A 57,671-nucleotide genomic window follows, 5' to 3' on the forward strand; every position below is an offset into this window, starting at 1 on the left:
GGCTGTTAGAACTCAATCTGTACGAGTGCCCACACAGATGATTGCTTTATATTGTTAAAGAACGTTGCGATTAAAGCGCGTTGCTTTATCTCGCTAGGGCTGCGCATGTTACGCTTTCCTATTTTTTTGTCAACACTTAATTTTAAACTTTTTAAAAAATCTAAACTCAAGTTTTACTCGACTTACTAAGTGACTTGCTTGCCTCGCTAAGCGTTGCCTGCTCTGCCGTCTCAGTGGGGTCGCATTATAGGGAGATCCAAAAACAGATCAACCCTTTTTTGCGATCTTTTTGAAAAAAAGGATTGTTTGAACATTTTTAAAACAAAGTGCGGTATTTTGCTACAAAAAAAGGCTCTAACGAGCCTTTTTCATCTAACTAAAAATTTCCATCCAGCTTTTGCTTGTTGTTTAGACTCAAGCTGGAGCTCACTTGCCATTAGCGGATGCGCTTTTAACCAGTCTTCTTCAAAAGAAAGGGTTAATACCTCATTATCAGCAGTTAAACTCAATTTAGGTAAGACATCGTCTTGCCGACGCATTGAGAGAATTACAGCAATCCTAATAAGCCGTGTAATGTATTGTGCTAATTGCTGATGACATCCTAAATATTTAAATGCATCTTTTTGCAAGTCAGAACGATGCGCATTGGTAGCTGCAACTATAATTTTACGTTCTGATTGAGAGAAGCCCGGCATATCGGTATTTTCTAAAATATAAGCAGTGTGTTTTTGGTATTGCTTATATTCGATCAATAAACCTATTTCATGTAGCTGAGCAATGGCTTTTAATAGCGCGCATCCAGCTTGCTCTAACACTGGCCATTGTTCACTAACTTGCTGCGCTAAATAATTGCTTAATTCAGCTACTCGATTTGATTGCTTTTGATCTACATGATAGCGACTCATAAAAGCATCTACAGTGCGCTTGCGAATATCATGATTATGAAACTCAGGAATCATGCTATATAAAACGCCTTCGCGGAGCGCTCCACCTGCTAGTCCCATTTTTTCAATTTCAAGGGACTCAAATAATGCAATTAAAATAGCAAGGCCTGAAACAAATACTAACCTTCTCTCTTCACTTAAACCTGGTAAATCAAGCTCAGCAATTGTGTTAAAGGCCGTTGACTGCTTTTTAATTTCAAGTAATTTGTCGAGGCTTAATGTTTCATCCAGAGATTGAGCAACCATGATTTCTTGAATTGCTTGAACTGTACCCGAGGCACCAGAGGCTATTTCCCAGCCTGCTGCTTTATAGCTTGAAGCTATTTCAGCAATAACTTCTTTTGCAGCTGTAATAGCGTTGTTGAAATTTTCATCGCTTAGTTTGCAATCTTTAAAATAACGTTCAAGGTATGTGACACACCCCATGTTAAGACTTTTATAATGCAGTGCATCAAAACCTTTGCCAATAACCACTTCTGTACTTGCACCGCCAATATCAATCACTAACTGGCGCCCAGAGCAAGCAGAAGTATGCGCGACACCTTTATAAATTGTGCGGGCTTCGAGCTCACCACTGATTACATTAATTTTGTGAGCAAGAATTTGCTCTGCTTTTTCTTTGAACTCATCAGCGTTGGTTGCTAGCCTCAAGGTAGCAGTTGCAACAATAGTTATGTTAGCTTTGGGAATATCTTGAAGACGCTCGGCAAAAAGAGCCAAACACTCCCAACCTCGTTGCATAGCTTCAGTGCTTAACAGATTATTCTCGTCAAGCCCTGCCGCCAATCTGACTTTTCGTTTAACTCGGCCTATGGTTTGCAGGCCACCAGCAATTGATTTAGCAATCAGCATATGAAAACTGTTTGACCCTAAATCAATTACTGCATAAACATTTTTTTGCGGTTTAAGTTGCCCCACCGTTCAAAAACCTCTAGTTACTACTACGACTCTACTTCGGTCGTAAATTACGACCGTGCTTTTTGGTAACTATTGTTTGGTCTACGTCCGCCGTTATTACTACGATTACGAGGGCCTGTCGAATAGTTGCGCTTTCTTTGAATAGTAGGCTTTGTTAAATCACCAAGCAATGCACTTTTATCATAATGTGATAAAGGAATGCTATGTTCTATATATTCTTCGATTTCATGCAGATTATATGCGTATTGCTCACACGCAAAACTAATTGCTTTGCCTGATGCACCAGCACGACCAGTACGACCGATACGGTGAACATAATCTTCACAATCATCCGGTAAATCAAAGTTAAATACATGACTCACTTCAGGGATGTGTAAACCACGTGCAGCAACATCTGTTGCAACTAGGAAATCAAGGTCACCCTTAGTAAATTGAGCTAAAATTGATTGGCGCTTTTTCTGATTGACGTCACCAGTCAACATGCCAACACGATGCCCATCTTCTTTAAGCCATGCGTACACTGTTTCACAGCTGTGTTTGGTATTTGCAAAAACAATCGCTTTATCTGGCCATTCTTCTTCAACTAAAGTAAGTAATAACTTAATCTTGTCTTCTTGAGATGGCTGGAATAGCTCTTCAGTAATTCGCTTACCCGTTTTTACATCTGGTTCAACTTGTACATGCTCAGGATTAGTCATGTGTTCAAATGCTAACTCTTGCACTCGATATGATAGCGTCGCAGAAAATAATAGATTAAGGCGCTCAGAAGTATCAGGCATACGACGGAACATATAACGAATATCTTTTATGAAACCTAAATCAAACATGCGATCGGCTTCATCAAGCACTACAACTTCAATTTCATTTAAGGTGTAGCAGCCTTGCTTGTATAAATCGATAAGGCGACCAGTGGTACCAATTAAAATATCTACGCCTTTTTCTAACTGCGCACGTTGTTTTTCATAATCTTCGCCACCATATACTAAACCTAAGTTAAGATTACAGTGTGGCGCTAAAATTTTAGCATCTTTATGGATCTGAATCGCAAGCTCCCGAGTCGGGGCCATGATCAGGGCTCTTGGATGTTTACTAGGTGCTTTGCTAGATTGTAATAACCGATGGCATGTAGCTGTTAAAAAAGCTAATGTTTTACCTGTACCTGTTTGTGCTTGACCCGCAATATCGCGGCCATCACATATAAAAGGTAGGCATTTTGCTTGAATGGGTGTGCAATATTCAAACCCATTCTCGGTTAAACCGGTAACCACTTCCGGTGCGATAGCAAAGTCTGAAAACTTTTTATCGGTCAAATGTGTCTTAGTCATAGCGTTTAAGCATAACGTTTAAACTTGCAATAAGAAACAAGAGTGTTTAAATACGCATTAAATAATTCGCCTAACTTATCGGAGAGCGCAATGAGCGAGAAAATTATTCAATTAACTGACGATGGCTTTGAAGCTGACGTATTACAATCAGACAAGCCTGTATTAGTTGATTTTTGGGCAGAATGGTGCGGACCTTGTAAAATGATCGCCCCTATTCTAAATGAAGTAGCTGACGAGTTTGATGGCCGTGTTGTTATCGGTAAATTAAACATCGACCAAAACGCAGGTACGCCACCAAAGTTTGGTATTCGTGGTATTCCGACACTACTTCTTTTTAAAGATGGTCAAGTTGCAGCAACTAAAGTTGGTGCGCTTTCTAAAACACAACTTGTTGAGTTTTTAGAAAACAACATCTAATACCCATTAAAAAAAGGGCAATACGCCCTTTTTTTACGTTTATTTTGTATAAAGACTGGACGCTGGGCCAGTGAACTGCTAGTTTATAAAGCCAACTAATCCTTAGTTTACCAACAAACCTCTCTCACTAATCAATATCGATTATATGAGTATGATAACTGTAATAAAGAACCCACCAATATGCATTTACGCGAATTAAAAGACAAGTCTATAAAAGAACTTGTAGCCTTAGCTGAGTCCATGGGGCTCGAAAACGTAGCCCGCTTAAGAAAGCAAGATATTATCTTTGCTATCCTTAAGGCCCACGCCAAAAGTGGAGAAAATATTTTTGGCGGTGGTGTATTAGAAATCCTTCAGGATGGTTTTGGTTTCTTAAGATCTTCAGAAGCGTCTTACCTAGCCGGCCCTGATGACATTTATGTATCACCTAGCCAAATTCGTCGTTTTAGCATGCGTACTGGTGACTCAATAATGGGTCTTATTCGTCCGCCAAAAGACGGTGAACGTTACTTCGCTTTACTAAAAGTAAACGAAGTAAACTTTGATAGACCAGAAAACTCCCGTACTAAAATTCTTTTTGAAAACCTAACTCCACTTCATGCTAACGAACGGTTACGTATGGAACGTGGTAACGGTAGTACCGAAGACATTACTGCACGAGTCCTTGATTTAGCATCACCTATTGGCCGTGGCCAACGTGGTTTATTAGTCGCACCGCCTAAAGCGGGTAAAACCATGCTGCTGCAAAACATTGCTCAATCGATCACACATAATCACCCTGACGCAACATTGATGGTTTTACTTATCGATGAACGTCCGGAAGAAGTTACTGAGATGCAACGCCTAGTAAAGGGTGAAGTTATTGCATCAACATTTGATGAACCAGCAAGTCGTCACGTGCAAGTAGCTGAAATGGTAATTGAAAAAGCAAAACGTTTAGTTGAGCATAAAAAAGATGTCATTATCTTACTTGATTCAATCACTCGTCTAGCACGTGCTTATAACACGGTTATCCCTTCATCAGGTAAAGTACTTACTGGTGGTGTTGATGCAAACGCATTACATAAACCAAAGCGCTTTTTCGGTGCAGCACGTAACGTTGAAGAAGGTGGCAGCTTAACGATTATCGCAACTGCACTTATCGATACAGGCTCTAAGATGGATGAAGTTATCTACGAAGAGTTTAAAGGTACAGGTAATATGGAATTACACCTAAACCGTAAGATTGCTGAAAAACGTGTATTCCCTGCGATTGACTTTAATCGCTCTGGTACTCGTCGCGAAGAACTGCTAACAAAACCTGATGAACTACAGAAAATGTGGATCTTGCGTAAGATTGTCCATGAGATGTCAGAAATTGACGCAATGGAATTCTTAATTGATAAGCTATCAATGAGCAAAACGAATGATGAGTTTTTTGACTCTATGAGACGTCAGTAGACATAAATATACTTTTGAAAAGCTCGCTTAATGGCGAGCTTTTTTGTTTTAATCAATCGACTATACCCTCTCTATTTATCTTCCACTCAAAACAGAATGTATACCCCACAATATCTTTAAATTCATTTATGTAGTGAAACATTTTTGTCGTCTGGGCTTTTTTAACTATACTTATTTAAAACCAACTCTAATCATTCAAAAAATAAGTTGGTCGATAGCTTTTTACAAAGGAAAAACAGAATGACAATTACCCATGGCTTCGTGGCCCTACAGTGCTTTTTAACTATCAGTATTGGCCTCATTTGTTATTCATTTAACTTACCCTCTGTTGCTATTGTGGCTCTATATTTAACTATATTATTACCTGTGTATTTCTTTTATTTATTTACTAAGCGAAGGTTAGCGCTTCCAGATAGGTATCTAAAATCATTAATGGAGAACTTAGTTAGTAAAGACGGTATTAACTTTACTTTTCGATTTGACGAAAGTGACCCTTCAATCCCACCCTCTTGCTTAGCACTCAACGCTAGCTTAACAACGATTGAGCACCTTTTTGAAGAGCTACAAATTTCGTCTAATAGATTAAGACCTATGGCTGATGAACTAAGAGATACTTATGCATCAATGACTCAAAAAGCCACAATCCAATATTCTCATGGTCAAGATCTTGCTCAAACAATTCAGAAAATGCTTAACACCTCGAGTGAGCTTGGGGTTAACGTTAAAACAATTTATACCTCCGTTGCGAATGCAACAGAATCAGTAAAAAAAACGCGTATTGATTCTGATAAGAGCCAAGCAAGCTTACTCGCATTAGCAAGTAATATCGAACAAACCAGTGAACATATAAAACAACTAAAGCAAGACAGTGATAATATTGGCTCAGTTATTGAGGTCATTAATGCTATTGCAGAGCAAACAAACCTACTCGCATTAAATGCAGCAATTGAAGCCGCTAGAGCCGGTGAACAAGGCCGTGGGTTTGCTGTTGTTGCTGATGAGGTACGAAACTTAGCGTCACGCACGAGTAAATCGACACAAGAAGTGAGCGCCATGGTCAGTAAAATCCAACATAGCACTGATTTAGCCCATACGTTAATGAATACAGCACTCGATGAAGCGCAACAGACGGTATCTCTGACTAAAACCTCAAGTAGTGAGATTACAGCCATTGAAACTGCTGTGCTTGAAATTAGCGAAATGTCAAACTCTATTAACCAGCAGGTGAGTAATCAAAAACAATTTTCGGATGAGTCACAAGAAAGTATCAATTCGCTAGTCGAGCTGAACTCTGACGCACTTTCAAGTTCTAAAATACAAGCTGTTTCTAGTAACGACTTACATTTACTCGCCACCAGCCTAGAAGAGAAATTTAGTTTTTTCCTTGTTAGCAATTATGCACTTGATACACAGCCAAGAAAGCGGACCCAAAAAGAAGTAACTCCGACTGAAACTACAGAAGAAAGTGAGATAGAGCTATTTTGACGAGTGCGATTCTAATGCATTAATTAACTCAGACGTTAATAGAGCTATTTTATCGAACTCACACTGCGCACTTTTCTTCAATAATGCTTTGTCTAAATTTAAAGCTGGTTTAATAACATCCTGAACGGCAAACATTTGGGCCGCACCAAGAATACGATGACTGTCTTGCTGTAGCGCCTGGTAATCACGTTGCGCAAGGTGAGTATTCAGTGACTCTGCTTCTTTAATAAAACTACTGATAAAACTGTGTGTTAAATCAGTCATGTCGACTTTGCTTTCATTTATGGGCAATTTATTATTCTTTGCTAACTGATTGGCTAACGTACTATAAAACACTTCTTTATCTATAGGCTTACTTAAATAGCCAGTAAAGCCCTTAGCAATATAGTTATCAATTTCGTGACTCATAGCATTAGCAGTTAAAGCGTAAATTGGATTACTAAAGCCACATTGCTGTAGTAGCTCAAGAGCACTGAGCCCGTCCATTATAGGCATTTGAATATCCAGCAAAACAATATCAGGATACAGTTGTAAACATTGTTCAACTGCTTGTTCCCCATCACTCACAGCAATCACCTCAAGCCCTAAAGAAGTAAGGTAGCGTGTGATTAATCGGCGATTATCTGGGTGATCTTCTGCTAAAACGACTTTACCCTGAAGTTGAACATGCTTGGCGTTATTGATAACTGGGCTCGATGAGAGGTCTGCACTCTTTTGTTTACATGGCAGATTAAAGATAAACTCACTGCCATTATTTGGCTCACTTAATGCACTAATGTATCCACCCATCATCATCGCTAGTTGTTGCGATAGCGACAACCCTAACCCAGACCCTCCAAAACGACGGCTGATGGTGTTATCGCCTTGCTGAAAACACTCAAAAACCATTTTCAATTGCTCAACACTCATGCCAATACCTGTATCAACCACGTTGAACTGCACCCCACTCTGTGTTTGGCTCAATCGTAATTTCACACTACCTTGATGGGTAAACTTTATTGCGTTGGTTAATAAATTAATCAATATCTGTTTAACACGCATTAAATCGAGTTTAACCCAATGACTTGGTTCTAATTGGTTATCAAATGTCAGCCTTAAGCCTTTTTGAGATGCATGAGCTTGGCACATTTCATATACGTCGTTCACCAACTCAACGAGGTCAAATTTAGTTAAATGAAGCTCTAACCTATTAGCTTCTATTTTACTAATATCCAGCACATCGTTTATTAAATCTTTTAAATGATCACTGTGCTTTTTTATAACCAATAGTTCATCTTGTAACTCGCTTGGTTTATATAAACCATTGATCAGATCATCCGTTTGCCCAAGAATAGCAGTTAAAGGAGTGCGAATTTCATGACTAATATTGGCAAGAAACTGGCTTTTAATTTCATTGGCTGAACGCAACTCTTGTGCTACAAATTGCAATTCCTGAGTGCGTTGTTCAACTTGTTCTTCTAATTGGATTTTGGCCTTTTTTTCTATCGCTCGACGATACAATGCAATGGTGCAAATTAAGCCAAGCACCATTACTATTGCCAGCAAAATAGCGAGCTGAGAACGCTTTGCTATTTTCAAATCTTGTAAGTCTCGCTCTTGTTTTAACTGCAAGATTTCTTGATTGAGTTGATTCGCTTTAAACTGTGTTTGAAATACAGTCAGCGCCTTTGCAACCTCTTCACTTTTTATACTTTGTTGGTATTCAACAAATTGCTCATGTAAGTCAACAGCTTGCTCATAATCACCTATGCTTGCTAACAGCAGCGAGTTTATGCCTAACCCATCCTTCGCCAACATCTCATTATTATATTTTTTAGCAAGGGCAAAAGACGCGTTTAGATTTTGTCTTGCTTCCTTGATATCCCCTTTAACTAACTCAACCTTTGCTAAAATATGTAATGCAGTTAATAAAAGAGTCTTGTTATCAGCTTTAACTGCAAACTCTTTCGCTGCAAGCGCATGATAATAGGCTGTGTCTATTTTATTTAATTTAAGGTTTAAGTTAGCTAAATTTTTATGGCGAGTTGACAGTTGATAAGCATCATTAATACTTTGATAATAGCGTAAAGCTAATTGATAGTAATGTAATGCTAATTGATGACGCCCTGACTCAAAGTATGCCACCCCCATGTTTCCATACACTTGGGCAATGCCATCTTTATCATCGAGTTGTTGAAATACCTCTAACACTTCACGATAAAATTCTAACGCTGAATCATAACGCGATAACTTAATATATACCCCAGCAATATTATGAAGTATGTCCGCTTTATCTTGTGCGTTTCCGTTCGTTTCATAAATCGTTTTTGCTTTTTGGTAATGCTCTAATGCAAGCTCCATGTTGTACATATCAAAATAAGATAAACCAATATTGCTCAACAAGTTGGCCTGCTTCAAGGCATTATTTAGCTGCTTTGCAACCACTAAGGCACGGCTATACTCTTTAATCGCTTGATTCATTAACCCTTGATAGTAGTACACTACGCCTTGCATTTTTATAGAACGAAAATATTGCTCTGGAGAGTCGTTTATATTGCTATTTTGCTCTTGAGACTGGTAGAAATCGAGTGCCAATGAGTAATCGTTTTCAGTAAATGCGCGCTCAGCCATCGTACTATAAATAGCTAACCGTTGTTGTGGTGTTAATTGTGGTGTTGAAAGTAACTGCTCGGCTATAACTTGCTTTTGCTGCCAATCATCAACCTGATTAAACTGCTCAAGTAAAGGAGCTTGAGCAAAACAGACATGAGATACCACGCCAAGTACAGTAATAAACGCAATAAAGAATAGCCGCTTAAACTTACCTAACATAAATGTATCCTTGGTATTTGAACCTGTTAAAACGACACATGCTTCACTTGAAAGCTAACTGACAACTCAAGTAGCATGTGTATATAATTATTTTATCAAGATACACTATTACCTAGAGTTCAAACAATGCTTAACCCACTTATAGATGAGATTTTTGAACGACTGTTAACAAAGCAGGTATGGAAGGTTCACACTTTAGCGCTAGAGCTATCAGAATGCGGCATAATAACCGCATTAGATGAGGAGCCTTCTCGTGATTTATTTAAACGCAACTTTTTAATAATGAACGCACTGTTTCAATTACAGCAGCAACTTGCTCCTGCCCAAACTTTATCAATTGCAAGTTTGCATATTAAATTAGAAGACACATCCATTGAAAACACAGTTACCCAGGCGGATCCCTTAAGAGACTATTACTTAGATTGGCAAAACTATGATACGTCTGCAGATGAAGTGGATGCTTTATTAAATCAATTTTGGCAAAACTTTGAAGCCTCAGCGCCAGTAAAGCCCGAAATAAACATATGCCAACGCAACGCAATTCTTGCACAATGGCAACTGGATGAGCAAGCAAGCTTGAAAATGATACAAAAGCGGTGGCGACAATTAGCGTTTCAATATCACCCAGATAAATCCTCAGAAGATGAAGAGGTATTTAAACGTATTCGAGAAGAATATGAGCAGCTTAAGGCTAGCTGCTCAAATAGATAGATAAGTAATTAACGAGTGAGTCGACGAGCGCGGATTTTACGCCCTTTAATGTTACCTTCGGTTAATTTACGTAATGCTGGTTTTGCACAATTGCGTTCGACCGCAACAAATGCCACGTTATCAAGCACGTTAATTTTACCCACTTGGCGGCCTGCAATACCTTCTTTACCTGTTAGCGCACCTAAAATATCACCGGCACGCACTTTTTGCTTTTTACCTGAGTCAATCATTAGTGTGGCCATTTCTGGTTTATACGGTGGTTTTTCTAGCAAGCTAAATGGTGGTAGCTGTTCCGGCAAAAAATCACATTCGTAATGGTCGCCAATTTGCGCCACTTTGAACTGCTCAGCATCACCATAGATTGAACACGCAATGCCTTTTTTCCCCGCACGGCCAGTTCGACCAATACGGTGAACATGTGTTTGCGGGTCATGCGCTAAATGATAGTTAATTACCATATCCATATCATCAATATCCAGACCACGAGCGGCTACATCCGTTGCCACTAAAATAGAGGCACTTTTATTAGCAAAGTGAATGAGTGTTCGTTCACGATCGCGCTGCTCCAGGTCGCCATGTAAAGCCACGGCACTAAAACCTTCAGCGGCTAGATCATCACACACTTGCTGTGTTTCAACCTTAGTATTACAAAACACCACACAGCTTGTTGGTTGAAACTTTAACAACAACAACTTCAAGGTATTAAAGCGCTGCTTGTTATTATCCATCTTGTAGAAATACTGTTTGATGGTGCTTTTTTCTTGCTCTTCTTCGACTTTAACCATCACCGGGTTAGTTAGTACACGCTTTGCAACCGCTTCAATTGCACGCGGGAAAGTCGCACTAAACAACAGTGTTTGGCGCTGTTGTGGGATGCAATCGATAATTGCATCTAACGTATCTTGAAAGCCCATGTCGAGCATTTGATCGGCTTCATCCAGCACTAAAGTTTCTACATCGTCTAAACGTAAAGTGCCCTTACGAATATGGTCATCCACACGACCAGGTGTACCAACAATAATGTGTGCACCATGTTCAAGCGAGCCGATTTGCGGACCAATTGAAACACCACCACACAATGTAAGTATTTTAATGTTATGAATACCTCGGGCGAGTTTGCGCATCTCAACAGCCACTTGCTCAGCAAGTTCTCTTGTTGGGCAAAGTACCAAAGACTGAATACGAAAGCGCTTTACGTTTAGCTTAGCTAGCACACCTAAGCTAAACGCTGCGGTTTTACCCGACCCCGTTTTAGCTTGCGCAATGATATCTTTACCGTCCAGTACTGGAGGTAAGCTCTGTGCCTGAACAGCCGTCATTTGGCTATAACCTAAAGTAGATAAATTATCGACCAAACCAGAAGGTAAAGCGAGAGATGAAAAAGCTGTAGCAGTCAAAGTAATTTCCAGTGCAAAAAGTAAACATTAAAAGCCGTTGCAAAAGCCCGACTTAGTTATGCTGCATAATAGCAGAATATACAAATTGCTACCATTGAGTCGACGATATTATCGTCAAACAGATGCAGATAAGCGGTTTTTATCGTATCTGCTTTTTCTGTTTTACATTAAATGCTTTAATAGCGCTCTCGTGAAATACAGCCAAGGTCAATAATGAAAAAAATCATCACCGGGATACTACTTGCTAGTAGCTTTTTAGCCGCAGCAGCAGAACCTGAATTTACCAATAAACAATTGCAACAAGTCGAACAATTAAGGCAAAGTGCCAGCAATAGTGACTTAAGCTATCAATTATTAGAATCACTTACTACAGAAGTAGGCCCGCGTTTACCTGGCACTGAAAACGATAAAAAAGCCGTAGCTTGGGCGCAGGCTAAATTTAAAGCGCTAGGCTTTGATAAAGTATGGCTTGAAAAGGCTACATTTCCTGAATGGCGTCGTTTTAGCGAAAGTGGCAAAATCTTAACGCCTAGTGAGCAACCTTTGCACTTAACTGCACTGGGCCATAGTGTCAGTACTCCTAAAGAGGGGATTACAGGCGAAGTGGTATTATTTGAAACCCTTGATGAACTAATAGCAGCACCTAAAAATAGCCTAAAAGGTAAGATTGCTTACATTAATTACCGTATGAATCGCCATATTGATGGAAACGGATACGGCCCGGCTGTTCGTGCACGCTCTATAGGTTCTGTAGAAGCCGCAAAAAAAGGCGCGATTGGCTATATGATGCGCTCTGTTAGTACTGCAGAACACCGCTTTGCTCATACAGGTGGTAGCCATTATAAAGAGGGAGTGACTAAGATACCAAATGTCACTATCGCTAACCCTGATGCCGATCAAATTGCTCGTCTTATTGCGCTTGATAAAAATGTCACTGTTAATATCAATGTACAAACAGAAGATCGTGGTCAAGGCACTGGCTATAATGTCATTGGTCAATTTAATGGTACGCACAACCCTGAGCAATATGTGTTGATTGGTGGTCATTTAGACTCATGGGATTTAGGCACAGGCGCACTCGATGATGGTGCTGGTGTGGCGCTAACAATGGCCGCAGCTAAACATATTAGCGAAATTAAACGCCCTAAACGCAGTATTCGCGTAGTGTTATTTGCTGCTGAAGAGCTGGGATTATGGGGTGCTAAAGCCTACTTTAAGCAACATGCTAATGAGCTTAAAAACATTGTAGCAGCTGCAGAATCTGATTTTGGTGCTGATGTAGTGTATGGTTTTGAGTCTAACGTATCAGCAGAGTCATTACCTGTGGTACGTGCAATAGCGAAAGAACTTTCAGCACTTAATGTAGAATACATTGCAAAGAACGGTGCACGCGGAGGCCCAGATCTCATACCGCTTAGAAATACAGACGGCGCAGCTATTTTTGACCTTCATCAAGATGGTACTGATTACTTTGATTATCACCACACAGCAGATGATACTTTAGATAAAGTCGACCCGGAAAAGCTTAAACAAAATACAGCTGCTTACGCAGTATTTGCGTTTATGGCCGCTGATGCCAAAACCACAATCAAACCAAAGCCTGTAAAAAAATAAGTTTAGTAAACATACTTTCTTACAGTTTTGTACTTTGCATACGCCCTTGTTTGTTTTAATTTAATAAAAAAGCTAGGAGGGCGTATATGCTACTTTTTAATACCTGTGACTCATTATCGTCATTCAGTCAAACCACGACCTGCCCTCATTGTAAAAGCAACGACTACCAATTAAAAAATAACAGCCGCTTTTTGCGTTTTGCAATTGTGCCTATCATCCCATTAGCTTGGCAATATCATTTTCACTGCAACGAATGTAAGCATAGTGAGCCTGTCTCATTAACAAAGCTACCACTGTTTGAGCTTCTATCATTAGTGAAATACTTTATAGGCTCGATAGTAATCGTTTTATCCTTACTGTACTTTTATGCTCATTTTCATGCTCAAGCAGTACAACAACAAGCGATCATTAATGCTCCACAAGCATATGATACTTATTTAGTAAAAGCAGATAAGTTTGCCCAAGAACCCCTGCGCCCAGAAAATTTAAAGATCGCTCAAATACTTGAGTTTGATGATAAATACATTACCTTTCAAATTAGTAACTACCGTTATAAGCATGATCGCGGTATCACAATGGCAATGCGTACGAGTTTACTTGTACAAAGAGATTACTTTTCTTCCAAAACGATAACGTTACCGCGTACTGAGATTCAACGCATGGTCGATGAAGGCGTTATTTATAATGTGCTTCGCCCCCATGCTTATAGTTTATATGGTGGCTTTGTAATGTTTCCCCCAAGACCAAAACCGCTTTATGAAGGGGTTAAGTTCAATGAGCATAACCAACAAGGGATTAATTATTACAAAGATGATCTATTCGAAGATGCATTTAAGAGCTTTTTGTTAGCCGCTAAAGAGGGTTCTCAGTGGGGCCAACTAAATTTGGCACAAATGTACCAAGACGGGCAAGGTACCAGCAAAGATATAAATAAAGCTATTTACTGGTTTCAGCAAGCTGCAGCTCAAGGTAACCGAAAAGCAAAAATAGAACTAAAAGACTTATGCCGCTTTTACACATGTGAGACATAACACACTATTACGTGCCTGTAATACTCATAGCTCTTGTGAAATACCATAACCTCACTTAGGTGATCACAACTGTTTTGTGTATAGCTCTCTTTGTACGCTAAGCACTAATCAGTAACCTTGGATAAACTAATTTTAAATTATTAAATAAGAACCTCTAAGCAGTCGCCCACGCAACGGACAATTCAAGCTCAACACTAACTCTGTATCTGGGGCTTGTTGTCGTGTGAGGCCCTTACGCGCAAAAAATTTAACTTCAACACAGCTTAAACATCTACTTTCACCAGCGGTTAATTTTCATTTGCTACCCTATAGCGGTTTCTAATTAACTGGCGAATCCTCTATGTATAAAGTGATTTTATTTACCATTAGTTTACTTACCATAAGCGCTTGCTCTGAAAAAGCACACACAAATGTTTACTCCTGCGACAATAAAAAAATGGCGACTATCATTAGCCACGATGCTGAAAGTGCAACTCTTCACTATATTAACAAACGCTACCAACTAACTAGGCAGCGCAGTGCATCGGGCGTCAAATTTAATAGTGAGGAAGTCTTGTTTTGGACAAAAGCAAATGAAGCCGTGTTAATTATTGATGGGAATAAGGTTCACTGTAATCTCAAGTAATGTCTTTTATTGGTAATCTTATTTTTTAAGAAAACACTGCTACACTAATGATTAAATCTGTTGAAATGAGTTAGTTATGCAGTCAATTGCTATTAAATACAAAGTAATATTTGCCTTCACCGCAATTGGTGTACTAATGCTATTAAGTAGTGGCTTTTTTTACTGGTCACTCGGCAAAATTAGTGTTGCCAATTCAGACATTGAAACACTGGCTGTTCCTGTCCAACAACAGAGTAACGCATTACAACTTTCGCTTTTATCAATCACAAAATTCAATGCTGTGGCGTTTAGCCAAAGCAAAATTGCAAAATTGCGTCACGAACAAAAACAAACTAGTGATGAACAAAAATTGTTTAACGACAAGCTTGCTATTCTTGAGTTGCAACTACAAGATCAACCCAAAATGCAGTCACTACTTGTCCAAATTGATGATGAATTCCAGCGCTTAATCACAACTAACACAGCCATGTTTAACGCCAAACAAAGTGGTTTGAATGCGATATCAAAACTAGCCTCACAAAGCACGCAATACATAGAAGAAATAACAGCATTAAGTAATGATTTACTGGATTTAGAACTACTACAGGTTACTCGGGAACAACAACCTATCCTTGATGCTATGGTAGGTACAGCAACACGTATTGACGATTTATTGTTTACCTTAAGTAATAATTTGAAAAGTATTAAGCACATCAGCTCATTAGCAACACTGGATGAGCATCAACGAGATGCCAGTTTTCTACTCGATAATGTTCAATCAAACTTTAACTACTTGCAACGACAAGCAAGCGAGCTAAACGGTGCTGCTGATTTTTCGGTTTTAACTGAGAAAATGAATAAAGTAAATGAGAAGCTTGTCTCGATTTACCAACCACAAAAAACTATCTTGATGAGCCGTCAAGACGCTGAGAATGCATTTAATAGTTTTCAGCAGCAATTCCAAGAAACTGAAAAACTCATTATCGAACTAAATCAATTAGCTGACGAACGATTTACTTCACTACAAAAAAGCGCTCAGTCAACAATTAGTACAGGCTCTTCATTGGCTATTATTATTAGTATTATTTTGCTTTCATTTGCCGCCATAATATCAGTGCTTACAACCCGCGCGATGCTTAAACCCTTAAATGCAGTCAACAAAGCACTGGCCAGAATAGCTTCGGGCGATTTATCCAAACGTACACACCCTCGAAGTGATGATGAGTTTGGCACTCTATTGTCTAATATAAACAAGCTCAGCGATGACTTAGGCAAGTTACTTTCAGATATTAGTGACAACGCTCACATACTTGATCAGTCTGCCATTCAAACAAGTGCACAAGGTCAACAAATGACTGTTGCAGCAGCACAACAACTTGAACGAATTGCACAAGCCACATCGGTTGCACAAACAATGCTAAATAATTCACAAACCGTAAATGGGCAAGCCCAAAGCACGTCAGATGAAATAGCCAATGCATCGCAACTTTCTAACGATGTAAATCAAATTGCTGATAGAAACAGCCAGCGAATACAAGCACTATTGGCGCGTTTAGATCAAGCTGTAAGCAGTACTGAAGAACTAACACAACACACACAGCTGATAGGCGCAATTGTCGATACCATTAGTAGCATCGCAGAACAAACTAACTTACTTGCATTAAATGCTGCTATAGAGGCCGCGCGTGCGGGGGAAAATGGGCGAGGATTTGCTGTTGTCGCCGATGAAGTCCGTTCTTTGGCAGCACGCACGCAAAGCTCAACAAATGAAATTCATACAATGATTCAAACATTGCAACAACAAGCAAATACGGCACAGAGTGAGATTAATGACGGACAGCAACAAGCTGCTGAGTGTGTAACTAATAGCAGTGAGTTAAAGCAGGCAGTCGATAAAATAAAAAGCACTTTAGTGACAGTTAACCAAATGAGTCAGCAAATTGCAGATTCTTCACATAACCAGCTTAATAATAGTAATGAAATAAAACACATCATGACCACGGTGACAGATCAAGCGCAGAGCAATGCTGACCATGCAGGATCTTTAGCAACTCAAAGTGAAGATGTAAATCAATTAGCACACTCTTTAACAAGTGCTGTTGAGCGTTTCAAGTTTTAGCATGAAAAGTAGTGCACATATATTTAATTTCTATGTACAAAACAATAGGTGGTACTGCTCAATAAATGTTTTAGCCTGAACTCAGTTTAATATATACACTAATGTATTGATATTAAATCACAAATACATTTACTAATCTCCAGGGTTCAGGTTTTTTAAGTAGTTATCAAACTCGTTCATAGGGAGCGGTTTACTGTATAAAAAGCCCTGAATATAATCACAATTCAATGCCGATAAATATACCCGCTGTTCCTCAGTCTCAACACCTTCAGCAACGACTTCTAAGTGTAAGTTACTTGCCATAGAGATAATAGCACTCACCATCGCGCAATCTTCATTATCATCTGGTAAATCTTTAATAAACTCACGATCTATTTTTAACTTACTTAATGGAAAGCGCTTCAAATAGCTCAAGGATGAATAGCCCGTACCAAAGTCATCAATGGCTAAACCGACGCCTAAATTACGAATCGCTTGCAACTGCTGTAGAATATTAGCGCTATTCTCAGCAAGTAAAGTTTCAGTGATCTCTAAAGTTAAGCAATCTGCTGATAACTGACATTCCTCCAATACATCACTGACCAACTTAGCGATATCTTGACGGACAAACTGTACACTGGAAAAGTTCACAGTGACGAAAAACTGACCGTTAAACTGACTACACCACTTCGCGGCTTCTCGACACGCTTCCCTTAATACCCATTCACCAATGGGAACAATCAGTCCTAAATCTTCACAAATCGGAATAAACTCGGCGGGAGATACGTTGCCAAGTTCAGGATTTTGCCATCTTAGTAACGCTTCGCATCCAAAAGTTTTCCTGTCATTACTTATGATTGGCTGATAATAGACAGTAAACTCATTATTACACAGTGCTTTATGTAAGGCATTCTCAACCCTACTTCGAGCCGTAGCTTGCTCATGCATTCCTCGGGTAAAAAACTCAAAGCAGTTACGACCTTGCTCCTTTGCCTTGTACATTGCACTATCTGCATTGCGTAATAATATTTTTCGTTCTACGCCATCATCAGGATAAATAGTGATCCCCATACTGCCGGAAACAAAAACTTCATGCTCACCTATTTTAAATGCAGAACTCAATGCTTGCAGGGACTTTTTCGCAACCCTTTCAATATCAACTAGATTATTTCTACCCGAGAGTAGTAAAGCGAACTCATCTCCTCCCAAACGTGCCACTAAATCAGTACTGTGCATACACGCTTTTAATCTATTTGCAGCCTCAAGCAACAACACATCGCCACTGTTATGCCCTAAAGTATCGTTAACATTTTTAAAGCGGTCTAAGTCGATAAAACAAATCGCTAAGCGCGTTTTTTCTGTACTTGCGCGGATCATCTCTTGATCAAGTTTATTATTGTAGTAATAGCGATTGGCGAGCCCGGTTAAATTATCAAAGTTGATTTGCAACCACATTTCTTGTTCGCTTTCTTTACGCGAAGAAATATCGTTAAACAGAGCAACATACATTTCGATTTGTTTTTCTTCATCAAACACAACAGAGATATTTAGCCAACATGGGTAAATGCTGCCATCTTTGCGACGATTCCATACCTCACCTTCCCAGTGGCCACTTTCCTTGAGGTTCGCATAGAGCGCTTGAAAAAACGAAGGCTTGTGACGGCCAGAACTTAAGATTGCCGGTGTTTCGCCCAGCACATCACTTTCTTGGTAACCTGTAATTTGTGTAAATGCGCTATTAATTGCTTGAATTTTATTTAAGCTATCAGAAACCAAAATACCTTCATTGGTGGTAGAAAATACAGTACTGGCAAGACGTTGTTGCTGGCGTATTTTCAGCTTTTGAGTAATATCTCTAATTAAGTGAATCTCACCAATTTTATGATCAGCCTCATCCATCACGGCAGTGACATTCGCCTCCCCCCAAAAAGTGCCTTTTGCACCACTAAATTGACATTCATTATCAAGCTGGCCAATAGCAGAGACATTATCGACAAAGGTGTAAATACTTTTCCCTTTAAGTTCATCTTCATTACTTAGCTTTTGTGCTGCCATTGTATTGGCATCTAATATGGTGTGCTCGGTATCTGTGAATATCAGTAAGTCATCAATACCATTAAAAATAGCTTTTAATGTAGCGCTATCTTTTTGTGCTGTCCGTTTTGCGGACCGTAAGCGTGTTGCTAACACAGTCAAAATAGCGAGTAAGACCATAAGTAAAACGATTGAGATTACGGATAAAATAAATTGATAAGTGCGCTTTTTTTCTATTTCTTTTGTCTGGCTTGCAACCAACTCCTCGAGATTTTCTTGGTAATGCCAGAGTTCTTTTTCAAGGGCCCGCTGAGAAGAAATATCATGAATTACAGAAAACAAAAGGCGTTTATTATCAAGTTCAAATGGAGCCGAATAAACACTCACTGTGCGAGTTTCACCACTGGCTAATTGGTGTTTAAAAACAAAGTAATTTTGCCCTTTATTTAATGCCGCTTGTCGCTCTTGTGCAACCTGCTGTTCGGTAAAAATATTTATTTGTTGAATTTTCATCGCTTGTAGTTGCGAAATACTATAGCCATAAAAATCTGCCGCTGATTCATTAGCAAATACAATATCACCTGTTCGAGGCTCAATAACCAGCATGACAGCACTGTGATCTGCAAAGATTTGACCATCAATCACATGCGTTAATAGATTTTCTGCCTGCACGTTGCTCAATGGCACCATAAAAGCACATACTAACCACAACCTAAGTATTACTTTTAAGATAAACCCACCCATTAATTGAAAGCTCACAAAAAACAACTAAATCAACTATAGCCCATACACATAAAAATGTAATGAAACCGATAACTTAAATGTTTGGTAAAAATAACTAATACCATTTAAATTAAGCTATTAGAGAGAGTTAGTATAATTCGCTTAACCTACTTTATTGGGTATAATGCAAAGCACATTTTTAACCTTAAAGCGGCCAATTATGAAATACAAAGATCTCCGAGATTTTATAGATTTACTGGAAAAGCAAGGTGAATTAAAACGTATCCACCAAGAAATTGATCCCTACTTAGAAATGACCGAAATTGCAGATCGTACATTACGTGCAAAAGGCCCCGCTTTATTGTTTGAGAACCCAAAAGGACACAGCATTCCTGTGTTAGCTAATTTATTTGGCACACCAAAGCGCGTTGCTATGGGAATGGGTCAAAATGATGTAAGCGAACTTCGTGAAGTAGGTAAACTTTTAGCGTTCCTAAAAGAGCCTGAACCGCCTAAGGGAATAAAAGAAGCGCTTGGTCAAATTCCTGTGTTTAAACAAGTATTAAACATGCCTGCTAAAGAAGTGAAAAAAGCAGTATGCCAGCAAGTAATTATTGAAGGTGATGATGTTGATTTGACGAAACTGCCTATTCAACATTGCTGGCCAGGTGATGCAGCCCCATTAATTACTTGGGGATTAACTGTTACCCGCGGACCATATAAAAAACGCCAGAATTTAGGAATATACCGCCAACAGTTATTAGGTAAAAACAAAATTATTATGCGCTGGCTATCGCACCGTGGTGGCGCACTTGATTTTCAAGAGTGGTGTAAAGAAAACCCAGGCCAACCTTACCCAGTATCCGTTGCTTTAGGGGCCGATCCGGCTACTATCTTAGGCGCCGTTACCCCTGTACCAGACACTCTGAGCGAATACGCTTTTGCTGGATTACTACGTGGTAGTAAAACTGAAGTTGTAAAATCAGTATCTAATGACTTACAAGTCCCTGCAAGCGCCGAAATCGTGCTTGAAGGCTATATCATGCCAGGTGAAACTGCGCCTGAAGGGCCATATGGTGACCACACGGGTTATTACAACGAAGTTGATGATTTCCCTGTGATGACCGTCACGCATATGACACATCGTAAAGATCCAATTTATCACAGTACTTTTACAGGACGCCCGCCTGACGAACCTGCAATATTAGGTGTTGCGCTTAATGAAGTGTTTGTCCCAATTTTACAAAAGCAATTTCCTGAAATTGTAGATTTTTATTTGCCACCTGAGGGTTGCTCGTATCGTATGGCTGTTGTGACTATGAAAAAGCAATACCCAGGTCATGCTAAGCGAGTCATGATGGGCGTATGGTCTTTCTTACGTCAATTTATGTATACCAAGTTTGTTATTGTTTGTGATGATGATGTCAACGCCCGCGATTGGAATGACGTTATCTGGGCTATTACAACACGCATGGACCCTGCTCGCGATACAACACTCATTGAAAACACCCCGATTGATTATCTTGATTTTGCTTCACCTGTTTCCGGTCTAGGTTCAAAAATGGGCATGGATGCAACAAACAAATGGCCTGGCGAAACCGATAGAGAATGGGGTGAACCGATTGTGATGAATCAAGAAACAAAAGACCGCGTTGATGAACTTTGGGATAGCCTAGATATTCTCTAACTCTGTAAACTCACTGTGCGGATATGCTACTATTGCTCAAATAAAGTGCATCTCCGCTAATTTAAGGTAAAACATGCAAACATTACACGCTGAAGTTATTACTATCAGCCCATTAACTGAATTTGTTAACAAAGTAGTTTTAAAGCCAGTTGAAAGCGTTACTTTTGAAGCTGGCCAATACTTGCAAGTCGTTTTAGGTGAAAAAGATAAACGTGCGTTTTCAATTGCTAGCCGCCCTTCACAAAGTGATGAGCTAGAGCTACATATAGGTGCGTCAGCCGCTGACTCATACGCAATGCAAACACTTGAACACCTTCGTGATGCACATAAAAGTAATACAACAGTCACCATTGAAACTGGCTTAGGTGTTTCACAACTACGCCTACAATGTGAACGCCCAATAATATTACTTGCCGGCGGCACAGGTTTTTCTTACGTTAAATCAATGGCTGATCATTTAAGTGAAATCGGCTGTGAGCGCCCAGTGCTGTTTTACTGGGGTGTGCGTGAAGAGTCTGCTTTATACGCCCACACAGAAATGCAAGCATGGGCTGATAGCCGAGAGAACTTTAAGTTTATTCCTGTTGTTGAAAACCCTAGCGATAGCTGGAACGGCCACACAGGGTTTGTGCACAAAGCAGTGATGGCAGATATCACCTCGCTTGCACCATACGATATTTATATGGCTGGTCGCTTTGATATGATAGGTATCGTACGTGATGACTTTATTGCCCACGGTGCAATTCGCGAAAACATGTATGCCGACGCATTTGCGTTTATCAAGTAGTCATTGCACACCGTAAAAGCACCGCACGGTGCTTTTATACCTACACACCAGCAACGTCATAACAGCTTACCAATATCAAAGTAACACTGTGAAAATCGACAGTTGATTGTTTAAACCTATCACACTAATCAGCATAAACAATTTCACAAAACCCCATTCCTTAACCATACTTTATGTAACTTAATAATTGGGAGAGACCCAAATGCTAAATACAAAAGTAAGAGATTTTATGCAACATAAGTTGCCACACATCACCCCGACTACTGAAATGACTACCGCCATTTCTGAGCTGCAAAAGTTTAAATTACTAGGCGCCCCCGTGTTTGATGACAATAAATGTTTAGTGGGCTTTATTTCTGAGCAGGAGCTATTAAAACCACTTATGCAAAACAGCTACTTTTGTGATGGTGTGGTTAAAGTATCTCAGTTAATGCGCACTGATGTTGTCACCGTCAGTGGCGACATGAATATCATTGAGCTTGCAGAGCAAATGCAACCAGGTAAGCCAAAAAACTACCCTGTTATAGATGGGACCACAGTTATTGGTATGATTGGCCGAAGTGATATATTAAAAGCACTCTATGATAATTATATTAGCTGCCAAGAACATTAGGCACGCAATAAAGCGCGCCTACTAGCCGCTGTTAATTAACGTGCAGCGGCAGCTTGTTTTAGCTGCTGCCTGTCAGCATCACTCAAATAAGCGATTTGTAACGCGTTTGCTTGGGCTTTTTCCATATCAGCTTGCGTCAAACCGGCTGCAGGTGCTGCAACACTGTATTCGTGCTCGATTTCAATGCCCTCAACTGCAGGATCATCTGTATTAATGCTTGCCAAAATACCATGATCTAAAAAGCGTTTTAATGGGTGTATATCCAAGCTAGCAACGGTACTTGTTTGGATGTTACTGGTTAAGCATGACTCAATACCAATACGGTTATCACGCAAGTAATCCATTAACTTAGGATCTTCAATTGCTTTAACACCATGGCCTATTCGATTTGCACCCAACTGATTAATCGCTTGCCAAATACTCTCGGCACCAAGCGCTTCACCCGCATGAATTGTGGCAGCTAAATACGCATTTGATACTTGTTTAAAATGCTCTACAAACAACTCACCCGGAAAACCTATTTCATCACCAGCCAAATCAACAGCAACTAAGTCATTCTTAAACGCCAATAAGGCATCAAGTTCTTGCTGACAAATTTTTGTGCCATAAGTACGCGACATAATTCCGATAAGGTTTGCTTTAACAGTACTGGTTTGGGTGGCACTTTTAATGCCATCTACAACAGCCTCTACGACACCTTGAGGGTGCAAGCCTTGACTCTGTGCCATGTAATATGGACTAAAGCGCAATTCTACATAATCTAAGCCTTGAGCCTGAGCATCTTCAATATTTTCAATAGCAATACGACGACACGCATCGTAATCGCCCAACACGGTGACTCCCCAGTCAAGCTTTTGTAAAAAAGCCATGAGGTTTGGTTCAGGATCGATCACTTGAACATGTGGGGTCAACGCATCAATATTGTCTGCAGGTAATTCAATATTGAACTGACGCCCTAGTTCTAAAATTGTTTGCACACGTACATTGCCATCAAGATGGCGATGAATATCTAGCAACGGAAGATTTTTATTTATCATAATTAGTGCTCAGTCTATTGAATTTGCGCGGATCATACGCATTTACATCGGTAATTCAAGTTTAGCTGACTCTGTTTCTAATAGAGAGGTCATTTGTCATCACTGGGAGTAATATACCCAAACCACCTCAAGGTGGCAGTTTCAGTTGGAGTTAAAAGCGATTTAGGCAAGGCATTAATTGCAAGAAATAGTGGTTCTATTGTTAAAATCGCTTTTAAACCAACCTGCAGGGCGTTTCACAGGCACTTACTCTCATCGTTGTTACTTTTGTAAAAGGGAGTGCCATTCTTGCAAAATAACGCCTTGATATTAAGCCCCTGTGAAACGCTGAATTATGCATCTTGAGGTGGTTTGGGCATATAGTGCCAAATCGTTTTAAACAACTTGTCCGCTTCTATTGGTTTTGTTAAATACCCATCCATTCCCATATTCAACGCTTTATTAATGTCTTCATCATGCGCATTTGCTGATAAACCAATAATAGGCAACTCAGTCATACCTAACTCGTTGCGAATAACCTGAGTAGCCTCTAGCCCATCCATATTTGGCATTTGAATATCCATAAGTACTAAGTCGTATTTACTCAGTGTCACTTTTTCAATAGCTTCATAACCATCATTTGCAATGTCAATTTCGCACCCTTTCGTTTTAAGGATTGCGGATGCAACATGCTGGTTTAAAGGATTATCTTCAACCAATAATACTCTCGTATCAGCAAACGATAGGCTACCAACATCAAGATTATTATATATCGGCTGAAAATTCTCAGCTTTTGGCAAAGGGGAGTTGTTCGGCAATGAGAACGTAAATTTCGCACCACGACCTTCCTCGCTATACAGTGAAATCTCGCCACCCATCATCTCAACTAACTTTTTACAGATACTTAATCCAAGGCCTGTGCCACCAAACTTTCGCGATGTAGAGCTATCTGCTTGTGCAAATGGTTGAAATAACTGCTGCTGAGCACTTGGGCTAATTCCGATCCCAGTATCTTTGACGCTAAAAAAAGTATTCTGTGCTTGCTGCCAGACTTTAATGGTAATCGTGCCAGAAGCAGTAAACTTAATCGCATTATTTAATAAATTTAGCAATACTTGTTTTAAGCGAATAGGATCGGTGTTTAGCGTTAATTCGGCATCTTTATCCAACTGTAAATTAACAGCCAAGGACTTAACTCCGGCATCAAATTGAACTAGGTTGAATATTTCATCTATTAGTTGGTTGATGGAAATTGGCTCCTGCATTAAATCAAGCTTACCCGCTTCCATTTTTGAGAAATCTAACACATCATTTAACACTCGTAATAGTACATTTAATGCGCCATCCGCTTGCTCAATATAATGTCTCGCTTGTTCCCAGTTATCTTGCTGCAACGCCAAGTAATGCAATCCCTTAATGCCATTAATTGGCGTTCGGACTTCATGACTCATATTCGCTAAAAATTGACTTTTTATTTGGCTTGCTTCATCAGCTTTTTGCTTTTCTTCTCGCAGTATGCGGGTCTGTCTAGCTACTTGTTCTCTAACATGGATATTAGTGCCCGTTACCGAGATCAAAAAGGTAATTAGCAACCACACAAATAACATCCCAAGTATTTGCGCCAACCAATAAGGTAACCATGAGGATTGGTTCTTAGGTGCTACTAGCTCAACCTGCCATAGGCGCTTGCCTATTAACAGTTGATACTCTTTTAGTATATTTAATCTATTTGCTGAGTCTTCATAAATGATGTTTTTTTTACTATCAGTCACATCATAAAAGTTCGCACTCACTTGTTCATAATGGTCAAATTGTAATCGGCCAACAAATTCAGTTAAGCTGACCACACCTACAACATGCCCTTTGTAATCACTTAACGTATCTAGGTCACCAAAAACAGGTATAAAGAATAAAACGACATTCCCGTAATGGGAATGCTGAACTGGCTTAGTTATGACAAGCTCATTTAATGCTTTTGACATTAATAGCGCGTCTCTTCTAGTTTCATCCGATCCCATATCAAACCCAATTAGCTCTTCATTATTATGTAATGGTTGAACATAATGGACGGGGTAATAAGTCGGTCGTGTAAGCGCTTTTTGCCAAAACATTTGAGGGGACTTTTCTTTTATAAAAGCCGCAGGAGAGATGGTTGATAGTGTTTTTTCAAATTGTTCGACCTGATTAATCTCAACTAACTGAACCCATTTAAACGCGAGAATTTCCTTATTATATTCTAGCAACTTAGATGTAAAGCGCTCAAACTCGACTGGACCAACTTCATTACTACTTGCAAAGAACGTTGATAACAAAGTTAAGTGCCCAGTAATTTCATTTATTTTGTAGTTAATTTCTGATTGCACCTCAGCAAGTTTGGCTTCTTCCTTTTGAATATCTTTGTCTTTTTTTAAACTGGCAGCGGCATAAAAGCTCACGCTGATCACAGCATATATGATAATCGCAGGCACTATCACTTGTAATCGATGGCGCGCTCTTTCATAGTTAAAAGCAGCAAGTAAGAGAGGTGTAAATATTAATACCCCAATACTGTCACCAATCCACCAAGTTATAAAATTATTTAAGGCGGCATGTGCAGGAATAACCTGATTAATCATCAGTAAACTTGTGCCAATTGCAGCTGCAATTACACAACTAACAGGCCCAGCGACAATTAAGCTTTGAACACTGCGTTTTAACGATGATAAATCTAACGGGGCTTGGATTACTTTTACAATAAAATAACGCCCAACTAAGGCTTGTAACAGTGCAGCAAAAGAGACACAGATAGCTTGTAAGAAAACATGCCATTGGAGAATATCTGAAACACTATTAAGATGAATTAAATTGGTCAATATCGCCCCAATAAATACACCCAAAGCAGCTCGATAACCAAACAATAACAGACCGGCTAAGGCAATACCTGAGGGAGGCCAAGAAGCAACAGCATAGCCGTCAATGGCTAGTAAAAAATTACTGAGGTAACCGGTACAAAAGTAAGCCGCAGCCAGACTGAAGGTTAAAACAAATGTATTCTTCAAAATCTGGCGCTCCTTTGCCATTGATACGTTACAAGTATAGATCAAGCGCCTTTTGAGGCTGTGCGCTTTTACTATAGCTGAGTTGAGCTTGTATTAAATAATCTTTCTGGTTATCAGGGGCCAGCGCCTTATCAAACACTCGAGCAGCTAAATCATACTCACCGTGCGCATTTGCTAAACATGCTAATGCCAACAGCAACTGTTGATTATCGGGATCTTTTTTCAATGCATCTTGCAAATTAGCTTGCAACTTTAAGGCATCTCCTGGTGCTGATACTTTAAGTATTTGTGCCAACTGATACTGATCATCTGACTTTTTCAGCATTTTTAATAATATTAGTTCAATTTCACTTAAACGGCCCGCTCTTGCCATAGCTGACAAATAGGCAAAGTGCGCTTTCACTTTCAAACTTTTACTAAGCGATTGATATTTATCAACTATCTCTGATTGGGCACTAAAATAAGCACTAAACAATACCTGCCACTGAGTCTCTGTGAGTGCTTTTTTACTCAATAAACGAGGCATAAATTGTTCAAGAACAGACCATTTTTGTTGCTGAACTAACACTTCAGCATACAATTTAAGCTCTAATGCACTGGCTTTCTTTGACTCCGCTAACTCTTTTAATTCACCGGTAACAGTACTACTGTCGCCACTGGCAAGCCATAATTTAGCTGCTTTAAGCTGATTGGCTGGACTAATTTTATCTAAATAAGAAATAGCTTTGCCTGCGTTACTCTCTTGTAAAGCGGCCTTGGCTAACATGGCGTAGCGTAGATCCTGCCAAGATTCGGTGACGCTATTATTGTCTAGCGCAAGCTCTAGCTGCTCGTAATCACCATTAACTAAACACCATACACCTTGTTCAATAGCCGCTTGTTTACGTTCTTCGCTTCGCGCGAAAAAACGATGACGAGTACGACTGTATAATGACCAAACATAGCGAATCAACTTATAGGCTAAATATAACCCTAATGCGATGACAATAAAGGTGGCACAAAACGCAACGATAGAGCCTTCAATCGTTGTTTGGTTAAATGAAATTAACACGTAACCCACTTCACCAATTAGCATAGGTGATACAGCAAGCAATATAGCAATGGCTAAAATAACCAATATTAAGCGGATCATTTTGCCCACTCCTTGACCTGCTCGGTGCTTGTTAATGCAATATCGTGTTTAAATTGCAAACTTTCTTTACTAAGCTCATCCAGTGCCTTAACGGTACTTTTTGTTAGGGGCTGATCAAGCTTGAAGTACGCGTTAACTAAGTCATTTGCTTGGCTAAGTGCAGTAAAATAAACACTTGCTTGCTTAGTTAAAACTGCATCTTGTGCTTGTGTTAAATACAAGTTTAAACGCTGCTGAATTAAATGGCGCTCTTGTTCGGTTAGTAATGGCTCAATGGCCATCCCCTCGCGCTGACGAATTTTAATAAAATTATCTTTAAACTGATGCCATGAGTTGGCTAAATTCTGCTGCCAATCGCTCACATTTTCACTCAATGCATGTTGATCTTCTTTTACCACCTCTTGAGGTAAAGAAACCGCATTGAATTCCAGATTCTCAACTTGCTCAACAAGACCGTGCAACTTTAAGTAAATTGCTTCAACAGGTACCCTTTGCACACTACTAAGGGCTTGTAAATCTTGATGAATAGCTTGGCGAATAGCACCAGTACCTGGATGCTCCGCAAGCAAAGAATCTAACCGAGACAACACTGCAGCTGCCCCTTGATAATCTTTCTCAGCCCACAGCTTAAACTCAGCCATTCGTTGCAAGCTAGTGACTTCTTGAGGATTCAGGCTATATGCCTGTTGCTCTGCACGCTGTAAAGCACTTTCTAACTGCTGTTGAGTTTGTGCTGTATTTTTTTCAAGCGCCGCAGCCACTTTGTTTTCACTGTTAAACAGTGCTTGCTGCAATGTTTGTTGCGCACTTTTTACAGCCACTAGTTCAGCGTTTAAGATCTCGTTATTTGACTTTAACTGCTCAATAATTGCATTCTCTTGCTGACCAGTATTTAGTTTCTGATAAAACTGATACCCCACACCAGAGGCGACAATTAAGGAGATCAGTAACGCTAAACTCCCCGTTTTACTAATACTTCTTTTATTGTTTTGATTCATGGCAGGTTCTTGTTTTTCAGCAGAAGTAGAGGCTGACTTTTGAGCCGCTTTAGCAGCTGGCTTCACCTCAACAGAGGCCGATGGCTTTGCATTTTCACTCATAGTTTTACCTTGGCTGATGCAGGTAAACATCGCGCTATCGCTTGCGCCTGCAGCAATGTGTATGTTTGCCGAACTTAAATGTTGCTTTAAATATTCACCAATTCGTTTACTGGCAACATAAAACTGGCAGTGTTCTAACCATTGTAGTTGTGCTGACGATAGTTGATGAAAAATTGCATCAACAGCCGCATTACTTGTAATAACTATACCTTCAACATCAATACTTTGCCAGTGGTCTAGCCAGTCACTCTGTGCACCTTTAACAGGCTGACGTTGATAAACCACTAAGCTATTTAAAAAGGCATCTCGTTCTTTGAGGGCATTTGCAATAGTTGGCCGACCTTTTTTACCTTTCACTAATACGATATTTTGCTGTGCAACTTGTTGCAATGAACTAAGCGCTAATAAGCCCTCAGAATCATGCGTTTTAGGCACCGCAGCGCGCACTCCAAACGCTTGCCAAATGGCATCGGCTGTTTGCTCACCCACTGCGTAAAACTGTGCTTTGGTATTAATATCAGGTTTGAGTGCCAGTAATGCATTGACTGCATCTTGAGAAATAAAAATAATTTTATCCGCATTTAACAACGGCGTTAATTGCGCACTATTTGGCTCAAGGTAGTCAATTGATAAAACAGGAAACAAAGTCGCCTGATAACCCGCTTGCTCAAGTTGCTTGGCAAGGTCAATACCTTTTCCTTGTGGTCGAGTTATCAGGATGTGTGACATTTAGGCGTCTCGGTATACTTCAGCTAAAATTTTATCAGCACCCATACTAAGCAACTGCTCAGCTAATTGAGTACCTAGCATCTGCGCATCCACGGCTTGGCCGCTAATATCAGCGCGTAAAATCTCACTGCCATCCACGGCCCCCACGAGACCACGAAGGTGAACCTTTTCACCATCAACAAGTGCATAGGCACCAATAGGAACTTGGCATCCCCCTTCCAAGCGGCGGTTCATAGCACGCTCTGCATTTACACGAATACGTGTTTCATTATGCTCAAGCGGCGCAAGTAAAGCTTTCGTCACGTCATCGTCATCTCGGCATTCAATACCTACAGCGCCTTGACCATTAGCAGGCAATGATATTTCAGGCTCTATAAATGCTTTAATTCGGTCATGCATTTCAAGGCGAATTAAGCCTGCTGCGGCTAAGATTATGGCATCATATTGGCCGTCATCTAGCTTTGCCAAGCGAGTATTAACGTTACCGCGTAAGTCTTTAATATCTAAATCAGGGCGACGTGCACGAATTTGACATTGACGACGTAAACTTGATGTACCCACAACAGCGCCTTGTGGAAGTTCATCAATATTGGCATACAAGTTAGAGACAAACGCATCGCGAGGGTCTTCACGCTCACAAATCGTATGCAGCACTAAACCTTCAGGAAAATCAACAGGTACGTCTTTCATTGAATGCACAGCAATATCTGCACGGCCATCTAGCATTGCTTGCTCTAGCTCTTTAACAAACAAGCCTTTACCACCAATCTTAGCCAATGGTGTATCTAAAATTATGTCACCTTGAGTCGACATAGGCACAAGCTCAACGGTTAAGTCATTATGAAAATGCTCAAGTTGTGCTTTTACAAACTCAGCTTGCCACAGTGCTAATGCACTTTTACGAGTGGCGATACGAATAATATGTTTTTTTTCAGTTACTTCATTTGTCATGAATAAATCCAATTGTTTTTGCTAATCAAACGTAAAGCCTAATCAGCTAAAATACGAAACTCTTTTTGCGCTAATAAATGATCTTGCTCGTCAACCACGTCAACGCGCCAATATCCAATTTGCTCAGGTAAAATATGTTTATTTGAGTAGGTACGATAACGTGGTGTTGTCACTTTCAATTCAATACTCGCCATAACTTGATCATCATAACGCCAAATATGCCTGATACTTTGGCCTTGTAAATTTTTAAGTTCACTAAAGAAAGTCAATGTATCGGTAAACTCAGTTAATCGAATATCCGCTTTAAAAACATTAACCGGCTCACGCTCAACGACCTTGCGAGTAAGCACAGCTCTACTCACTTTGTCTGTATCTATTTTGGCCCCAATTGCAACACTTGCTATATGCGCTGTTTCCGCAAAGCTTTCTTGGTTGCTGCTTGGTAACTGGGTTTCAGCACTAGGCTCGGCAATTTCTTGCGATTCAATCTGTGGCTCCGACAACACTGATGGCTCATCTTTTACAATATTTACCACCTGCATTGGCGGTAAATCAGTATCTGAGTTACTTACAATGGGAGGCTCACTGACTTCTATTACGTTGTCATTCGATGCAAGTGTTGTAGATGATTGCTCTACGATCACAGGCTCAGCGTCTTCAACTTTAAGTTGTGGGCTCGTTTGGCGCATATTGTCTGTAGATAAGTCATTTTGTTCAGCATTCACTGAACCCATAAGGCTATAAACAAGCACCACCAAAAGAACGCAAACAAACAGCATGGCTGTAGCAATACGCCGCCAATGCCATTGATAAGTCACGGACGGTAGCGTTTCTGCCGCTGCTTTATTCATACTTGCAGTAATCACGATTTTTTGACTCATAATAGCCTCATGCTTTCAATCATTAACTTAAGCGAGCAATTAACCACTGGCGGATTGCCATTAGCTCTTCCCCGCAGACTTGGTGAGCCATTGGGTAATCTTGCCAGCTTACATCCATGTTCAGTGCAGATAATACGTCAAACGCATTACGACCCGCGCTGTGCGGTACAACATCATCATGACGACCATGCGCCATAAATACATTTAAATCGGTATGTTTCGCTTCGCCTGATAGTTTCTCTGGTACACACATATAAGTTGAGAGGGCCATAACCCCTGCTAATTTTTGTGTTAACCGAGGCGCTAAGTGTAGTGAAATTACGCCGCCTTGTGAGAAACCTGCTAAAATAATTTTATCAGCCGGGACACCACTTTCAAGCTCTTGTTTGATAAGCAGCTCAACTTTTTCTGCCGACTCACGTACACCCGCTTCATCGGCACGTTTATCTAAATCCATCGATTTAATATCGTACCAAGAGCGCATGGCCATGCCCCCATTAATCGTTACAGGTTGCACCGGAGCATGTGGAAAAACAAATCTAACCCCTAACTCATCTGGTAAGGCTAATTGTGGAGCAACAGGTAAAAAACCGTCTCCAGAATCACCTAAACCATGCAACCAAATAATCGTTGCTTTGTGTGCTGCTTTTGCCGGGTATTCTACAAATTCTAAACTCATAGCTCTGATTGCCACTCAACAGTTTGCCCAGCTTGACGCGTAGTGGCCTCATTCATGAATTGCCAAAACTCAGCGCCTGAGCGATTATCAATCCATTTATCACCCTGTAATTCAAAGTGATGACCGTTAAATTTTGTTGCCACCCACACCTGATGTAATGGTGCTTGCTTATTAATCACTATTTTAGAGCGATCAGCAAAAATAATTTCTAATATCCCTTGCGCAGATTCATAATCTAGATCTGCTTCACAATCATCAACTTGCTCTTCAATTGTGAACATAAGTGCTTCGGCTAATTGGTGATATTCATGGTCTGTCATTATTATTTCCTTTACGGCATTGGGTACAATTTGCATGCAGGTAGTGTAACAGGAATAAAATCATCCGCGAATAGCTGCATTTTTTAGATATTCTGTTAATCTGCGATTATAAAGCCAGCAACGCGATTAATCTAATGAAAGAGATGCATCTTAAACAATTAAAACGACTTTTTCCTATGGGTGTATTACTCATGACTTTAGCGGGTTGTGGGCAAAGTGGCGCTTTGTACTTACCTGATGATGAAGTAGAGAAAAATATTCAAGAAAAACCTGTAACTTCACAAAGCAAAGCTTCTGCATCACCCACTCAATCGAAACAGGATCAATAGATGGACTTTTTTGACTATAAAAATGATCACCTTCACGCTGAAGACATCGCTGTCAGCACATTAGCTGAACAATACGGTACTCCATGCTATGTGTATTCTCGTAAAACCTTTGAACGACACTATACGGCCTTTGCACACGCCGCTAAAAACCATAAAAGCTTAGTTTGCTATGCAGTTAAAGCAAATTCAAATATTGCCGTATTAAATATTTTGGCACGCTTAGGTTCAGGGTTTGACATTGTTTCTAAAGGTGAGCTGGCTCGTGTTATTCAAGCCGGTGGCAATGCTAACAAGGTCGTTTTTTCAGGTGTTGCCAAAACCGCAGATGAAATAGCCTATGCACTTAAGCTTGGCATAAAATGCTTTAACGTCGAGTCTGTATCCGAGCTTGACCGCATTTCACAGGTTGCGACAGAGCTTAACCTAATGGCACCTATTTCAATTCGTGTAAACCCAGATATCGACGCTAAAACGCATCCTTATATTTCAACAGGCTTAAAAGAAAATAAATTTGGTATAGATATTCTTACTGCTGTAAGTGTGTATCAATACGCAGCCTCATTACCTGGCCTTAAAATAATCGGTGTTGATAGCCATATTGGCTCACAGCTCACTGAGATAAAGCCATTTCTAGAAGCCTTAAATAAAGTATTAGCACTGATTGATGAATTAAAAGAAAACGGTATCGTACTGAGTCATATTGATATCGGTGGTGGTCTAGGCGTGCCTTACAATGAAGAAACACCTCCACACCCAAGTGAATATGTAGCGCAGATCACTGAACGTTTAGCAAACTACCAAGATTTAGAGCTTATATTTGAACCTGGCCGCGCAATTGCTGCAAATGCTGGTATTTTGGTTACTAGAATTGAGTTTATCAAACAAAACCAAGACAAATACTTTGCCATTGTTGATGCGGGTATGAACGACATGTTGCGCCCATCACTTTATCAAGCTTGGCAAAATATAGTCCCTGTAACCCCTCGCACAGATGACACACCAACACGTAACTTTGATATTGTCGGCCCTGTCTGTGAAACGGGTGATTTTTTAGGTAAAGATCGCATGCTTGCTCTGCAACAAGGCGATTTACTTGCCCAACGTAGTGCGGGCGCTTACGGCTTCACAATGAGCTCAAACTATAATTCAAGGCCACGTGTAGCTGAGATAATGGTGGATGGTGAGCATAGCCATTTAATCCGCGAGCGTGAAACAATTGAAAGCCTATGGCAAGGCGAGAAAATTTTACCATAAACTTTTTGTAACCCGGCTGCTCTGTGGCATGATTAGCGCAGAGCAAATCCGAATTAGAGCGCTATGTTAGTTAATTTTTCTAAAATGCACGGCCTAGGCAACGATTTTGTTGTAATTGATAATATTACACAAAACGTTTTCTTATCACGAGATCAAATCAAAAAACTGGCAGATCGCCATTTTGGCATTGGCTTTGACCAACTGTTAATGGTCGAAGCGCCCTATTCTCCTGATCTCGATTTTCATTATCGTATTTTTAATGCTGACGGCAACGAAGTTGAACAGTGTGGTAACGGCGCGCGCTGTTTTGCACGCTTCGTGCGCATGAAAGGCTTAACCAATAAACATAAAGTCACCGTGTCTACCAAGTCAGGTAACCTGACTCTTTATATTGAAAAAGATGGGCAAGTTACCGTTAATATGGGCCACCCCAATTTTGAGCCGAATAAAATTCCACTCAAAGCGAGTAAACGAGAGCTCACCTATATTATTCGCGCCGAAGAACACACCGTATTTAGTGGTGCGGTTTCGATGGGTAACCCTCATTGCGTACTTGAGGTCGACGATATAGAAACTGCCGACGTGAATACTCTAGGCCCTCTACTTGAAAATCATGAGCGTTTTCCGCAACGCGTTAATGTGGGTTTTATGCAAGTCATTTCGCAAGATCACATTAAGCTCAGAGTTTGGGAGCGCGGTGTAAGCGAAACACTCGCCTGTGGTACAGGTGCTTGTGCTGCTATGGTTATCGGCCAAGTACAAAGCAAGTTAGCAACGACAGTACAAGTGGATTTACCGGGCGGAAGCTTGCAAGTTCGCTGGCAAGGTGAAGGTCATCCAGTAAGAATGACAGGCCCTGCAGAACACGTATTTGATGGACAGGTTGCCCTATGAGTGAAATAACAAAACAACAAGTTAGCGACTTTCTAACTGAAAATCCGGATTTTTTACTGCAAAACCCAGATCTTTTAGCACAGCTTGAATTGCAGCAACATGCTCAAGGCGCAACGTCTTTAGTGCACATCCAACAACGCCAGTTGCGTGAACACAATACCAAGCTGAAAGCGCAAATTGAGCAACTGATTGAACAAGCAACTGAAAATGAATCTATTTATCGGTTATTCAGCCAATGCCATCGGCAGCTTTGGACTAATTACGATTTTAAAACCTTAGCGACTAACTTGCGAAATATCATTTGCACCAGCCCTGCAATCAGTGAATGCCATTTAGTACGCTACGAAACTAAATATGATGCATTAATAGAACATCGCTTAGAAGAAACGGGCACTTACCTAGGCCGAGTTAGCCAGCAAGAGCGAGACTTATTGTTTGCTGAGCAAACTCAATCAACTGCTTTGTACCTAATTGGTAACAACCAACACCCTGTGGCCATACTTGCCTTTGGTAGCCTTGATGCAAATCACTTTGAACCAGCCAAAGATAGCTTTTTTGTGCTTGAATTTGTACGCTCTTTGCAACTTAGATTATTGGAACTCCAACTGGAATTGGCATGAGCGAGGAGCAACCTCCTAGTTTAAACCACTTAGGCGAGCAATGGCTCACACCTATTCAACTGTTTAGTGATTACTTACGGTTTGAAAAACAATACTCAGCGCACACCATTAGCCAATATACCAGCCAGCTGCAATTTGCTGCGCACTATTTCAGTAAACTGTGTGACAGTTGGCAGGATGTTCAGGGCGAACATATTCGCCGTTACAGTATGGCACTGCGTGGTAAACAGCTCAGTGGCCGTACAATAAGTTTGAAGCTCAGTTGTATTCGTAGTCTGTATAAATTTTTAAAATCAAAAAAAGTCACCGAAAAAAACCACTATCACAATCCTGCTGAAGCAATTAAAGGCCCTAAATTTGCCAAGCCTCTGCCAAAAAATCTCGATGTTGATCAAATGGCACGCCTACTCGAAATCGATGACGATGATCCCCTTGCTATCCGCGATAAAGCCATGATGGAATTAATGTATTCTTCTGGTTTGCGCATCAGCGAGTTAGTTGGCGCTAACATGCAGGATATTAACCGTAGTGAAGGTGAAATATTAATTCGTGGTAAAGGCAACAAAGAACGCTTATTACCGGTGGGCGGCAAAGCACTAACCGCGTTAAATTTATGGCTAAAATTACGCCCTCAGTTTGCTAATCCAGACGAGCCTGCGGTGTTTGTTAGCAGTAAAAAGTGCCGAATATCAGTGCGACAGGTACGATTACGTATGCAACAATGGGGGATTAAACAAGGTATAAGCAGCCAAGTACACCCTCATAAGTTGCGCCACTCCTTTGCTTCCCATATTCTTGAATCATCAGGTGATTTACGCGCAGTTCAGGAATTATTAGGCCACAGCAGCTTGTCTGCAACTCAAGTGTATACTCATCTAGACTTTCAACATTTGGCTAAGGTGTACGATAACACGCACCCGCGCGCTAAAAAGCGCCACGACCCAGACTAACGAGGAATTTTATGATCCGTTTTAACCGTGCCATTACGCCAGTAAAAGTGCTCAGCTTTGATTTAGACGACACACTTTATAATAATCACCCTATTATTAAAGCAGCTGTGCAGGCACAAGTTGATTATTTAAACGCGTTACCTGATTGGCAAGCACAAGGTCGCCACTATTGGCAATACTGTAGAGAGCAAGCTGTTAAGCAAAACCCTGCGCTGGCTGATAACGTGACCCAGTGGAGAAAAGACACCTTACAACTTGGCTTGGCCAAATTAGGCTACCAAGACGCGCAACTTGAGCAACATGTTAGTGGCGCTTACCAAGCGTTTGCTGACGCGCGTAGCCAAATAGTGATCAGTGATGATGTGTTAGCATTACTCGCTCAGTTAGCTAAAAAATATAAACTCATTGCCATTACAAATGGTAATGTCGAGGTTGAACGATTTAACCTAAATGGCGTATTCGAACTTGTTTTACAAGCAGGTCTACATGGTAAAGCTAAGCCACACCCAACTATGTTTGATCAAGCCTGCGAACAGCTAAACGTTGAGCCAAAACACATACTGCACATTGGTGATAGCTTAGATACAGACGTGCACGGCGCGCACAACGCAGGCTGTCACTCACTGTGGCTAAACGATCAGCAAGCTCACTATGCTTACCGAGGCTTACCTGATGTAGAGATTACATCAATTCATGCTCTTAAATATTTTTTATAAGAGTATTATTCGCTAAATGGTTTTAAATGCTTATCGAGTGAGATTAAGAGTGATGGTGACGTACTTATTAACATTTGCTCATCATTATAAACTAACATCGCGCTTTTTATATTCCCTGACAACTGATTCAAATGCTTCTTAATATCACTTTTGTAGCTCTTATAATCCTTCGGCTGGAATACTAACTTACTTTGTAGCTGCGTGAATGCATCTAAATCCATAAAGGCATTAAAATCGTTTTGGTATGTCACAAAGTACGCATTTTCAACTAGCTCATAATAAGGTCGATATTTAACAAGAAATTTTTTATAAAATGGACCGACCATACCTGGCACACTGTCGTCTGAAAAGTAGGTTAAATGTGAAATCGTTTGTTCAGAAATAGTCTTCGTGAAAATAGATAACTCATTACCCGCAGAACTTACTACCTTGCCTAATAACGAGTTAATACTGGCTTCTAAAACAACGAGTTGTTGATTGATTTTAACTAAAGTTTGGGCATGTAGTTGTGTTTTACGTTGCGACTCTTCAATTTTTAGCTTGGCTCGTGTAAATTGTTTTCTAAAATCGATGAGCTCTACCAACAACTGGTTAAAATTGATGATACTCCAGTCTCGAACTGTCGTTAAACTAAAGTCGTTAATTCTATTATTTAACTCGTCGAGTTGCTGTTCAAATGTTATCCATACTCTTTTTGCTTTTTGAAAGTCTTTAAGCTCCTGTTTGATTTGTTTAACAAGAGTTAAAACTTGTTGACTTTCAGAAAGCGAAAACGACTTATTGGCGTGAGTAATAGCCCCCTTTAAATTCCCTTCCTCGAGTGACTTTTCAGCCCGTGTGTAGTATTCATGTGCCTGTAATACAGTGGAATGCTCTTCTTTCCAATCCTCTGGATTAATATCTGCAAGTTTTGCTAAAACCTGGCTTAACCTGACAATATCTCCGTGTAATTTGGCTTCACTATAAGCCACTTGTAATGTCTGGGTTTCGCTGGGCGAACAACCTGCTAAAAATAGCATCAGTGACAATACTGTTTTTTTCATATCACTCTCCTTGTTGCTAGAATAGAATTCCCTTTCGCGTTAAGCATACGCTCGATAATATATAAACATACTTTACATAACTTATCATTCATAACTTAAACAAACATTTCATACTATTGAATGCGCAAGATTCATACTTACCAGTCACCTTTTACAAGCCATTAAAGAGAGACGTGAAACTTAACTTTATTTCATGTTATTAATTTACGCTTAGCGTCGTCCTTGATTAATGATGGTGAGCTATTACCTTAATATATTTACTGGATCTAAGTGCTGTTTGAGATTATGGGAAGCGTTACTAAAGTATTGATAATTTCTCTTGTATTTTAGTTAGCTTGTAACACCTATTTGCTTTTACGACTCCTCACATCACTATAACAACTTTAGATAACCACACGTCAAATGTAGCCAAATCATATGGTTCAGCGAAGCAAACTACCGAATTGTTAAAGCCAAAAATTATTTTAGCCAACAAGAGTTTGATTTAGCAGTTAAAAGCTATGCCTTACTCATAAAGCGTCTTCCTCAGCAAGCTGAACATCTCTACAATGAATGTCTAGCACAATTAAAGTACTGGTTAAAAACGAATAAACCAAGTTTTGCTGATGAGTTTTAACTATTAGTCAAAACACAGGTCATGGTCTATTTGGTATGAACTTTTTACAACATTTTAAATTTAATATTAATCCGCGAACAAATCAGCTAGAGTTAAAGAAACGATAAATTAAGGATAATGATGACACTCAACGACTTTCTTACCCGTCTTGCCAATGACCCGCAAAATATTGAATTCACCGATTCTATGGCAGTAATTGATACAAACTACACGTTTATTCCGTCCGACTTTAATAACCACGGACTCGTCAGCAGTGCGAATGAGAATAATGGCTCATGCAAAATATTTGCTTTCGCGAAACTTAATGGACTCAGCAAACAAAACACCTTAGATTGCTTTGGCGCATTTTATCGTAATGACGTATTAAACAACCCTAGCGGTAAAGATCATATGAATATACGTACTTTCATGCTTGCCCCTGAAGCAACCCCATTTTTAGGTATCACATTTAACGAACCGAAAGTATTGCGAGCAAATACATGATGGCATTAGGGGCTTAAATGATCCCCTTTTAACCTAACTAAAAACTGTTTATAACCCCTTCAGAATTATACTAACCCTCTTTTATATTCTGAGTTTAATATCAGATAAAAGCTTGATGAAAAACTCGCCACATGTTTTACTTTAAGGAACACCGCCTCATAAATGGATTTCATATGCGTAACTTTTTTATTCTCAGCTTACTACTTTGGCACGGAGCTGCCAGCGCTATCAGCATATTTTTAGATGACACTAACTGTCAGCTTTCAGATAATAATCAATCATTTAAAACCGATATTAGATTAAGTCCAACAACAGATGATCTGAATGAAAAAAAAGTGATGCTAAGGAAAAAGCTTATCACTGAATATCTAGCGACTATTGACCATAAACGTACACATTCAGCTTATATCAAAGAGCGCTTTGTTATTAGTAACTCACAGCGTAACTCAACCGCAGGCAATGATTGGGTCGTCAGGCAACTTCATTACACATTAAATGTTACTTCAGCAACTGACTGCGATGAAGGGTACGCACTTACAACAGCAGAGTTTATAACTGGAGAGCGAACATACAACACAGTTTTAGTACCAAAAAAAGAAATTATTGTACAACCTAAAGGTAAAGCTCGCCCTTTTTCGTCCTTTGCAATACCCACACTTTCTCATTCATCTCTTTTTGGGGTTCAATTAAATGACTCTAAACAAAAAGTAGAGCAAAAGCTTGGCATTGCAAGCTTAGAACTAGCATCTGCCAACCAACAAGTATTGGTCTATTTTAGGAACCATGCATTTCACTTTGTGGATAATAAACTGATAGGTTACCAGTACCATCGCGAACTCTTACCTATGTCCCTAAATAACGAACTCAACCTTTTAGATCAAGCTATCAGCCTAGAAACTAAAGGTCAGGAAAGCTATTTACTATCACAAGATTTAGAGCCAAACGACTTATCTACGTTAAAGAATAGCTATAAAAATTTTAAAACCGCTTTATTTAAAGTTGACTCTGCTCAAAGCAAACATCGCATTATTAGTTTGCAACTCGGCTCATTGATTTCCGACATGGAGATGACTTCGCCTTGTTTTAATTTCGACGGTAAATCGAATAACCAATTTGCACAGTTAAATGCTCAAGCAAGGTTAAAAATGCACACTACTAAAGGGAAAAAAGTGCTTGTTAGTCCGTGTAATGAAATGGTTTATTTTAGTAGGGGTTATATTTCGCAAGTAAAATTAGCCCCACCCATAGATACTCACGATTTAAACCTTGGTCCATTGAAGAGTTACTTTAAAAAAGACAAGTGGCAGTTTTATTCATTGTCACAAGGCGACAGCATTACAGAGCTTACGGAGTTAGGTAGCTATGATTTTTTTCTTGATAGTGCGGAATTCAGCTCTAACGACTGGGATGGATACTTTCACGTCATAGAAGATAAGCTTATCAGCGCAACACTAACGCCTAATCATGCATATTAACTGAGATAGAAAGCAAAAGAATAGACCCTCAACGAAGGTGAAGAAACCAAGTACTACAATCGTTTTTCCATAAAATAACGCGTGCCGTTTAGTGGGTAGGTATCCATTTGGTATTTGACTACATAGCCGTTTTTTTCATAAAACGGCTTTGCTTGAAAGTCTAACGTATCAAGTTGACTGACATTAGCCCCACTCTCTTTAGCAGCTGATTCCAATGTCTTTAATAACTTCGTTGCTAGCCCTTGGCTTCGCTTAGCTTCACTACACCAAAGCCAGTTGATAATTAACCAATTACCAAAAACATGACCCGAAATGCCCGCTATTAGCTCTTCATCGTCAACTACTTTAAAACCCAAGGGAATACGCTGGGCATCAAAATGCTGAACATTATAGGCTACAACGTGTGACCTTAAATCACGGTTTAACTCAACTGAGTTATCTATTTGTAAAGTATACATAATCACACCATAAATTAGGATAACTCAGTATATACGTAAAACTAATATAAATGGTTTTTTCCGTAAGGGACTTCAAGCATATTGCTTGAAAGCTTTTCTGGCTGACCACACATTTCATCATAAGCACTGGTATGGCGCAGAACCATTTGTGCGTAGCTCAGGTGATCCAAACGTTTTTGAATATGCAAAGGGCTAAGGCCCCGAACAAACTCACCACTGTCGTCTGTCACATAATATTCTACATTGTTAATCATCACAGACACCTGATAGAGCGCCATTTCTAATGAATGCACGATGACTTTTTGAAGTGGCTGATGTTTACTCAATTCAGATAATTTAATCGCCATTGTTCTGACCTTTGATAGAGTGTATTAAGTATTCGTACGCAGCTTTGATATACTCTGGATCAATCAAAATCATAGATAGAATGAATGGCTGATAAAATCCGCTTAGCAAAGTACATCGCCCATGCGGGTGTGTGCTCACGAAAACAAGCCTCTCGCTTGATTGACGAGGGTGTTGTTATTGTTAATCACCGCGCTGCAAACCACATTGACCACGTTGATGACAACGACCATGTGACGGTAAATGGCGTTCGCGTGCAAGGAAAAGCTCAACGGGTTTATTACGCTTACCACAAACCAGTCGGTATTGACTGCAAACTAAACCAAACCGACCCCAGCAGCTTAATCCACCACTTGCCACCAGCAACGCGTGTTTACCCGATTGGTCGCCTTGATAAAGACTCCCGCGGACTCCTTATTTTGACCAACGACGGAGAGTTTTGTAACCAATTAATTCACCCCGATTTCCACCAGCCAAAACGCTATATAGTCACGGTAGATAAACCGCTTGATGAAAACTTTTGCTATAAAATGGCACACGGCGTCCCTGTCGATAAGCACATCACCTTACCATGTACCGTTGAACAAATAGCGCCGTGCCAATTCAGTATTATTCTAAAGCAAGGGCTCAATAGGCAGATTCGCAAAATGGCGCATTATTGCGGCTATCGCGTGATTGATTTATACCGCGAACAAATTAGCAGCCTCAACTTGGCTTCACTTAATCTCAGTGAAAATAGCTACCTTGAAATTCAAAAATCCGACATATTAAAAAATTAGTTGCAAAATATGATTACAGGTGTAATCTAAAGCTAGAGATTACATTTGTAGGCTATATAACATGATTGAACTGTCAAAGGCAGAATTTGAAGTGCTTGATGCATTGTGGATAAGCTACCCAGCGACGGCAAGCCAAATTATTGAACGTTTGAGCGCCGACAAACAATGGCACGAAAAAACCATCAAAACGTTACTAGGTCGTTTAGTAAAAAAAGGCGCACTAAGTTTCGAAAAAGAGGGCCGTCAGTATATTTATACGCCTTGTATGGAGCGCGCTGAATATACGCTAAAAGAAAGCCAAAATTTTATTGAGCGCTTTTTCAGTGGTCGTATCGCACCTTTAGTTAGTGGTTTTGCAAAGTCTGAGCAGCTGTCTCAACAAGATATTAATGAGCTAAAAAAAGTAATTGATGACTGGGAAAAACAGCAAAAGTGAGGATTGCACATGCTTGAAACACTCTTTAATTGGCTTATTGAACAGCAATTATTAATAAGCATACTTGTTGTAAGCTTATTAATTCTAGAGCGCTACTCACTTAAATGGCTAAGCGCCAACTTTGTTTATAAATTATGGTTGTTGATACCTATCTCATTGGTACTAACTAATTTACCGGCGCATTTAAAACCATTACAAAGTACAGCTATTAGTAAAATGCTAATCACTTCCGAGCAAACCTTAGTTGCTGATTTTAGTGTTAGTTGGGCCTTGATGCATGCGGTGGTTTTTAGTCTTTTAGCCGCCATTGCAGCGGTGTCTCACAGGCGTTTTATTAAACAACTCAGGCTCACTCGCCTTGAGAGTTGTGAGTTTGTCGGCACCTATTCAGATATTAAAATTTTACAAAGCGATACGATAGATACTCCCATGGTTATTGGCCTTTTACACACTCAGCTTGTGCTACCTACAGGATATATACACAAAACAGATAGTGCATCATTAGCCATGATCATCGAGCACGAACAAGTCCATATAAAGCGCGCTGACAATTTACTAAATATGATGCAATTGACCATTACACTCGCCTTTTGGTTCAACCCATTAGCATGGCTTGGGTATATGAGCTTTAGACGCCTACAGGAACTATCATGCGACGAAACCGTGCTTAAAAATAAAAGTACCCAACAACGAATTTTATACAGCAAAGCCCTCATTAATTGCGTCGCAAATACACGTGCAAGTTTGATGGCTTATTCACACTATGGAGATAAAAATACAATGCTACAACGACTCAAGCAAATTAAACACACAGGCAACAGCTCATTGGTTGCCAAAGGTGCCATACTTATTTTCGCCGCAGGCATGCTCAGCAGTTTTGCAACAGCGAAACAGCCAGAAGCGAAAAACGAAAAACATTCAATTTCACCAATTATGCGCATTGAACCTCTTTACCCAACTCAAGCTGCAGAGCAAGGTATTAGTGGCTCAGTGGTATTGAAATACGATATTAGTCCAACAGGTAAAACTCAAAATGTATCTGTTGTCAGTGCGACTCCTGAAAACGTATTTAATAAAGAAGCGAAGAGAGCGCTAAAAAAATGGGAATACAAGCCGTCTGACTCAGGCTTCAAAAACGTACTTGTGCAATTAGACTTTGCAATCGATGACAATTACAAATCAAGAGATTTAGTAGAAAAAATTACAGTCGCTTCTAAGTAAGCACTCGTACCAGAAGACCCCAAAGCAAGCGCCTTATAATAGCCGCTTGCTTTGGCGTTTTAGCTATTTAATGTTCTTATCATTATAATAAGAACATTAAATACTCACCACGATCATTGCCACCGCACTGCCTAACCCTACAAACCAGACTAACGAGCGCAGCACATCTAAGTTTAAGTAATAAAAAACACAATATAAAATACGCGCAATAATGTGCGTTATGGCAAGTAGCTCTGTTATTTGATGAACATTACTTGTGCCAAACACAACGGCTAAAGCCACAGCAAATACAGCCAAAGCTTCAAAACAGTTTTGGTGGGCAGCCAGTGCTCTTGCACCAAACCCTGTTAATTTAGCTTGTTGGTCCCGTGGATGTTTATTGTCATAGCCATCAAGCTTATTCATTGCAAACGCAACGGGGGCCTTTGCTAAATAAGGCATCAATACTGCTAGTAGCGCACAAATTAGTAGCGTGGTCATATTTACTCCGAGTTAATCTATCGATAATTCAAACTTAACACAGCTAAACTCTTTGGTTTAGTAAATAAAAAAGCCGCAATGGCTGACATAATACCATGCCAGTCATTGCGGCTAACAATAACATCACACTCACTATAGCCCAGATTGAGGCATTTTAAACTGTGGCATATTGTCGCAGTTAACGTATATCACTAAAGTCGATTGGCTTTATCGTGCTGTGGCTGTTAATTTATCATCTAAATTCATAAACCTCCCTAACTCATGACTTGGATATTTTTCACTTTTTTAGCCGCCTTCATGCAAGCATGGCGTAACGCGTTACAAAGCAAATTAAGTAGCAATATGAGCGTCGCCGGCGTGACGCTCGCACGATTTATTCTTGCCAGCCCAATTGCTGCGGTCTATCTGTATTCGCTTTATCACTATCAACCTACCAGTATGCCTAATTTTAACATGCCTTTTTGGGGGTTTATTGTGGGTGCCAGTGTGATGCAAATTCTTGCCACTGGGTTAATGGTCAAGTTGTTTAAAATGAACAATTACGCTGTAGGCGCAGGGCTTGCTAAAAGTGAGGCCTTAGTTGCTGCTATTTTAGGCGTGCTATTTTTTGGTTCAGCATTAAGCTTATTTGGTTGGCTGGGTGTATTTTTGGGATCAATCGCCGTCTTGCTATTAAGCGGTATCACTAAAGTAAAACAGTTTAACGCTAGCACAGCCTTGCTTGGGCTTGCCTGCGGTACCTGCTTCGCTTTAACATCATTGTGGGTGCGCGAGGCAAGTTTAAACTCAGGCCTTTTATTTCCTCACTCTGCAGCGTGGGTACTGTTGTTTGTTATCAGCCTGCAAAGTATTATTTTGCTGATATATTTAGCAATTAAAGAACCCTACACACTTAAGCAAATGTGGCACTACAAAAAAATGGTTTCGTTAGTCAGCTTATTCAGCTGCATAGGTTCAATTGGGTGGTTCAGTGCGATGAGCTTACAACATGTTGCCTATGTAAAAACACTAGGCCAAGTGGAGGTGTTTTTTACTATGCTAATATCTGTTTTATGGCTAAAACAACCATTAAAACGCCAAGATACAGCAGGGCTTGTGTTAATTGCCATTGCAGCCATACTCGTCATGCTGCCTACTGCATGAATAAGCGGTTACTAAAGTAACCGCTTTTAAGTATTAATGGCTAATTTTTAAAGTAATAACGCCGCTTATAATTAGCAGAACACCGGCAATCCGGCCAAATGTGGCGGCATCGTTATAAAACAAAATTCCCACTAAAAACGTACCAGCAGCGCCTATGCCCGTCCATACTGCATAAGACGTCCCCATGGATATATCACGCTGTGCTAGCCATAGCATAAAACCACTGGCAACCATAAACGCAACAGCAATGGCAATCCCTAACCAGCGGTTTTCACCGTCTTGTGACATTTTCAATCCAACAGGCCAGCCTATTTCAAGTAAGCCGGCAATAATTAAGTACACCCATGCCATTTAGTTATCTCGCTTCTTTAAGATGACGTCATATAAATCACCACGACGATCTTTTAAATTGCGCACGGTGCCCTCACTGTGAAGGATTTTTAGTTTATCCATATCTAAATCACTAAATAATAACATTTCGGTATTAGGCGTAGCTTCATTAAGTGTTGCATCGTGAGGGAATGAAAAATCAGATGGCGTCAGTACCGCTGATTGCGAATATTGCACATCCAAACTCTCAACTTCAGGTAAGTTTCCTACTGAGCCTGCAATAACCACATAACATTCATTCTCAATTGCACGCGCCTGTGCACAGTGACGAACCCGTAAATAACTGTTCTTCGTGTCAGTCCAAAATGGTACAAATAAAATATCTAAGCCTTGTTGTGCCAAAATACGTGATAGTTCTGGAAATTCAACATCATAACAAATCTGAATGCCTACACGGCCTGCGTCTGTTTCAAATACTGCAATTTTGTCACCGCCTTGAATCACCCAATCATTTTGCTCATGCGGGGTGATATGAATCTTGCGCTGCTCATCTATTTTACCACTGCGATGACAGAGATAGCTGACATTGTAAATCTTGTCGCCCTCTGCCAAAGGCATAGAACCTGTAATGATATTTGCATTGTATTCAATCGCCATACGCGACATCGCATCACGGAAGGTTTCTGTATATTCAGCTAAATAGCGAATCGCTTCAGTTTGGTTACGCTGCTCAGTTAAGCCCATTAGCGGTGCGTTAAAAAACTCCGGAAATAAGATAAAATCGCTTTTATAATCCGACACCGTATCAACAAAATACTCTACTTGTGTGAGCATTTCTTCTACAGATGCAACACTGCGCATTTGCCACTGCACTGCACCAACTCGCACAATCGACTTGGTTGATTCAAGAACAGTGTCGGTGGGCTCAAACATAATGTTATTCCACTCAAGTAGTGTGGCATAACCAACCGAGTTTTGATCTTCAGGCAAATATTTCTTCAGTAATCGCTTTACTTGAAAGTCATTCGATAACTGAAAGCTTAAGATGGGGTCGTATAACTCTTTTTGATCAACCTTTTCAATATACTGGGTTGGAGTCATCTCATTACTGTAATTGTAATAGCGCGGAATGCGACCACCCGCTAAAATTGCACGTAAATTATACTGCCTGCATAACTCTTTACGCGCATCATAAAGTCTTCTACCTAACCGCATACCTCTGTGTGATGAGGAAATCACCACATCTAAACCATATAACGCATCCCCTTCGGGGTCGCTAAAAACGCGATCATGTCCATCAACAATATCTTCGTATGTGTGCGGGTTTGAGAAACGGCTGTAATCCACTTGAACACTTAGCGCAATGCCAACAAGCACACCATCATCCACCATACCCAGCTGACCTTCTGGAAACTGGTCAATCAACCTAAAAATTGTATGGCTTGGCCATGCGCCACCTAAATCGGGATAAGCTTGGTCCATGAGCGTCTTGATCTGTGGGTATTGATCTTTGCTTAAATTGCAAATTTCAAGATGGGTTTTTTCAATCGACATACACTACTCCGTGAGGACTCAAATTAACTATTATTAGCTAATAATAAACACAACTCTGTGAACACATACTTATTATTGGCCATTTTTATTTTAAATTGAACGTAATTATTCAATATACAGCGGCCTACTTAATTTCAATTTAACGTAAAGCTATTTTAAACTATATTACCTTCAATGCACCCTGCTTAAAATGTATCTATTTTTAAGGTTAATTTTATAGTATTGGGGTACTCCTCATCAGTAGCCGACAACACAACGGAAAAGAAAATTTCACACCCGAAGTACAGCAGAGCCTGGTAAGGCTTGCGCATAAACTTTCTATTTGCTTATTTTATCCTATACTTTTTTAAAAGTTCACTTTCTAACTGGAGTAATTTTGTCGTCAAAAAATACCACGGTGGACTTTCAAGATATTGAAAAAGTCATTTTTCAAATCGTAAAAAAAGTATCTTACTTTTCGTTGCTTATTCATATCCTTCTTATTTTTATGTTCGCGCATATTGGCGCTATAACATTAGCGGCGGTAAATATATTTAGTGTGTTTGCATGGGCATTAGGTATTTTTTTGATTACTCAGGGGTTAAATTCTTTAGCACTAAGAGTTTTTTGCATAGAAGTAGTTTTACACTCTGTTTTTGTGTGTGCAACACTAGGCTTGGAGGTCGGCTTTCAATTTTATTTATGGACTATTTCATCCATGCTATTGGTCGATTACCAGCTAAAATTGAAAAAGGCCTTTATCTATAGCGTGTCGCTAATACTAGCATTTGCAGCGTTATATTTTTTCTTTAAAGATGTCACATACAATTACCCGTATGCTGAATTTATACCTTTAATAAAAATCACTAATATTATTATTGCTGGTTTACCTATGATTTATGCCTTTGTTTTAATTCGTGAAACAAGTATTTCACAGCGCAAAGAGCTTACAGAAATGGCAGCCAGAGATCATTTAACAAAATTATATAACCGTCGGTTTGCTAGAAAACTGATTATTGATACTCGCCAAAGGTGCATCGAGTCAGATAGCAAAATGTGCATTGTGATGGGTGATATCGACTTTTTTAAACGCATAAATGATACCTATGGCCATGATAAAGGCGACACGATTTTAATGAGCGTAGCCAATGCAATTACTCAGTATCTTAGCCAAAAAGACATTATAGTTCGCTGGGGCGGGGGAGAGTTTTTGATCATTCTCACCGACACCGAGGAATCTGCAGCATTTGAGCGCATAGAACAACTGCGTCAGAATATACACACCCTCAAGCCTTGCCCCGACGATCCTGAAATATCTATTTCAATGAGTTTTGGTTTAATTGAGTGGCGACCGCTGGTATCGCTCAACGATACGCTTCACCAAGCAGATACTGCACTTTATAAAAGTAAACATAGTGGCCGCAATAAAACAACTATTGCGACACCAGAACAAGACTATATTAACAACCTCAAATCTGTCTAAATGACTGTGCTTATAACTTGGTTGGATTGATAACTATTTTATGACTGATAGTCTGAGGTAATAATGGTGTGAGTGCACCATTTATGTATTCATCAAAGCCCGCTCTATAAAATGGTGATAAAGGATGCCCAGATTGACCACCAGGAATCGCCATAACAGCGCTCTCCAAATAGCCCGGTTGTGCAATAAAACGCTGTGATGCGCCAAAGCTTCGCCCTTGTACTGCAGGCATAAAGCTATCACCAAACCCCGAGGCTTTTGGCATGTTTAAAAATTTGCTTAGTTGCGGTATTTGCTTTGCAAATGGATGCTCTATAACAAGTTCATTGACATTGCCCCAGCGCCAATTTTGCATATTTTCACCAAACTGCTCAGTTAAGCTCGCTATGACTTGAGTGAACGCATCACTTAACTGTTCATCCCAACTGTTAAACTCAGGGTTGAGCCAACTTACGGGTTGTTGTTCAATAAGCTGCCACACAGCTGGCTCTAAATCGCGTTTAATATATTTTAAAGACCCACCACTGTGTTCCAACGTATTTTGCATACCACTAAATACGCTATTAATAACCGCACCGCGGTACCTTCTTACTAACGTATAACCAATTGAGTCAGGGCACGCACACGCTTGCCAATTCTCAACAGATGAAATATAAGCTTTATTATCAACAGGTTGCTGCTTTAACTTCGCCAAGAGTAACTTATGCCAAGGCATTAAAAACCGTGCCTCATTATCAAGCTGCAATGCATTGAAATCCGACTCATTAAATTTCGTTTTCTCTAAAAGCCTGTCTCTTATTTGTGTTGATCGTGCACCTAATGCGTAGCCACCATTGCCAAAACGATTATGATCTTGCGCTGAAACCACACGCGAGTTTCCCGTCCACAAGCGCCCATCTTCAGGGTTTTTAATGCTCGGCCTTTGTTGCTCATTTTGTTGCCATAAGGGCGAATAGTTCGCTTCACTTATCGCCACATCACTGGGTGTCTTACGAGCAGGAATGGCCCCCATGTTTTTCCAAGCTGCATTGCCTTGGCTATCTACAACCATTAAGTTCTGTACTGGAATGCCTACATCACTGGCTAATACCAACGCAGCATTAACATCTTTTGCTTGCTCTAATTTCAATAAATCCATATCCACCGCATAGGGTTGGTGACCCACCCAACTAAGTGCATATTGCTTTGCATCTATTTCACGCACGGGCCCATATTCACTCATTGTTAGTTGGTAGGGCTCGGTACTGCCATCAGCAAGCACAATTTGCTCAGTTTCTTGCCAAGTTTTACTGCTTTCAGATAGTTCAACCCAATCAGCCGTGTCTAAATAGCCATTGGTAAAGCCCCAGGCAATATGATTATTAGTCCCCACTACAATCGCTGGAGCGCCAGGTAGAGAAACACCGGTTACTTGATGGGTTTCGTTATTTTTACGGTAATTCAGTTGCGCACGGTACCAAATAACAGGCACAGCCATAGACAAATGCATATCATCAGAGAGCATGGCTGAGCCTGTCGCTGTTAATTCCCCAGACACCGACCAGTTATTACTGCCCAGCTCTTGCGTTTGATCTATTTGCTTAAACGCATAATCTGACTGCTTAGGTAATGCAGGTATACCTGATTTATAAGGTGATAGAGTGCTTCCATCCAGTGCTGCTTGATAACGACTTGGTTGGGTCAAAAAATCCAGCATTTTTGACCCATAAAGCTCATTGATTTGAATTAAGATTTGATCACGCTCAAAGGTAGCAGTCTGCAAATCTAAATACATACTAAAAATGACCAGTAAGCTATCTTCGCTACGCCACGGTTTTTGCTTTGCACCTGTTAATAAGTATTCAAAACTCGAAAAGCCAATTTGAGCCAGACCTTCGTTCACACCAGCGCTGTAGCTATTAAGTAAAGCCTGATCAGCCTGTGGTAATTGCTTAACAATGTTTGCGCTGCGTTTACGCAATTGATGAAAGCGCATTTTTTTATCTAAATTCAGTGCCGCTTTACCAAATAATTCACTGAGTTCACCTGCTGCATTACGGCGTAATAAGTCCATTTGAAAGAAACGATCTTGCCCGTGAGCAAACCCAAGACCATACGCAGCATCATTACGGCTACTGGCATCAACCACAGCTTGGCCTAAAGCATCTCGCGACACAGACACGCTATTGGCAATGGATTTACTCACTCCTTTTCCGTCAAGCGCGGGCAAACTTAGCGATAACACGCCATAAATAATCGCAGTAGCGGCCAAGCCTAAAATAAGCAATGTTAGAACTAACCACTTGATAACTTTTAGCATACCCAATTCCTTGCATAATTTTTAATGTGTTATAAAACCAGCTACAGCGTTCAATAATAGGCGACTGGAAAACGGTTATATAGTACACATAGTTTTATGAAAGAATAATGTTAATTATTGATTAATTGTATTTTTCATCATGCACTTAAATTCAGACGAAATAACAGTATTTATTTACTTAGGGTATTTTTAATTCCATGATAAATTGACTATAGTTGTTTAGCCTATTCAAAAAGTACACGTTCTAATGCAGCGGTCACAAAAAAAAGAACACAAGCAAGTTGATAGATTTAAGCTGACATTTTGGCTCTCTCTTAGCGTTATATTTATTATCAGTATTGTACTTGATCAGATTAATTATAATCGCGCTACACAAGCTCACCGATTACTTATACTCTCTGAAGTTGACTCTTACCGAACTCAGCTATCATCAACATTAATTTCAAACATCCAGCTTGTCCGCGGCTTAGCTGTTGCCGTTGCAGCAGAACCTGATCTCAAGCAAGAGCGCTTTTCACAAATTGCAGCTCCGCTCTTTGAAACATCCTCAGAACTTAGAAATATAGGCGGCGCACCAGATATGGTGATACGTATGACCTACCCACTGAAAGGGAATGAAAAATCAATCGGTCTTAACTTCTTGGAAAATAAAGCACAAAGAGCAGATGCATTAAGAGCACGAGATAGCAATGAAATTGTGATGGCAGGCCCATTGACGCTGGTACAAGGAGGTGAAGCATTAATTGCCAGAATACCTGTATTTTTACCCCCAGAAAATACATTTTGGGGCTTATTATCTGTTGTGCTAGATATTGACAAAGTGTATTTAAATTCAGGTATTAAAGAGTTAGAGAAAACGTTTAATGTTGCCATACAGGGGCGTAATGGCCTTGGTCTGCAAGGTGGTTTTTTTTATGGTAGTGAGGCTATTTTAGATACCAACCCTTTGAAACTTCACCTAGCAATTCAAGGTGGCGAATGGGTTATTTATGTCAGCCCTAAAACGGGTTGGGCTCCTCCAGCATCATCTGTTTGGCCATTACGCATAGCTATTGCGATTATTATGGGTATTTTAATTTGGGCATTTACTTTTTTCTTAAAAATGCTTAACCGCCAAAAACAGAATGAAAAAATGCTATCGTCAATGAGTCGAGTAGCGCAGATTGGTGCATGGTCATACAATTTAGAAACGCAAAAAGTTTATTGGTCTGATACCACCAAAAAAATATTTAAATACCCGCTAGACCAACAGCCTAATTGGCCAAATGATTTAAACTATTTCAAAGAAGGAAAAAGCCGCGATAAAATTAAAGAATTAATAACGCGAGCAATAAAACACGATGAAAACTATGAAACCGAGCTGGAAATAGTCGATGCAACTGGCAATACAGTTTGGGTGTTAGTCCACGGAGAAACAGAAGTCCTCAACGGCCGTTGTGTGCGTATTTTTGGTTCGCTGCAAGATATTAACACCCGTAAATGTACTGAACTTGAGAATAATAAATTCGCTCTACACAATGAAGTTTTAGCCTCTTTAACTGTTAACAAAGCTATTTTGACTGGCCACTTAAAACAATCAAAAGATGTAATTACACACGCTATTTGCAATGCTCTAGATGTACAAAGAGCCAGTATTTGGTTATTTAATGATAATAAAGATACGTTACTTTCTTTTGCCTACCATGGTACGTTTGCCCCCGAAAGCTCATTGCTCTACACATTGCAAAAAGACGATTTTAGTGCTCTTTTTGACGCTATTGATAGCCACATGATTATTAAAGCTGCGGATGCACAAACCAATAAACTGACCGCCCCACTGACTGAACTCTATTTAAAACCTCTGGCTATAAAATCAATTCTGAGTGTTACTATTGTCAGTGGTAGCAGTCCAATAGGAGTTGTGTTTGCTGAAAATTGTCACCATACGCGAAATTGGTCACATAATGAGGAAAGCTTTTTACTCGCCGTAGCAGCACTTATTGGTAGCTTATACTCTAGCGAACAACGTTTTGAAACTGAACAACAGCTGGTAACAGCAAAAGAGGCCGCTGAACAGGCTGCTGCCGCTAAAAGTGAATTTCTAGCCAGTATGAGTCATGAGATTCGTACCCCTATGAATGGGGTTCTCGGTATGCTTGATATTGTTCAACAAACCCAACTTGATCCCCAGCAACGTCATCATATTCAATTAGCAAAATCCTCTGGGCACTCATTGCTCAATATTATTAATGATATTTTAGATTTTTCCAAAATTGAAGCTGGTAAACTAGATATTGAAAGTATTCCTTTTAATTTACCTCAGTTACTTGGTGAAGTAGTGGAATCATTTGCTCTAAAAGCAGAGAAAAACAACACTAAACTGATTCTAGATGCGACAAAGATTAGCAAAAGCAAAATTATCAGTGATCCAAATCGGCTGCGCCAAATTATTACCAACCTACTCGGTAATGCAATAAAGTTTACCCAAAATGGTGAGATCATTGTCGTTGCCCAACTAGCAGAAACAACTGATGGCACCTTTTTAAACTGTTCAATAATCGATTCAGGAATTGGTATTAAAGCAGAAAAACAGCTTTCATTATTTGATTCCTTCACACAAGCAGATACATCGACGACACGACAATATGGAGGCACAGGATTAGGCCTAGCAATTGTTAAACAGCTTTGCGATTTAATGAATGGTGAAATCAGTTTCACTAGTTCGTATGGTGAAGGAAGTACATTTACATTTTCGATCAGGGTAAACGCACTCTTAACGACAGCACACGATTTACCTAGCCACTTAATCAAAAACAAGCAAATTTTAATTGTCGATACATGCCAACTCAACAGCTCTATTACCCATAAACAGCTTACTTTGTGGGGGGCGCATTCGCGGATCATCGATCAGTATCAAGCACTCAATGATACTCTTAAAACATTTGAACACCCCGTTGACGCCATGCTAGTTGATTACGCGTATTTTTTATTTGTAGATAAACCCGCTATTAATACATTAAAGAACTATATAGAAGATCAGCAAGTTAAATTAATTTTAATGGCACCGATGAGTTATTCACAGGAAAACACACAATTACCTGTTGACCCAGATTGCATAATATTTAAACCGCTTACACCCTCTGACTTATTTGATGCGCTGGCAAACGAAAAATTTATTGAACATCAACAACACGACTTCTCAGTCAGTCAACAGCCAGAACCTGTAAAACCTACGAAAAACGTACAAAGCAAAGTGTTATTAGTTGAAGACAATAAGGTTAACCAGATAGTGGCATGTGCGCTACTTAAGCAAGCAGGCTTAAAGTTTGATATTGCTGAAAATGGAATAGACGCACTCGAAAAATTAAAAGCGGCGTCAAAGGCCCCATACAAACTTTTACTTATGGATTGTCAAATGCCTGAAATGGATGGTTACCAAGCTACTCAAGCGATTCGTAACGGGGATGCAGGGGAGATATATAAAGATATTACTATCATCGCGCTAACGGCTAATGCGATGCAAGGCGATAAAGCTAAATGCTTAGCCGCTGGAATGAATGACTACTTATCAAAACCCCTCGACTTTAATGCCTTAAGCCCTAAGCTCGAACACTGGTTAAAATAAAAAGAATAAGGATACATAATGCAATTAACAACTCATCAGCAACGTGTAATTGGCTGCCTGTTAGAGAAGCAAAGTACAACACCTGAGCACTATCCACTTTCGCTTAATAGCCTAACAAATGCATGCAATCAAAAATCTAACCGAGAGCCTGTGCTTTCTTTATCTGAAGCGCAAGTACAAGACACAGTAGATGAACTTGTTGCGTTGCGGTTAGTAACATTAGATGAAGGTTTATCTGGGCGCGTTAATAAATACGCACATAGATTTTGTAATACCGAATTTAGTAGCTTGCAATTTAGCGAGCAACAACGTGCGATTATATGCATTTTACTGCTACGCGGGCCACAGACTCCGGGCGAATTAAGAACTCGCAGTAATCGCTTAGCGGATTTTAATAATGTGGCAGACGTTGAAACAGCGCTAAATAACCTCATTGAAAAAGACTATGTCATCAAACACTCTCGAGAAGCTGGCAAAAGAGAAAGCCGCTACAGTCACTTATTCACAAATACTGACATGACGGCTTTAAACACTACAAATAATCACGAGCAACCACAGCTTCAGGCAACCGAGATCAATGAACTACTGGCAGAAATTAATGACTTAAAAGCCGAAGTTGAAAAAATTAAGCAGCACTTAGGACTTTAAATTAGGCGCCATGAATAACATAATAGCCGTGACAACCCGAAACTAATTAGGAGCTCTAAATGCGTGCCGATATCGTCGCTGAAATGAAAGTTCAGCCAAATATAGATATAAAAAATGAAATTAACCGTCGCGTTGATTTTATCAAAAATCGACTCGTCGCGGCACATTCGCGCTCTTTGGTACTTGGTATTAGTGGTGGTGTTGACTCTTCTACCTGCGGCCGTTTATGTCAGCTTGCAGTTAACCAATTAAATGAAGAACAAAACACTGATAAATATCAATTTATCGCTGTACGCTTGCCTTACGGGGTACAAGCTGATGAAGACGAAGCACAACTTGCTGTTGACTTCATTCAACCAACTAAACGTTTAACCGTCAATATTAAGCCGGCAGCAGATGGCATGCATGAGCAAGCCCTTGCCGCTATTGTTGGCTGTGGTGAAACCTTACCGGAACAATCCCAAATAGACTTCATCAAAGGTAACGTAAAAGCACGCCAACGCATGATAGCTCAGTACGAAATTGCTGGCTTTACTCAAGGTTTGGTTGTTGGAACGGATCATAGTGCTGAAAACATTACCGGTTTTTACACAAAGTTTGGGGATGGTGCCTGCGATCTAGCTCCCTTGTTTGGGCTATCAAAACGTCAAGTAAGAGCGCTGGCTAAAGAGCTCGGTGCTCCAGAGTTATTAGTCACAAAAGCGCCCACGGCCGACTTAGAATGCGACCGCCCTGGCTTAACAGATGAAGAGGCACTTGGCCTTAGCTACGAACAAATCGATGACTTCCTCGAGGGAAAACCTGTCAGTGACGCGGTCAGCGAAAAACTGATTGCAATTTATCTTCGAACGCAGCATAAGCGCCAAGCGATTCCAACTATTTATGATGAATTTTAATACTGTAGTAGTTCATAAAAAGTAAACGCCATCTTAAGGGTAATTAATAACCATAAAATGCTATTAATTGCCCACTTTTCCTTTTTACATACGTATAAACTCATTACTACAAGTATCTTAAACACCAGCTAATAAAGCATAGCTATAGTGATAGTTGATCGAATAAACTCGCTAATTCGTAAGATTTTAGATAAGCCTATGAGACTATAGGTGAAATATTACTGTAATTTAGTTTATAGTAACTAGAATTAAAACATCGCGTTTAGTAGAGAGTTGCCACATTTATGACATCGCCGATTTTGATAACTGGCGCAGGCCAACGTATAGGCTTAGCGCTTGCAAAGCACCTGCGCAACGCAGGGAAAAAAGTAATTATTACTTACCGCACACGCCACAGCTCAATCGATGAATTAGAATCGTTGGGAGTAACATGCTTGCCCGCTGATTTTAAAAGTAATGAAGCAATATATGATTTCATCACAACATTAAAAAGCCACACAGCGTCATTGCAAGCCATTATACACAATGCCTCAAGCTGGGATTGCGAAGCCAATAATCCAGACAGTGCTGACTTATTTGATAATATGATGCGCATCCATGCCAAAGCACCTTATTTAATTAATTTAAATTGCGCGCCACTCTTATTGGAATACCAAAGGCTAACCCAAGCCTCAGCAGACATAATTCACCTGACTGATTATGTTGTAGAAACAGGTAGCCCAAAGCATCTTGCCTACGCCGCAAGTAAAGCGGCTTTAGATAATTTAACAAAGTCATTTTCAGCCAAGTATGCTCCGCGCATAAAAGTAAATTCAATTGCTCCGTCACTGATTATTTTTAATCAAGATGACGATGAGTTTTACCGCGCCAAAACCCTTAAAAAATCTTTAATGGGGATAGAGCCAGGCTGTGAAGAAATAATTAATAGCGTCGACCTACTACTGAAAAGCCAGTACATCACCGGACGTACATTACCTGTCGATGGCGGCAGACATTTAAAATAACGAATTAAAATTGAGAACTTTATGCACAACGAACTAAAAAATAGCTACCAAGAAATTATCAGTGCCGTCGGTGAAGACCCACAACGTGAAGGTCTACTCGACACACCAAAGCGTGCAGCAAAAGCAATGGAGTATTTAACCAAAGGC

General features: G+C 40.0%; 49 protein-coding genes (1 of these 49 running past the window's edge). 29 read left to right on the forward strand and 20 right to left on the reverse strand.

Annotation, left to right across the window (positions count from 1 at the left end):
• Positions 1–368: 368 nt before the first annotated feature.
• Both gppA and rhlB read right to left on the reverse strand, forming a co-directional pair.
• Positions 369–1,862, reverse strand: coding sequence for a guanosine-5'-triphosphate,3'-diphosphate diphosphatase (gene gppA, locus C7Y70_RS08610; RefSeq protein ID WP_135474413.1), 1,494 nt, complete (start codon positions 1,860–1,862; stop codon positions 369–371).
• A gap of 47 nt (positions 1,863–1,909) precedes the next feature.
• Positions 1,910–3,187, reverse strand: coding sequence for an ATP-dependent RNA helicase RhlB (gene rhlB, locus C7Y70_RS08615; protein ID WP_135474415.1), 1,278 nt, complete (start codon positions 3,185–3,187; stop codon positions 1,910–1,912).
• Positions 3,188–3,277: 90 nt separating this feature from the next.
• Between rhlB and trxA the strand changes: the two genes are divergently transcribed.
• The 3 genes from trxA to C7Y70_RS08630 all read left to right on the forward strand — a co-directional run bounded on the left by trxA (position 3,278) and on the right by C7Y70_RS08630 (position 6,529).
• Positions 3,278–3,604, forward strand: coding sequence for a thioredoxin TrxA (trxA, locus tag C7Y70_RS08620; protein ID WP_058561197.1), 327 nt, complete (start codon positions 3,278–3,280; stop codon positions 3,602–3,604).
• A gap of 180 nt (positions 3,605–3,784) precedes the next feature.
• Positions 3,785–5,044 carry a transcription termination factor Rho gene (gene rho / locus C7Y70_RS08625; RefSeq protein ID WP_058561178.1) on the forward strand — a complete coding sequence of 420 codons (1,260 nt, stop codon included), beginning with the start codon at positions 3,785–3,787 and terminating at the stop codon, positions 5,042–5,044.
• A gap of 240 nt (positions 5,045–5,284) precedes the next feature.
• Positions 5,285–6,529, forward strand: coding sequence for a methyl-accepting chemotaxis protein (locus C7Y70_RS08630; protein WP_135474417.1), 1,245 nt, complete (start codon positions 5,285–5,287; stop codon positions 6,527–6,529).
• Here the strand turns inward: C7Y70_RS08630 and C7Y70_RS08635 are convergent.
• Positions 6,521–9,340 (reverse strand): tetratricopeptide repeat protein, encoded by a 2,820-nt coding sequence (locus C7Y70_RS08635; RefSeq protein WP_135474419.1) that lies wholly within the window; start codon positions 9,338–9,340, stop codon positions 6,521–6,523. The two genes, C7Y70_RS08630 and C7Y70_RS08635, sit on opposite strands and share 9 nt — an antisense overlap.
• A 126-nt stretch (positions 9,341–9,466) precedes the next feature.
• On the opposite strand from C7Y70_RS08635, the gene C7Y70_RS08640 reads away from it, so the two are divergent.
• Entirely contained in the window at positions 9,467–10,051 is a 585-nt protein-coding gene (locus C7Y70_RS08640) for a DNA-J related domain-containing protein (RefSeq protein WP_135474421.1), read from the forward strand.
• An 8-nt stretch (positions 10,052–10,059) separates the two neighbouring features.
• Here the strand turns inward: C7Y70_RS08640 and dbpA are convergent, their stop codons facing one another.
• Positions 10,060–11,448, reverse strand: a complete 1,389-nt coding sequence (gene dbpA, locus C7Y70_RS08645) for an ATP-dependent RNA helicase DbpA (RefSeq protein WP_135474423.1) — start codon at positions 11,446–11,448, stop codon at positions 10,060–10,062.
• Between the two features lie 213 nt (positions 11,449–11,661).
• Here dbpA and C7Y70_RS08650 point away from each other — a divergent pair, with 213 nt between their 5' ends.
• From C7Y70_RS08650 to C7Y70_RS08665, 4 genes are all read left to right on the forward strand, one after another.
• The gene (locus C7Y70_RS08650) at positions 11,662–13,062 is read left to right on the forward strand and encodes a M20/M25/M40 family metallo-hydrolase (RefSeq protein WP_135474425.1); all 1,401 of its coding nucleotides are present in this window, start codon (positions 11,662–11,664) and stop codon (positions 13,060–13,062) included.
• A gap of 86 nt (positions 13,063–13,148) precedes the next feature.
• Positions 13,149–14,093, forward strand: coding sequence for a tetratricopeptide repeat protein (locus C7Y70_RS08655; RefSeq protein WP_135474427.1), 945 nt, complete (start codon positions 13,149–13,151; stop codon positions 14,091–14,093).
• A 340-nt stretch (positions 14,094–14,433) separates the two neighbouring features.
• Positions 14,434–14,718 (forward strand): MliC family protein, encoded by a 285-nt coding sequence (locus C7Y70_RS08660; protein ID WP_135474429.1) that lies wholly within the window; start codon positions 14,434–14,436, stop codon positions 14,716–14,718.
• Between the two features lie 76 nt (positions 14,719–14,794).
• Entirely contained in the window at positions 14,795–16,816 is a 2,022-nt protein-coding gene (locus C7Y70_RS08665) for a methyl-accepting chemotaxis protein (RefSeq protein ID WP_135474431.1), read from the forward strand.
• Between the two features lie 132 nt (positions 16,817–16,948).
• Here C7Y70_RS08665 and C7Y70_RS08670 read toward each other — a convergent pair whose 3' ends face one another.
• On the reverse strand, positions 16,949–19,588 hold the full coding sequence (locus C7Y70_RS08670; RefSeq protein ID WP_245321446.1) for an EAL domain-containing protein: 2,640 nt from the start codon (positions 19,586–19,588) through the stop codon (positions 16,949–16,951).
• Positions 19,589–19,772: 184 nt separating this feature from the next.
• Here C7Y70_RS08670 and ubiD point away from each other — a divergent pair, with 184 nt between their 5' ends.
• The 3 genes from ubiD (at position 19,773) to C7Y70_RS08685 (ending at position 22,639) form a co-directional block, all read left to right on the forward strand.
• Positions 19,773–21,239, forward strand: coding sequence for a 4-hydroxy-3-polyprenylbenzoate decarboxylase (gene ubiD, locus C7Y70_RS08675; RefSeq protein ID WP_099295260.1), 1,467 nt, complete (start codon positions 19,773–19,775; stop codon positions 21,237–21,239).
• A 73-nt stretch (positions 21,240–21,312) separates the two neighbouring features.
• Positions 21,313–22,026, forward strand: a complete 714-nt coding sequence (gene fre / locus C7Y70_RS08680; protein ID WP_099295259.1) for an NAD(P)H-flavin reductase — start codon at positions 21,313–21,315, stop codon at positions 22,024–22,026.
• A gap of 202 nt (positions 22,027–22,228) precedes the next feature.
• Positions 22,229–22,639 (forward strand): CBS domain-containing protein, encoded by a 411-nt coding sequence (locus C7Y70_RS08685; RefSeq protein WP_099295258.1) that lies wholly within the window; start codon positions 22,229–22,231, stop codon positions 22,637–22,639.
• Positions 22,640–22,674: 35 nt separating this feature from the next.
• On the opposite strand, the gene add is transcribed toward C7Y70_RS08685, so the two are convergent.
• The 8 genes from add to cyaY all read right to left on the reverse strand — a co-directional run bounded on the left by add (position 22,675) and on the right by cyaY (position 32,485).
• Complete coding sequence (add, locus tag C7Y70_RS08690; RefSeq protein ID WP_135474433.1) at positions 22,675–23,676, reverse strand: adenosine deaminase; 1,002 nt, start codon at positions 23,674–23,676, stop codon at positions 22,675–22,677.
• Positions 23,677–24,008: 332 nt separating this feature from the next.
• Positions 24,009–26,693, reverse strand: a complete 2,685-nt coding sequence (locus C7Y70_RS08695) for an ATP-binding protein (RefSeq protein WP_135474435.1) — start codon at positions 26,691–26,693, stop codon at positions 24,009–24,011.
• 28 nt (positions 26,694–26,721) lie between these two features.
• Positions 26,722–27,825 (reverse strand): heme biosynthesis HemY N-terminal domain-containing protein, encoded by a 1,104-nt coding sequence (locus C7Y70_RS08700; RefSeq protein ID WP_135474437.1) that lies wholly within the window; start codon positions 27,823–27,825, stop codon positions 26,722–26,724.
• Positions 27,822–29,654, reverse strand: a complete 1,833-nt coding sequence (locus tag C7Y70_RS08705; RefSeq protein WP_135474439.1) for a uroporphyrinogen-III synthase — start codon at positions 29,652–29,654, stop codon at positions 27,822–27,824. Before C7Y70_RS08705 ends, C7Y70_RS08700 begins: the two co-directional genes overlap by 4 nt.
• On the reverse strand, positions 29,655–30,605 hold the full coding sequence (gene hemC / locus C7Y70_RS08710) for a hydroxymethylbilane synthase (RefSeq protein ID WP_099295254.1): 951 nt from the start codon (positions 30,603–30,605) through the stop codon (positions 29,655–29,657).
• Positions 30,606–30,643: 38 nt separating this feature from the next.
• Entirely contained in the window at positions 30,644–31,486 is an 843-nt protein-coding gene (locus tag C7Y70_RS08715; RefSeq protein WP_135474441.1) for a DUF2914 domain-containing protein, read from the reverse strand.
• Positions 31,487–31,508: 22 nt separating this feature from the next.
• A complete protein-coding gene (locus tag C7Y70_RS08720) occupies positions 31,509–32,165 on the reverse strand; it encodes a carboxylesterase (protein ID WP_135474443.1) in 657 nt (218 codons plus the stop codon).
• A complete protein-coding gene (gene cyaY / locus C7Y70_RS08725; protein ID WP_099295251.1) occupies positions 32,162–32,485 on the reverse strand; it encodes an iron donor protein CyaY in 324 nt (107 codons plus the stop codon). Before cyaY ends, C7Y70_RS08720 begins: the two co-directional genes overlap by 4 nt.
• 134 nt (positions 32,486–32,619) lie before the next feature.
• On the opposite strand from cyaY, the gene C7Y70_RS08730 reads away from it, so the two are divergent.
• The 6 genes from C7Y70_RS08730 to C7Y70_RS08755 all read left to right on the forward strand — a co-directional run bounded on the left by C7Y70_RS08730 (position 32,620) and on the right by C7Y70_RS08755 (position 37,248).
• On the forward strand, positions 32,620–32,814 hold the full coding sequence (locus C7Y70_RS08730; protein ID WP_099295250.1) for a lipoprotein: 195 nt from the start codon (positions 32,620–32,622) through the stop codon (positions 32,812–32,814).
• Positions 32,815–34,068, forward strand: coding sequence for a diaminopimelate decarboxylase (lysA, locus tag C7Y70_RS08735; protein ID WP_135474445.1), 1,254 nt, complete (start codon positions 32,815–32,817; stop codon positions 34,066–34,068).
• Positions 34,069–34,131: 63 nt separating this feature from the next.
• Positions 34,132–34,962, forward strand: coding sequence for a diaminopimelate epimerase (gene dapF, locus C7Y70_RS08740; protein ID WP_135474447.1), 831 nt, complete (start codon positions 34,132–34,134; stop codon positions 34,960–34,962).
• Entirely contained in the window at positions 34,959–35,582 is a 624-nt protein-coding gene (locus tag C7Y70_RS08745) for a DUF484 family protein (RefSeq protein ID WP_135474449.1), read from the forward strand. The genes dapF and C7Y70_RS08745 overlap by 4 nt, the downstream gene beginning before the upstream one ends.
• The gene (locus C7Y70_RS08750) at positions 35,579–36,532 is read left to right on the forward strand and encodes a tyrosine recombinase XerC (protein ID WP_135474451.1); all 954 of its coding nucleotides are present in this window, start codon (positions 35,579–35,581) and stop codon (positions 36,530–36,532) included. Before C7Y70_RS08745 ends, C7Y70_RS08750 begins: the two co-directional genes overlap by 4 nt.
• A gap of 11 nt (positions 36,533–36,543) precedes the next feature.
• Positions 36,544–37,248: an HAD-IA family hydrolase gene (locus C7Y70_RS08755; RefSeq protein ID WP_135474453.1), complete on the forward strand. Its 705-nt coding sequence runs from the start codon at positions 36,544–36,546 to the stop codon at positions 37,246–37,248.
• 5 nt (positions 37,249–37,253) lie between these two features.
• Here C7Y70_RS08755 and C7Y70_RS08760 read toward each other — a convergent pair whose 3' ends face one another.
• Complete coding sequence (locus tag C7Y70_RS08760) at positions 37,254–38,291, reverse strand: hypothetical protein (RefSeq protein WP_135474455.1); 1,038 nt, start codon at positions 38,289–38,291, stop codon at positions 37,254–37,256.
• Positions 38,292–39,027: 736 nt separating this feature from the next.
• Here C7Y70_RS08760 and C7Y70_RS08765 point away from each other — a divergent pair.
• Both C7Y70_RS08765 and C7Y70_RS08770 read left to right on the forward strand, forming a co-directional pair.
• Positions 39,028–39,390 carry a HopJ type III effector protein gene (locus C7Y70_RS08765; RefSeq protein WP_135474688.1) on the forward strand — a complete coding sequence of 121 codons (363 nt, stop codon included), beginning with the start codon at positions 39,028–39,030 and terminating at the stop codon, positions 39,388–39,390.
• Between the two features lie 173 nt (positions 39,391–39,563).
• Positions 39,564–40,865, forward strand: coding sequence for a hypothetical protein (locus C7Y70_RS08770; protein WP_135474457.1), 1,302 nt, complete (start codon positions 39,564–39,566; stop codon positions 40,863–40,865).
• Positions 40,866–40,918: 53 nt separating this feature from the next.
• Here C7Y70_RS08770 and C7Y70_RS08775 read toward each other — a convergent pair whose 3' ends face one another.
• Together C7Y70_RS08775 and C7Y70_RS08780 are read right to left on the reverse strand one after the other, a co-directional pair.
• Positions 40,919–41,323 (reverse strand): GNAT family N-acetyltransferase, encoded by a 405-nt coding sequence (locus tag C7Y70_RS08775; protein WP_135474459.1) that lies wholly within the window; start codon positions 41,321–41,323, stop codon positions 40,919–40,921.
• A 41-nt stretch (positions 41,324–41,364) separates the two neighbouring features.
• Positions 41,365–41,670, reverse strand: a complete 306-nt coding sequence (locus C7Y70_RS08780) for a DUF6482 family protein (protein ID WP_099295242.1) — start codon at positions 41,668–41,670, stop codon at positions 41,365–41,367.
• Positions 41,671–41,754: 84 nt separating this feature from the next.
• On the opposite strand from C7Y70_RS08780, the gene C7Y70_RS08785 reads away from it, so the two are divergent.
• The 3 genes from C7Y70_RS08785 to C7Y70_RS08795 all read left to right on the forward strand — a co-directional run bounded on the left by C7Y70_RS08785 (position 41,755) and on the right by C7Y70_RS08795 (position 44,104).
• On the forward strand, positions 41,755–42,447 hold the full coding sequence (locus C7Y70_RS08785; protein WP_099295241.1) for a pseudouridine synthase: 693 nt from the start codon (positions 41,755–41,757) through the stop codon (positions 42,445–42,447).
• 61 nt (positions 42,448–42,508) lie between these two features.
• A complete protein-coding gene (locus C7Y70_RS08790; RefSeq protein ID WP_099295240.1) occupies positions 42,509–42,883 on the forward strand; it encodes a BlaI/MecI/CopY family transcriptional regulator in 375 nt (124 codons plus the stop codon).
• A gap of 9 nt (positions 42,884–42,892) precedes the next feature.
• Positions 42,893–44,104, forward strand: a complete 1,212-nt coding sequence (locus C7Y70_RS08795) for a TonB family protein (protein ID WP_135474461.1) — start codon at positions 42,893–42,895, stop codon at positions 44,102–44,104.
• Positions 44,105–44,200: 96 nt separating this feature from the next.
• Here C7Y70_RS08795 and C7Y70_RS08800 read toward each other — a convergent pair whose 3' ends face one another.
• Entirely contained in the window at positions 44,201–44,584 is a 384-nt protein-coding gene (locus C7Y70_RS08800; RefSeq protein WP_099295238.1) for an MAPEG family protein, read from the reverse strand.
• A gap of 297 nt (positions 44,585–44,881) precedes the next feature.
• Between C7Y70_RS08800 and C7Y70_RS08805 the strand changes: the two genes are divergently transcribed.
• On the forward strand, positions 44,882–45,727 hold the full coding sequence (locus C7Y70_RS08805; protein ID WP_099295237.1) for a DMT family transporter: 846 nt from the start codon (positions 44,882–44,884) through the stop codon (positions 45,725–45,727).
• A 33-nt stretch (positions 45,728–45,760) separates the two neighbouring features.
• Here C7Y70_RS08805 and C7Y70_RS08810 read toward each other — a convergent pair whose 3' ends face one another.
• A complete protein-coding gene (locus tag C7Y70_RS08810) occupies positions 45,761–46,078 on the reverse strand; it encodes a multidrug efflux SMR transporter (RefSeq protein WP_099295236.1) in 318 nt (105 codons plus the stop codon).
• Positions 46,079–47,611, reverse strand: a complete 1,533-nt coding sequence (locus C7Y70_RS08815) for a carbon-nitrogen hydrolase family protein (RefSeq protein ID WP_135474463.1) — start codon at positions 47,609–47,611, stop codon at positions 46,079–46,081.
• A gap of 376 nt (positions 47,612–47,987) precedes the next feature.
• Between C7Y70_RS08815 and C7Y70_RS08820 the strand changes: the two genes are divergently transcribed.
• Positions 47,988–49,073, forward strand: coding sequence for a GGDEF domain-containing protein (locus C7Y70_RS08820; protein WP_245321449.1), 1,086 nt, complete (start codon positions 47,988–47,990; stop codon positions 49,071–49,073).
• Between the two features lie 10 nt (positions 49,074–49,083).
• Here C7Y70_RS08820 and C7Y70_RS08825 read toward each other — a convergent pair whose 3' ends face one another.
• Positions 49,084–51,372, reverse strand: coding sequence for a penicillin acylase family protein (locus C7Y70_RS08825; RefSeq protein ID WP_135474465.1), 2,289 nt, complete (start codon positions 51,370–51,372; stop codon positions 49,084–49,086).
• Positions 51,373–51,619: 247 nt separating this feature from the next.
• Here C7Y70_RS08825 and C7Y70_RS08830 point away from each other — a divergent pair, with 247 nt between their 5' ends.
• The 5 genes from C7Y70_RS08830 to folE form a co-directional block, all read left to right on the forward strand.
• Positions 51,620–54,976 (forward strand): ATP-binding protein, encoded by a 3,357-nt coding sequence (locus tag C7Y70_RS08830; RefSeq protein WP_135474467.1) that lies wholly within the window; start codon positions 51,620–51,622, stop codon positions 54,974–54,976.
• Between the two features lie 18 nt (positions 54,977–54,994).
• Positions 54,995–55,624, forward strand: coding sequence for a YceH family protein (locus tag C7Y70_RS08835; protein WP_135474469.1), 630 nt, complete (start codon positions 54,995–54,997; stop codon positions 55,622–55,624).
• Between the two features lie 59 nt (positions 55,625–55,683).
• On the forward strand, positions 55,684–56,520 hold the full coding sequence (nadE, locus tag C7Y70_RS08840; RefSeq protein WP_135474471.1) for an ammonia-dependent NAD(+) synthetase: 837 nt from the start codon (positions 55,684–55,686) through the stop codon (positions 56,518–56,520).
• A 284-nt stretch (positions 56,521–56,804) separates the two neighbouring features.
• Entirely contained in the window at positions 56,805–57,524 is a 720-nt protein-coding gene (folM, locus tag C7Y70_RS08845) for a dihydromonapterin reductase (protein WP_135474473.1), read from the forward strand.
• Between the two features lie 21 nt (positions 57,525–57,545).
• A protein-coding gene (folE, locus tag C7Y70_RS08850) for a GTP cyclohydrolase I FolE (protein WP_099295229.1) crosses the window boundary here: on the forward strand, positions 57,546–57,671 show its 5' end (the start). 429 nt of this gene lie beyond the right edge of the window; 126 of the gene's 555 nt are visible here — the first part of the coding sequence; the start codon lies at positions 57,546–57,548; its stop codon lies off the right edge, out of view.

The sequence above is a fragment of the Pseudoalteromonas sp. KS88 genome, assembly GCF_004766475.1.
Taxonomy (GTDB): Bacteria; Pseudomonadota; Gammaproteobacteria; order Enterobacterales; family Alteromonadaceae; genus Pseudoalteromonas.

What these genes read in the sequence shown, in the direction of transcription:
- C7Y70_RS08775 (WP_135474459.1), bottom strand. Translation starts at nt 41,323, where the DNA reads ATGTATACTTTACAAATAGATAACTCAGTTGAGTTAAACCGTGATTTA.
- rhlB (WP_135474415.1), bottom strand. Translation starts at nt 3,187, where the DNA reads ATGACTAAGACACATTTGACCGATAAAAAGTTTTCAGACTTTGCTATC.
- C7Y70_RS08785 (WP_099295241.1), top strand. Translation starts at nt 41,755, where the DNA reads ATGGCTGATAAAATCCGCTTAGCAAAGTACATCGCCCATGCGGGTGTG.
- C7Y70_RS08715 (WP_135474441.1), bottom strand. Translation starts at nt 31,486, where the DNA reads ATGAGTCAAAAAATCGTGATTACTGCAAGTATGAATAAAGCAGCGGCA.
- C7Y70_RS08660 (WP_135474429.1), top strand. Translation starts at nt 14,434, where the DNA reads ATGTATAAAGTGATTTTATTTACCATTAGTTTACTTACCATAAGCGCT.
- rho (WP_058561178.1), top strand. Translation starts at nt 3,785, where the DNA reads ATGCATTTACGCGAATTAAAAGACAAGTCTATAAAAGAACTTGTAGCC.
- C7Y70_RS08730 (WP_099295250.1), top strand. Translation starts at nt 32,620, where the DNA reads ATGAAAGAGATGCATCTTAAACAATTAAAACGACTTTTTCCTATGGGT.
- C7Y70_RS08745 (WP_135474449.1), top strand. Translation starts at nt 34,959, where the DNA reads ATGAGTGAAATAACAAAACAACAAGTTAGCGACTTTCTAACTGAAAAT.
- dapF (WP_135474447.1), top strand. Translation starts at nt 34,132, where the DNA reads ATGTTAGTTAATTTTTCTAAAATGCACGGCCTAGGCAACGATTTTGTT.
- C7Y70_RS08805 (WP_099295237.1), top strand. Translation starts at nt 44,882, where the DNA reads ATGCAAGCATGGCGTAACGCGTTACAAAGCAAATTAAGTAGCAATATG.
- C7Y70_RS08685 (WP_099295258.1), top strand. Translation starts at nt 22,229, where the DNA reads ATGCTAAATACAAAAGTAAGAGATTTTATGCAACATAAGTTGCCACAC.
- C7Y70_RS08800 (WP_099295238.1), bottom strand. Translation starts at nt 44,584, where the DNA reads ATGACCACGCTACTAATTTGTGCGCTACTAGCAGTATTGATGCCTTAT.
- C7Y70_RS08630 (WP_135474417.1), top strand. Translation starts at nt 5,285, where the DNA reads ATGACAATTACCCATGGCTTCGTGGCCCTACAGTGCTTTTTAACTATC.
- C7Y70_RS08765 (WP_135474688.1), top strand. Translation starts at nt 39,028, where the DNA reads ATGACACTCAACGACTTTCTTACCCGTCTTGCCAATGACCCGCAAAAT.
- C7Y70_RS08760 (WP_135474455.1), bottom strand. Translation starts at nt 38,291, where the DNA reads ATGAAAAAAACAGTATTGTCACTGATGCTATTTTTAGCAGGTTGTTCG.
- cyaY (WP_099295251.1), bottom strand. Translation starts at nt 32,485, where the DNA reads ATGACAGACCATGAATATCACCAATTAGCCGAAGCACTTATGTTCACA.
- trxA (WP_058561197.1), top strand. Translation starts at nt 3,278, where the DNA reads ATGAGCGAGAAAATTATTCAATTAACTGACGATGGCTTTGAAGCTGAC.
- ubiD (WP_099295260.1), top strand. Translation starts at nt 19,773, where the DNA reads ATGAAATACAAAGATCTCCGAGATTTTATAGATTTACTGGAAAAGCAA.
- C7Y70_RS08810 (WP_099295236.1), bottom strand. Translation starts at nt 46,078, where the DNA reads ATGGCATGGGTGTACTTAATTATTGCCGGCTTACTTGAAATAGGCTGG.
- C7Y70_RS08755 (WP_135474453.1), top strand. Translation starts at nt 36,544, where the DNA reads ATGATCCGTTTTAACCGTGCCATTACGCCAGTAAAAGTGCTCAGCTTT.
- C7Y70_RS08655 (WP_135474427.1), top strand. Translation starts at nt 13,149, where the DNA reads ATGCTACTTTTTAATACCTGTGACTCATTATCGTCATTCAGTCAAACC.
- C7Y70_RS08720 (WP_135474443.1), bottom strand. Translation starts at nt 32,165, where the DNA reads ATGAGTTTAGAATTTGTAGAATACCCGGCAAAAGCAGCACACAAAGCA.
- C7Y70_RS08790 (WP_099295240.1), top strand. Translation starts at nt 42,509, where the DNA reads ATGATTGAACTGTCAAAGGCAGAATTTGAAGTGCTTGATGCATTGTGG.
- C7Y70_RS08705 (WP_135474439.1), bottom strand. Translation starts at nt 29,654, where the DNA reads ATGTCACACATCCTGATAACTCGACCACAAGGAAAAGGTATTGACCTT.
- C7Y70_RS08770 (WP_135474457.1), top strand. Translation starts at nt 39,564, where the DNA reads ATGCGTAACTTTTTTATTCTCAGCTTACTACTTTGGCACGGAGCTGCC.
- C7Y70_RS08835 (WP_135474469.1), top strand. Translation starts at nt 54,995, where the DNA reads ATGCAATTAACAACTCATCAGCAACGTGTAATTGGCTGCCTGTTAGAG.
- C7Y70_RS08635 (WP_135474419.1), bottom strand. Translation starts at nt 9,340, where the DNA reads ATGTTAGGTAAGTTTAAGCGGCTATTCTTTATTGCGTTTATTACTGTA.
- C7Y70_RS08815 (WP_135474463.1), bottom strand. Translation starts at nt 47,611, where the DNA reads ATGTCGATTGAAAAAACCCATCTTGAAATTTGCAATTTAAGCAAAGAT.
- C7Y70_RS08665 (WP_135474431.1), top strand. Translation starts at nt 14,795, where the DNA reads ATGCAGTCAATTGCTATTAAATACAAAGTAATATTTGCCTTCACCGCA.
- C7Y70_RS08650 (WP_135474425.1), top strand. Translation starts at nt 11,662, where the DNA reads ATGAAAAAAATCATCACCGGGATACTACTTGCTAGTAGCTTTTTAGCC.
- lysA (WP_135474445.1), top strand. Translation starts at nt 32,815, where the DNA reads ATGGACTTTTTTGACTATAAAAATGATCACCTTCACGCTGAAGACATC.
- C7Y70_RS08640 (WP_135474421.1), top strand. Translation starts at nt 9,467, where the DNA reads ATGCTTAACCCACTTATAGATGAGATTTTTGAACGACTGTTAACAAAG.
- hemC (WP_099295254.1), bottom strand. Translation starts at nt 30,605, where the DNA reads ATGACAAATGAAGTAACTGAAAAAAAACATATTATTCGTATCGCCACT.
- C7Y70_RS08700 (WP_135474437.1), bottom strand. Translation starts at nt 27,825, where the DNA reads ATGATCCGCTTAATATTGGTTATTTTAGCCATTGCTATATTGCTTGCT.
- C7Y70_RS08795 (WP_135474461.1), top strand. Translation starts at nt 42,893, where the DNA reads ATGCTTGAAACACTCTTTAATTGGCTTATTGAACAGCAATTATTAATA.
- fre (WP_099295259.1), top strand. Translation starts at nt 21,313, where the DNA reads ATGCAAACATTACACGCTGAAGTTATTACTATCAGCCCATTAACTGAA.
- add (WP_135474433.1), bottom strand. Translation starts at nt 23,676, where the DNA reads ATGATAAATAAAAATCTTCCGTTGCTAGATATTCATCGCCATCTTGAT.
- C7Y70_RS08750 (WP_135474451.1), top strand. Translation starts at nt 35,579, where the DNA reads ATGAGCGAGGAGCAACCTCCTAGTTTAAACCACTTAGGCGAGCAATGG.
- C7Y70_RS08830 (WP_135474467.1), top strand. Translation starts at nt 51,620, where the DNA reads ATGCAGCGGTCACAAAAAAAAGAACACAAGCAAGTTGATAGATTTAAG.
- nadE (WP_135474471.1), top strand. Translation starts at nt 55,684, where the DNA reads ATGCGTGCCGATATCGTCGCTGAAATGAAAGTTCAGCCAAATATAGAT.
- folM (WP_135474473.1), top strand. Translation starts at nt 56,805, where the DNA reads ATGACATCGCCGATTTTGATAACTGGCGCAGGCCAACGTATAGGCTTA.
- C7Y70_RS08825 (WP_135474465.1), bottom strand. Translation starts at nt 51,372, where the DNA reads ATGCTAAAAGTTATCAAGTGGTTAGTTCTAACATTGCTTATTTTAGGC.
- C7Y70_RS08780 (WP_099295242.1), bottom strand. Translation starts at nt 41,670, where the DNA reads ATGGCGATTAAATTATCTGAATTGAGTAAACATCAGCCACTTCAAAAA.